50 protein-coding genes (1 of these 50 only partly in view) are annotated in these 57450 nt (G+C 57.5%); 18 read left to right on the forward strand and 32 right to left on the reverse strand.

The window, feature by feature from the left end:
- Positions 1-767: the 5' portion of an NAD(P)-dependent oxidoreductase gene (locus BUS06_RS01965; RefSeq protein ID WP_074262742.1), read on the reverse strand. It extends 103 nt beyond the left edge of the window; the window shows 767 of its 870 coding nt (coding positions 1-767); its start codon is at positions 765-767; its stop codon lies off the left edge, out of view.
- A 94-nt stretch (positions 768-861) separates the two neighbouring features.
- Here BUS06_RS01965 and BUS06_RS01970 point away from each other — a divergent pair, with 94 nt between their 5' ends.
- Positions 862-1608 carry a Mut7-C RNAse domain-containing protein gene (locus BUS06_RS01970; protein WP_074262743.1) on the forward strand — a complete coding sequence of 249 codons (747 nt, stop codon included), beginning with the start codon at positions 862-864 and terminating at the stop codon, positions 1606-1608.
- Between the two features lie 101 nt (positions 1609-1709).
- Positions 1710-1997, forward strand: a complete 288-nt coding sequence (locus tag BUS06_RS01975) for a hypothetical protein (protein WP_074262744.1) — start codon at positions 1710-1712, stop codon at positions 1995-1997.
- Between the two features lie 107 nt (positions 1998-2104).
- Here BUS06_RS01975 and BUS06_RS01980 read toward each other — a convergent pair whose 3' ends face one another.
- The 5 genes from BUS06_RS01980 to BUS06_RS01995 all read right to left on the reverse strand — a co-directional run bounded on the left by BUS06_RS01980 (position 2105) and on the right by BUS06_RS01995 (position 5553).
- The gene (locus tag BUS06_RS01980; protein ID WP_074262745.1) at positions 2105-2857 is read right to left on the reverse strand and encodes an IclR family transcriptional regulator domain-containing protein; all 753 of its coding nucleotides are present in this window, start codon (positions 2855-2857) and stop codon (positions 2105-2107) included.
- A gap of 110 nt (positions 2858-2967) precedes the next feature.
- Entirely contained in the window at positions 2968-3243 is a 276-nt protein-coding gene (locus BUS06_RS01985) for a hypothetical protein (protein WP_074262746.1), read from the reverse strand.
- Complete coding sequence (locus BUS06_RS37280) at positions 3240-3446, reverse strand: hypothetical protein (RefSeq protein WP_143787439.1); 207 nt, start codon at positions 3444-3446, stop codon at positions 3240-3242. The genes BUS06_RS01985 and BUS06_RS37280 overlap by 4 nt, the downstream gene beginning before the upstream one ends.
- Positions 3447-3843: 397 nt before the next feature.
- On the reverse strand, positions 3844-4635 hold the full coding sequence (locus BUS06_RS01990) for a DUF2242 domain-containing protein (RefSeq protein ID WP_074262747.1): 792 nt from the start codon (positions 4633-4635) through the stop codon (positions 3844-3846).
- 264 nt (positions 4636-4899) lie between these two features.
- Positions 4900-5553 (reverse strand): lytic transglycosylase domain-containing protein, encoded by a 654-nt coding sequence (locus BUS06_RS01995; protein ID WP_074262748.1) that lies wholly within the window; start codon positions 5551-5553, stop codon positions 4900-4902.
- Between the two features lie 199 nt (positions 5554-5752).
- On the opposite strand from BUS06_RS01995, the gene BUS06_RS02000 reads away from it, so the two are divergent.
- Entirely contained in the window at positions 5753-6097 is a 345-nt protein-coding gene (locus BUS06_RS02000) for a hypothetical protein (RefSeq protein WP_074265861.1), read from the forward strand.
- A gap of 75 nt (positions 6098-6172) precedes the next feature.
- Here BUS06_RS02000 and BUS06_RS02005 read toward each other — a convergent pair whose 3' ends face one another.
- Positions 6173-7189 carry a sensor domain-containing diguanylate cyclase gene (locus BUS06_RS02005; RefSeq protein ID WP_254368718.1) on the reverse strand — a complete coding sequence of 339 codons (1017 nt, stop codon included), beginning with the start codon at positions 7187-7189 and terminating at the stop codon, positions 6173-6175.
- A 313-nt stretch (positions 7190-7502) separates the two neighbouring features.
- Here BUS06_RS02005 and BUS06_RS02010 point away from each other — a divergent pair, with 313 nt between their 5' ends.
- Positions 7503-8570 carry a DnaJ C-terminal domain-containing protein gene (locus BUS06_RS02010; protein WP_074262749.1) on the forward strand — a complete coding sequence of 356 codons (1068 nt, stop codon included), beginning with the start codon at positions 7503-7505 and terminating at the stop codon, positions 8568-8570.
- 26 nt (positions 8571-8596) lie between these two features.
- Here the strand turns inward: BUS06_RS02010 and BUS06_RS02015 are convergent, their stop codons facing one another.
- The gene (locus BUS06_RS02015) at positions 8597-8833 is read right to left on the reverse strand and encodes a hypothetical protein (RefSeq protein WP_074262750.1); all 237 of its coding nucleotides are present in this window, start codon (positions 8831-8833) and stop codon (positions 8597-8599) included.
- Between the two features lie 412 nt (positions 8834-9245).
- Here BUS06_RS02015 and BUS06_RS02020 point away from each other — a divergent pair, with 412 nt between their 5' ends.
- Positions 9246-9521 (forward strand): GlsB/YeaQ/YmgE family stress response membrane protein, encoded by a 276-nt coding sequence (locus BUS06_RS02020; protein ID WP_074262751.1) that lies wholly within the window; start codon positions 9246-9248, stop codon positions 9519-9521.
- 103 nt (positions 9522-9624) lie between these two features.
- Here the strand turns inward: BUS06_RS02020 and BUS06_RS02025 are convergent, their stop codons facing one another.
- Complete coding sequence (locus tag BUS06_RS02025; RefSeq protein ID WP_083611483.1) at positions 9625-10320, reverse strand: PepSY-associated TM helix domain-containing protein; 696 nt, start codon at positions 10318-10320, stop codon at positions 9625-9627.
- A 14-nt stretch (positions 10321-10334) separates the two neighbouring features.
- A complete protein-coding gene (locus tag BUS06_RS02030; RefSeq protein ID WP_254368719.1) occupies positions 10335-12602 on the reverse strand; it encodes a TonB-dependent receptor in 2268 nt (755 codons plus the stop codon).
- A 256-nt stretch (positions 12603-12858) separates the two neighbouring features.
- Between BUS06_RS02030 and BUS06_RS02035 the strand changes: the two genes are divergently transcribed.
- On the forward strand, positions 12859-13197 hold the full coding sequence (locus tag BUS06_RS02035; protein WP_074265864.1) for a hypothetical protein: 339 nt from the start codon (positions 12859-12861) through the stop codon (positions 13195-13197).
- 214 nt (positions 13198-13411) lie between these two features.
- Here the strand turns inward: BUS06_RS02035 and BUS06_RS02040 are convergent, their stop codons facing one another.
- From BUS06_RS02040 to BUS06_RS02065, 6 genes are all read right to left on the reverse strand, one after another.
- The gene (locus BUS06_RS02040; protein WP_074262753.1) at positions 13412-15034 is read right to left on the reverse strand and encodes a hypothetical protein; all 1623 of its coding nucleotides are present in this window, start codon (positions 15032-15034) and stop codon (positions 13412-13414) included.
- Between the two features lie 322 nt (positions 15035-15356).
- Positions 15357-17771, reverse strand: a complete 2415-nt coding sequence (locus BUS06_RS02045; protein ID WP_074262754.1) for a hypothetical protein — start codon at positions 17769-17771, stop codon at positions 15357-15359.
- Positions 17772-17823: 52 nt separating this feature from the next.
- Positions 17824-18807, reverse strand: a complete 984-nt coding sequence (locus BUS06_RS02050) for a PDDEXK family nuclease (RefSeq protein WP_074262755.1) — start codon at positions 18805-18807, stop codon at positions 17824-17826.
- A gap of 12 nt (positions 18808-18819) precedes the next feature.
- A complete protein-coding gene (locus BUS06_RS02055; RefSeq protein WP_074262756.1) occupies positions 18820-20427 on the reverse strand; it encodes a hypothetical protein in 1608 nt (535 codons plus the stop codon).
- Between the two features lie 22 nt (positions 20428-20449).
- Positions 20450-21253 carry a TnsD family Tn7-like transposition protein gene (locus tag BUS06_RS37715; RefSeq protein WP_167379360.1) on the reverse strand — a complete coding sequence of 268 codons (804 nt, stop codon included), beginning with the start codon at positions 21251-21253 and terminating at the stop codon, positions 20450-20452.
- Positions 21254-21864: 611 nt separating this feature from the next.
- Positions 21865-23271, reverse strand: coding sequence for a hypothetical protein (locus tag BUS06_RS02065; protein ID WP_074262758.1), 1407 nt, complete (start codon positions 23269-23271; stop codon positions 21865-21867).
- 890 nt (positions 23272-24161) lie between these two features.
- Here BUS06_RS02065 and BUS06_RS02070 point away from each other — a divergent pair.
- The 6 genes from BUS06_RS02070 to BUS06_RS02095 all read left to right on the forward strand — a co-directional run bounded on the left by BUS06_RS02070 (position 24162) and on the right by BUS06_RS02095 (position 28039).
- Positions 24162-24680, forward strand: coding sequence for a DUF6471 domain-containing protein (locus tag BUS06_RS02070; RefSeq protein ID WP_143787440.1), 519 nt, complete (start codon positions 24162-24164; stop codon positions 24678-24680).
- Between the two features lie 147 nt (positions 24681-24827).
- Positions 24828-25118: a hypothetical protein gene (locus BUS06_RS02075; RefSeq protein ID WP_083611331.1), complete on the forward strand. Its 291-nt coding sequence runs from the start codon at positions 24828-24830 to the stop codon at positions 25116-25118.
- Positions 25119-25261: 143 nt separating this feature from the next.
- Positions 25262-25513: a BPSL0761 family protein gene (locus BUS06_RS02080; protein ID WP_254368720.1), complete on the forward strand. Its 252-nt coding sequence runs from the start codon at positions 25262-25264 to the stop codon at positions 25511-25513.
- A gap of 338 nt (positions 25514-25851) precedes the next feature.
- Positions 25852-26301 carry a hypothetical protein gene (locus tag BUS06_RS02085; RefSeq protein WP_074262760.1) on the forward strand — a complete coding sequence of 150 codons (450 nt, stop codon included), beginning with the start codon at positions 25852-25854 and terminating at the stop codon, positions 26299-26301.
- Between the two features lie 520 nt (positions 26302-26821).
- Positions 26822-27034, forward strand: a complete 213-nt coding sequence (locus BUS06_RS02090) for a MerR family transcriptional regulator (RefSeq protein ID WP_074262761.1) — start codon at positions 26822-26824, stop codon at positions 27032-27034.
- Positions 27035-27259: 225 nt separating this feature from the next.
- A complete protein-coding gene (locus tag BUS06_RS02095) occupies positions 27260-28039 on the forward strand; it encodes a DUF29 domain-containing protein (RefSeq protein WP_074262762.1) in 780 nt (259 codons plus the stop codon).
- 461 nt (positions 28040-28500) lie between these two features.
- On the opposite strand, the gene BUS06_RS02105 is transcribed toward BUS06_RS02095, so the two are convergent.
- The 9 genes from BUS06_RS02105 to BUS06_RS02145 all read right to left on the reverse strand — a co-directional run bounded on the left by BUS06_RS02105 (position 28501) and on the right by BUS06_RS02145 (position 37167).
- Complete coding sequence (locus tag BUS06_RS02105) at positions 28501-29001, reverse strand: hypothetical protein (RefSeq protein WP_167379355.1); 501 nt, start codon at positions 28999-29001, stop codon at positions 28501-28503.
- A gap of 330 nt (positions 29002-29331) precedes the next feature.
- Complete coding sequence (locus tag BUS06_RS02110; protein WP_074262764.1) at positions 29332-30477, reverse strand: porin; 1146 nt, start codon at positions 30475-30477, stop codon at positions 29332-29334.
- 374 nt (positions 30478-30851) lie between these two features.
- A complete protein-coding gene (locus tag BUS06_RS02115; protein ID WP_074262765.1) occupies positions 30852-31646 on the reverse strand; it encodes an ABC transporter ATP-binding protein in 795 nt (264 codons plus the stop codon).
- 128 nt (positions 31647-31774) lie between these two features.
- Complete coding sequence (locus tag BUS06_RS02120; protein ID WP_074262766.1) at positions 31775-32512, reverse strand: ABC transporter permease; 738 nt, start codon at positions 32510-32512, stop codon at positions 31775-31777.
- Positions 32512-33204: an ABC transporter permease gene (locus tag BUS06_RS02125; protein ID WP_074265866.1), complete on the reverse strand. Its 693-nt coding sequence runs from the start codon at positions 33202-33204 to the stop codon at positions 32512-32514. The genes BUS06_RS02120 and BUS06_RS02125 overlap by 1 nt, the downstream gene beginning before the upstream one ends.
- Positions 33205-33294: 90 nt before the next feature.
- Positions 33295-34479 carry an NAD(P)/FAD-dependent oxidoreductase gene (locus BUS06_RS02130; protein ID WP_074262767.1) on the reverse strand — a complete coding sequence of 395 codons (1185 nt, stop codon included), beginning with the start codon at positions 34477-34479 and terminating at the stop codon, positions 33295-33297.
- Positions 34480-34481: 2 nt separating this feature from the next.
- Positions 34482-35936: an FAD/NAD(P)-dependent oxidoreductase gene (locus BUS06_RS02135; protein ID WP_143787441.1), complete on the reverse strand. Its 1455-nt coding sequence runs from the start codon at positions 35934-35936 to the stop codon at positions 34482-34484.
- Positions 35933-36235 carry a (2Fe-2S)-binding protein gene (locus BUS06_RS02140; RefSeq protein WP_217272794.1) on the reverse strand — a complete coding sequence of 101 codons (303 nt, stop codon included), beginning with the start codon at positions 36233-36235 and terminating at the stop codon, positions 35933-35935. Before BUS06_RS02140 ends, BUS06_RS02135 begins: the two co-directional genes overlap by 4 nt.
- An 80-nt stretch (positions 36236-36315) precedes the next feature.
- Positions 36316-37167, reverse strand: coding sequence for a transporter substrate-binding domain-containing protein (locus tag BUS06_RS02145; RefSeq protein ID WP_074262768.1), 852 nt, complete (start codon positions 37165-37167; stop codon positions 36316-36318).
- A 372-nt stretch (positions 37168-37539) separates the two neighbouring features.
- Between BUS06_RS02145 and BUS06_RS02150 the strand changes: the two genes are divergently transcribed.
- Complete coding sequence (locus BUS06_RS02150; protein ID WP_074262769.1) at positions 37540-38418, forward strand: LysR substrate-binding domain-containing protein; 879 nt, start codon at positions 37540-37542, stop codon at positions 38416-38418.
- Positions 38419-39449: 1031 nt separating this feature from the next.
- Positions 39450-40550 carry a hypothetical protein gene (locus tag BUS06_RS02160; protein WP_074262771.1) on the forward strand — a complete coding sequence of 367 codons (1101 nt, stop codon included), beginning with the start codon at positions 39450-39452 and terminating at the stop codon, positions 40548-40550.
- On the opposite strand, the gene BUS06_RS02165 is transcribed toward BUS06_RS02160, so the two are convergent.
- The 5 genes from BUS06_RS02165 to BUS06_RS02190 all read right to left on the reverse strand — a co-directional run bounded on the left by BUS06_RS02165 (position 40547) and on the right by BUS06_RS02190 (position 46907).
- Entirely contained in the window at positions 40547-40885 is a 339-nt protein-coding gene (locus tag BUS06_RS02165) for a phosphotransferase enzyme family protein (RefSeq protein WP_074262772.1), read from the reverse strand. The two genes, BUS06_RS02160 and BUS06_RS02165, sit on opposite strands and share 4 nt — an antisense overlap.
- Complete coding sequence (locus tag BUS06_RS02170) at positions 40885-42864, reverse strand: GmrSD restriction endonuclease domain-containing protein (protein ID WP_074262773.1); 1980 nt, start codon at positions 42862-42864, stop codon at positions 40885-40887. Before BUS06_RS02170 ends, BUS06_RS02165 begins: the two co-directional genes overlap by 1 nt.
- 357 nt (positions 42865-43221) lie before the next feature.
- Entirely contained in the window at positions 43222-45999 is a 2778-nt protein-coding gene (locus BUS06_RS02175; RefSeq protein WP_167379361.1) for a P-loop NTPase fold protein, read from the reverse strand.
- 28 nt (positions 46000-46027) lie between these two features.
- A complete protein-coding gene (locus BUS06_RS02180; protein WP_074262775.1) occupies positions 46028-46276 on the reverse strand; it encodes a hypothetical protein in 249 nt (82 codons plus the stop codon).
- A gap of 316 nt (positions 46277-46592) precedes the next feature.
- Positions 46593-46907: a hypothetical protein gene (locus tag BUS06_RS02190; RefSeq protein ID WP_074262777.1), complete on the reverse strand. Its 315-nt coding sequence runs from the start codon at positions 46905-46907 to the stop codon at positions 46593-46595.
- 88 nt (positions 46908-46995) lie between these two features.
- Here BUS06_RS02190 and imuA point away from each other — a divergent pair, with 88 nt between their 5' ends.
- The 3 genes from imuA (at position 46996) to BUS06_RS02205 (ending at position 52068) form a co-directional block, all read left to right on the forward strand.
- Positions 46996-47703, forward strand: a complete 708-nt coding sequence (imuA, locus tag BUS06_RS02195) for a translesion DNA synthesis-associated protein ImuA (RefSeq protein ID WP_074262778.1) — start codon at positions 46996-46998, stop codon at positions 47701-47703.
- Between the two features lie 76 nt (positions 47704-47779).
- Positions 47780-50929 (forward strand): error-prone DNA polymerase, encoded by a 3150-nt coding sequence (locus tag BUS06_RS02200; protein ID WP_074262779.1) that lies wholly within the window; start codon positions 47780-47782, stop codon positions 50927-50929.
- 179 nt (positions 50930-51108) lie between these two features.
- A complete protein-coding gene (locus BUS06_RS02205) occupies positions 51109-52068 on the forward strand; it encodes an SOS response-associated peptidase family protein (RefSeq protein ID WP_074262780.1) in 960 nt (319 codons plus the stop codon).
- A 73-nt stretch (positions 52069-52141) separates the two neighbouring features.
- On the opposite strand, the gene BUS06_RS02210 is transcribed toward BUS06_RS02205, so the two are convergent.
- The gene (locus tag BUS06_RS02210) at positions 52142-53263 is read right to left on the reverse strand and encodes a hypothetical protein (protein ID WP_074262781.1); all 1122 of its coding nucleotides are present in this window, start codon (positions 53261-53263) and stop codon (positions 52142-52144) included.
- Between the two features lie 1539 nt (positions 53264-54802).
- On the opposite strand from BUS06_RS02210, the gene BUS06_RS02215 reads away from it, so the two are divergent.
- Positions 54803-56608, forward strand: a complete 1806-nt coding sequence (locus tag BUS06_RS02215; RefSeq protein ID WP_143787442.1) for a S8/S53 family peptidase — start codon at positions 54803-54805, stop codon at positions 56606-56608.
- Between the two features lie 456 nt (positions 56609-57064).
- Here BUS06_RS02215 and BUS06_RS02220 read toward each other — a convergent pair whose 3' ends face one another.
- A complete protein-coding gene (locus BUS06_RS02220; RefSeq protein ID WP_074262783.1) occupies positions 57065-57352 on the reverse strand; it encodes a hypothetical protein in 288 nt (95 codons plus the stop codon).
- Positions 57353-57450: the final 98 nt, after the last annotated feature.

A 57450-nucleotide genomic window follows, 5' to 3' on the forward strand; every position in this document is an offset into this window, starting at 1 on the left:
CCCACCGGCATTGGCGTCGATACCGCATCGGCGGCGGCCAGCGCCAGACGCACGTCCTTCAGTCCAAGACGCGCCTTGAACAGCGCCGGCTCATAGCGCCGCTCCGCAATCAGCTTGCCGTAGCCCTGATAGACCGGGCCCGTGAACAGGCCCGCGGTGATCACGTCGAGAAAATCCTGCATCGCCACGCCGTGCGCCGTGACGAGGCTCGCCGCCTCGCCGAGCGTTTCGACCGCCGAGGCGAGCGTGAAATTGGCAGCGAGCTTCATGACGTTCGCCTGTTGTGGCTGCGAACCGATGCGCCAGGTCTTCTGGCCAATCACGTCGAGCACCGGCTGCACACGCTCGATAGCTTCAGCCGGGCCACCCGCGACGATGGTCAGCTTGCCTGCCGCCGCCACGTCGGGGCGTCCCAGTACGGGCGCGGCGACATAGTGCAGTCCACGCGTTGCATGGGCATGAGCCAGCTCTTCAGCCAGCGCCACGGAAATCGTCGCCATGTTCACGTGAATCAGCCCGCGCGGCGCGTGTTCCAGCAACGTCGCGTCGATCACCTCGCGCAGCGCCGTATCGTCGGCGAGCATCGAAAACACGGCGTCGCCGGTAAATGCCTCGGCGGGCGAACCGACCACCGCCGCACCCTCCGCGACCAGCGGTTGCGCGCGCTCCGGCGAACGGTTCCAGACCCGCACCGTGTGACCCGCTTTCAGCATGTTGCGCACCATGGCGACACCCATCTCGCCGAGACCGATAAAACCGATGTCCATCTCTCGCTCCACTCTTTCGAAGAGGTGAAAGTAGAGCACAGCGCCGCGAGACGTGCAGCCAGCGCGCAATGCCCCCCGGTGCCATACTGATGCGATGGTCACCGCGACATTCCGCTTCTATGAGGAGCTGAACGACTTCCTCGCCCGGCCGCTGCGCCGCCGCGCGTTCAGTTGCGCCTGCGCGGATGCCGCCACGGCCAAGCACATGATCGAAGCGCTCGGTGTGCCGCATACGGAAGTCGAATTGATCCTGGTGAACGGCGAATCGGTTGGCTTCGAGCGTCAGCTGGTGGACGGCGACCGCGTGGCGGTTTATCCGAAGTTCGAGGCGCTCGACATCCAGCCGCTGCTGCGCGTGCGCGAACACCCATTGCGTGTGACGCGCTTTATCGCCGATGCCCACCTCGGCGGCCTCGCGCAACTGCTGCGGCTAGCCGGCTTCGACACGCTCTACGACAACCACTACCCCGACGCCGACATCGAAGTGCTGGCCGCCGCCGAACAGCGCATCGTGCTGACCCGTGACCGCGAATTGCTCAAGCGGCGCACGATCACCCACGGCTGCTATGTCCGCACGCTCAAACCCAAGGCGCAATTGCGCGAGATTTTCGACCGGCTCGATCTGGCCGGCAGCGCCCGTCCGTTTCGCTTGTGCCTGACCTGCAACGTTCCGCTGCGGCGTATTCCCAAAGATGAGGTGGCAGGCCGCGCGCCCGAAGGCGTGCTCGAACGCCACAGCCAGTTCGTCACCTGCGACGTATGCCGGCGCGTGTTCTGGGAGGGCACTCATTGGCAGCGCATGCGAGCGTTAATGGACAGCATGGCGAATGAGCGCGCCTGAGCTGACCCACGACGTTCGACTCCGCTGGAACCCGTGTCCGGCTGGCAGGCCAGCGCGGATGCGTACAATGCGGGATTCCCTACCCTGCTGAGGCTTTCCGAATGCCGATGAAAAAAACCGACCTTGAGAAGAACAAGGCCCTCAAACTGACCAATTCCATGAAGCTGACGACCGCCGACCGCTTCGGCAAAGGCTCCGCCGCTACGCCCGTGCTCGACCGCCGCGAACAACGCAAGCTCGACCAGGCGCAGGGACTCGTGCCTTTTGCGTGCAAGCTCAACGCGGAACTCGTCGAGCAACTGAAGGAACGCGCAGCTACGCATCCGGAAGGCATGACGGGCCTCCTGACCGAAGTGATCCGCCGCGGTCTGCCAGCAGACGCGTCGTAACATCTCACCGGTCTGCTGCGCTGAGTTCAGTTCATTTCATTTCAGCAACTGAACCGCGCAGGACCAGATCCGCGACATCCCTGAAAAACGCCCGCTCATGCCGCTACCTAAACCAGATTGCGTAGCAGGCTGGCGGTTTCCTGGAGCGTCGGCAAGACCCGATGCAAAGCGGCATTAGCCGACTCCTGGCCGATCGGCATGCTGACGCTGATCGCCGCCACCACCGAGCCGTGCCGGTCGCGCAACGGCACCGCGACTCCGCGCATACCCAGCTCGAGCTGTTGATCCGTGACGACGTAGCCGTTGCGGCGCACTTCACCCAGCACCTCGCGAAGCTGCTCGATGGTGGAGTAGGTTTGTGGCGTGAAAACCTTGATTTCGTACGACGCGAGCCATCGTTCGATGACCTCCGGCGTCTGAAAGGCAAGCAGCACCAGACCCGCCGACGACAACGGCGCCGCCGCCCGCGACCCCAGCACGAAGCCGACCGCCATCGCCCGGTTCACGCCATTACGGGCCACGTAGACCACATCGTGTTCGTCGAGAATCGCGACCAGCGCGGTTTCCTGCAGCGTCGCCGTGATCCGCTGCAGGAACGGCTGCACGGTGCGCGGCAAGCGCGCCGAGTCCAGATAGGATTGACCGAGGCGCAGCACGCGCGGCGCAAGCCAGAACAGCTTGCCGTCGGTATCCACGTAACCGAGTTCGCGCAGCGTCAGCAGGTAGCGGCGCGCCGCCGTTCGCGATAGACCCGCGCGCGCTGCGACCATCGTTGGCGTCATGCGCGCATGTTCCTCGTCAAACGCTTCGATGATCGCCAGCGCTTTGGCCGCGCCGGCGATCCAGTCCTTGTCATCCATGGTTTCCGCCTGATGTCCGCCGGGCGCCGTCCTGCAAACAGGTCAACGCGATTGCGCGATTATCGCGCGAGACATCCAGTAACGGCTGTTTGAAAATCCCAGGCTTTCACTCACCAGGATTGGGCGAATCCGAACCGCTCGGCCAGGTTCTCCTGCGCGGCCTTCCGGTTGTCGGCAGTAGGCGGAAACACGCACCAGCAACCGTCATCGTGCCGGAAGAAAAACAGACTCCGGTCACCCTCCGCCAAGGCAGTTTCGACGCGTACATAGCGTCTGCCGCCCGCGCGCGTGCGGCTGAATTCGGTGACACGAATGGGATTCGACGGAGCCGGCGCCAGCCACTTCTCGACCAGAAAGCGCAGGGATTGTTCGCAGGCAGCTCTCATGACCGTCTCCACGAGCGTTCGTCCTGGGCGACGTCCCGCGTGTCGTCGACACTATCGCTGTCTTCCGTGGACGGCTCGTCGGCTTCAGCAGCGGCCAGTTCGATGGCCCGGCTGGTCGCCGCGGCCCGCAGCGTACTGCAATGAGTAGCGTGTCTGATGTCCGAGAGTAGACGGACAAGCTGTCGTGCTGATCTGCGTTTCATCGAACACCCCCCGCACTGCACCAGTAACTTGAGAAAGCACTTTAACTTTATGCCTCGATGGCGCACCGCTGTGAGGTTTTTGACTAAATAGCAACAGTCACGATCAAACTCGTGCGCGCCGGGCGTCTGCGCCGCCCGACCTCAATGTGCGCGCATTGGCGCAGTGCGGTATGTGCGCTGGCGACCGCAACGCACTGATGGGACTGGCGACTGGCCGGGCGGCACCTGATTCGGAACCGCACCGCAGTGACACCGGTTAAACGGCGCGCCGGCGACAATCTTGAAGGGGGAGAAATACGGAGTGGTGCCCGGGACTCTGCGGCCGTACGCGCCTGGAAAAAAGTGCGCGGGGCAAAAAACTCAGCCCCGATCAACCGATTACCAGCACCGCGCGTTCTTATGGGCTGACGCTGGGCGCACTGGCTGGCTGCGTCAAATCCGGGCGGCCCAGAATGTCCGGCTCCACAGACGACACAGGAGCCACCGGCGTGCCAGACGCAACCGGCGTGTTCAATGCGCTCGCAGGCGGGGCCACCACCCGGTTGGCCGCCATCATTGGCGCCGGCACGATCGGAACGGGCGCAGCGGTGGTCACTGTCGAGACGGCGGGAAGCGGCGTGCTTGTCACAACGCTCGACTTGACAGGGTCAGTGCGCACGACCGTCTGCAGATAGTGATCGACGAGCCCGAAGAAGCGATCGTAGAACTTGCCCGACGGAATCGTCTCGCTGGAGATTTTCACCATCTCGTCGTTGTTCGAGCGGATCGGCAACGACACCGAACCGATGATGCTCAGACCGACGCTCGCCGACGTATCGCTTTTCTTCAAGGCAAAGCCGTCTTGGACCGCATTCACGTAGACGATGCTCGTGTCGCTGGCTTCTTCACCCGGCGTGCAAACGACGTGAAACTCCACCATCACGTGCGAATCGCCGGTGGGCTGGAAGTTCTTGGTGCCGTCGACGGTATCGGGATGCGTCAATGTCGTCATGTAGCCCTGGCTCAGCAGCGCGCGACGCGCGGCTTCGCAGGTGTCGGCGGTGCTAGCGTTGAAATTGCGGGCGAAGGGGCTCGCGCCCGTATCGAACTGTTCCTGCTGGAATTTCGGTTGTGACGAGCTTGAACAGGCGGCAAGCCCGAGCAGCCCAAACAGCGAGGCTACGGTAGCTTTAGAAAATGAGGTACGCATGATTCCGGAAGGCAGACTACTTAACGTCGAATGGCATGCATTGTAGAGCGGTTGCCTGACAGAGCGAAAACAATGGGCAAAGCGCGTAACACGTTGAAACAAAAAGGTTTGTAGGCTTTCGGTCAGCGCGGTGTGCGGCGCGTGCCGTTCGGGGCGATGTCAGAATGGCCAGTGGTCCGACTGAGGCGGCCGGGCGGTCACCGGAATGCCTCGTGCGCCTCGGGGCGACGCGGCTTGCCCGACCGGTAAGGTCAGGTCATCGGATCAGGGCGCCGCCGAAGCCGTGCCAGCGGCCGACAGACCGATCGAAGATGAACCCGGCACCGCGCTTGCCGAAGGAATGTAGAACGTGCGAGCACCACCAACGGATGTGGCGCAGTCGGCTGCGCGGCCGTCGCATGCTGCGTCGTCCGCGGCCGAACGCGCCGCGCCGCCCTGTTCGGCGACAACCGGCGCAAACGTCTCGACCCGTGTGCTCACCATCTGCGCGTAAGCCATCGAACCGCCGTAGCTCTTCAACGCGAGACTCATATTGCCGCCGGCCGATTGCATGTAACCGTGCAGAATGGCAGAGCCCGCCTCGATATTGGCGGTCGGCTCGGTCAGGTCTTTGACGTTGCGCAGCAGCCCGCGGTGAGCGGCCGGTACGACCTGCATCAGGCCCGTGGCGCCACGCGGGCCTTTGGCTTTTTCCTTAAACCGGGATTCGATCGAGATGATCGCCAGCAGAAGCGCCGGCGGCAGCGAGTACTTGGCTGCGGCAGACTGAACGGCGGACGAGATTTGCTCGGCCTTCGCCTTGGCGAGGCCGAACTTTTGCGTCAGATATTCCGAGATACGGTCGTGGTCGCTCTCTTCGGCCAACGCGCTCTGCATGAAACAAAGCGACAGCATGATCAGACAAAGTAGTCGGCTCATGAGCGGATAACGTTCGAGAGGAGAAGGTCGTATTATACCGATGCTCGAAAAAGAGGCAGCAAATCTTCAGAACATACGGAAAAATACTAATCCGGGCCGGAACGAGCAGTGCCACATCCGGTAGATATTGCAGCGGTATTGATTCTCGGGGCCACGGCCCTATGTGTTGGTGTTGATCAACGACGGCAGCCAGAGAGGCATGAACAAACCCGAATTCTCCGAGCCTGATAGCGCGCGTCCCGACCTGTTGTGCTTCCTGGTCGCGATTGCTGCCGCGTCGTACGCGTTGACTAACGACTGGCGCGTGGACCATGTGGTCCAATGCTGCCGTCAGTGGCTCGACAAGAACCGGCTGAAAATGCACTGGCTCGACCGGGTGCGGATCGGCCAGCTGGCACTGAAGATCGCCAGCAAAGACCTGCTGGATGCAGGTGTCGCGGTTCGCCTGTCGAGCGTGAATGCGCTGTTCACCAGCGAGATGGAACTCAACGAAGCGAGCACCATGGTGCAAAGGATGATGGCGCTGTGTTACGAAGCGCTTTGAGCTATTTCAACCGCTCAGTGCTCGACGAGGGGTCGGCCTTTACGCAGACTACCGAAGAACGTGCATGTCCCCGCGTCACGTCCGCCCTTCTTTTCGCATCCGCTTGGCTTCGTACATGGCCTGATCGGCCCGATCGATGAGGGTAGTCATCTCGACGCCGTCATCTGGAAGTACGGCTGCGCCGACACTGATATCGAGGTCGAGCACGCGCCCCTCGAACTCGAACGGCTCACGCACCTGTTCAACCATGCGCATGCCAAGCCGCTCGGCGTCGGCCTTCGAGTGGATACCGGGCAAGATGACGGCGAATTCGTCGCCGCCCACGCGCGCCACCGTGTCCGAACGCCGCGCCGTCATGTGCATGCGATCGGCGGCTGCCTTGATCGCCGCATCGCCTGCCCGGTGGCCGTAACGGTCGTTGATGGGTTTCAGGTCGTTGAGGTCGAGATTCAGAATGCCGAGCGGTTCCGAAGAACGTTGAGCGAGATGAATCGCCTGCCGCAGCCGGTCGTAAAACAGCGCACGGTTCGGCAACCCTGTCAGCGCGTCACGCGTAGCCAGAAGATAAAGCTCGCTGGTCTCGTGCTTCGCCGCATGAAACATCGCGGCGGCAATCAGTTCGGACATCAGTTCGAGCGCGCGAATGTCGCCGTCAGTGAACGCGTCCGCCGCTGCGCCCACAACCTTCAGCACACCCACCGTCGTATCCATATGCCTGAGCGGCGTCACGATCATCGAGCGCAGGCCGACTCGCCGGCAAGCCTCCCGGTCGACGCGCGCGTCGATTTCCGAGTCGACACATCGCAGGATCTCGCCGCTCTCGACGCACAGACCGGACAGGCTGCCATTACGCTTGAGCCGCAAACCCAGCAGCGTGGCAGCGATGCCCGAGCTCGCCCGGTAGACCATTTCATCGCCCTCAGCAAGCTCGAGGACGGCGCCGTCGGCGTGCGTCAATTGCTGAACCCGCTCGGTGACGAAACTCATGACGCCGCCAAGATCGAGTCCCAGTTTGGCGATCTCTGTCTGCGCTCTGACGATCGCGAGAAGCGTTTCGCTGCTGGGAACAGCGTCACTGAAGGCTCTCTGCAAGGTTCTCTCCGACGGGCAAGTTACCGGGACACATTCTACGGGACAAAAAATTGACGAAGTGACCGCTGCGCTGACGACAAACAGCCCAACTTGCCCCCGGTGCGCCTCGGTGAATAGAGTGCATCGTCTTCCACGAATGCCAAAGCGGGTTGGTGTAGGGATGTATTGAAAATAACCTAGGGATTTGCTGTTTTTGACGTACCCGCTCCCCATTTCGCAGACTTTCGGTTTCGTGTATTTTGGCGGCAGCTTCGCCTTTCTTTCTGACGTTGGGGATCGTCTTGTTTCTGCAAGAAAACGAAGGAACACACGCGTGAGCCTTGACGAATACTACGGACGACTGGGCTTGCCAAATACTGCCTCGCCTGCGGAGATAAAGCGGGCGCATCGGCGCTTGCGGGCGAAGTACCACCCCGACCGCAACAAAGGCGCGGAGTCCAACGTCGAGCCGGCATTCAAGCTGGTTCAGGAGGCGTTCGAGATTCTCACGGGCGAGCGCGAAGCGCCACCGCACATGCGCACGCGCGCACATGACGCGGCTCGCAATGCAGCTCATCAACAGCAGGAACACACGGCAGGACACACCGAACGGACCGCGAGGTCTGCATCGGGCCGAGCGGGCGCGTATGGACCAAATCGCGGACCGCTGCCCATGCGCGGAGCAAACCGGCTCACCCAGCTATACGTACCTGTCGAAGTGGCGTTGAACGGTGGCGAAGCCGCGACCCGCTATGAAGTCACTGAAACCTGCCATCGATGCCGGGGCAAAGGCTTCCAGTCCACGGTCGCGCAGTGTTCAGGTTGCGGCGGGTGGGGTCAGACAGGCGACGGGATGCGTTGCGGCACCTGCTCCGGTGGAGGACGTACTACGAGCAAGCATTCGTGCCCGTCGTGCGACGGCACGGGGACGCAAAGCTACTGGAACTCGGACACCGTCGCAGTCCCTGCTGGCGCATGGGATGGTCAGAGACTCGTCGTGGCGGGCGGCGGATTTCCAGGTGTGAACGGTGGCGCTGCCGGCGACGCGATCTTCTCGATCGCGGTTGTATGTGGCGCCGACTTTACGCGTGAAGGACTGAACCTGAGCGGAGAACTGCAGGTTGATTTTGTGACTGCGACGCTTGGAGGGTCCATCGAAGCAAAGGTGCTCGGGCGCGATCTGCGCATTACGGTTCTGCCGAACTCGCAGCAAGGAAGCATTATCCGTCTCCCGGCGCGCGGATTATCGGACAAGGCAGGAAATCAGGGCGATCTGCGGCTTCGCATCGCGCTTGCCATGCCCACGGCCGCGACGCATTTAACAGACGAGCAACGTCAGGCTTTTCAGGAGATGTTTGCGGATGCGGCGCGCCGTGGTGCGCCGGATAGCTCGGACAGCTGACATTTCGCGCTGCCTTGTATCCCGCTTCACGCGCTGCAATGCGGTAACGATGGGCGGCGACCGCCTTCAATGACGCTCCAGATACGTTCCTCGGTGGCGCCCATGAATCGTCTGGCGATAACAGCCTGACATTCATCGCAGCGGTAGTGCTCAAGTGCGAGCGTACCGTTGCACTCGGCCACGCCGATCAACGTCACACCATCCTGACGTTGAGTATCAACCGGACATCCGTCAATGTCGGCACATCTTTCGCAGACTTCCATGGCGCCTCCGGAATCAAATGACCAATCCACTGGCTAGCGTCTGCTTACTTCGCTCAAAAGAGGCCCGCATGGCGCGGGCCAAATTGATGCACCCGCAGAGGAGACAACACGGGCAGATTCAGTATCCGGCTCCGCGCAAGGCGGGCGCAACAGCAAAAAAATAAATAAAAAAGGGCTTGAAGCCGGTGTTCACTGTGTTTCAGTCGCGTTTCGGCGTCCGGTCACTACCAGGCCTGCCTGAGGGTAACGGCGAGGCACGCCACTTGCTCAGCAGTAACCCATTCCCGGCAAACCGGCTGGAGATCCTTAAGGAATCCGTCCGGTTCACGCTTTGTGCCCGTCTGAACGGGCGGTCTCACGACCGGAATGCTTGTTCGCCGCTAGCGCGGATTCTGCCCATCAGGAGGTAAATATGGACCCGGTCTCACATGGCATCATTTTCTGGCTAATTATCGGAGGCATTGCTGGTGCCTTGGCGGGGCGCATCGTCGACGGTGGCGGCTTCGGCATCGTCGTCGACATCATTGTCGGGATTGTCGGCGCCTTCATAGGTGGATGGCTTGGTGGAGCGCTCGGCCTGCATCTGGGCGGCGGCATTATCGGCTCGCTGATAACGGCGCTCATTGGCGCAGTTATTCTGCTCTTCATTATTCGTCTTTTCAGTCGCGGCCGAGCGAGCTCGCTCTAGCAACGGCTTTTTGAAGAGTCCGACCTGGACCGGGCGCGCCGTCTGCGCCGGTCCAGGCGACAAGCCCGCAGGGCTCATCAGCCCGGTGCGGCTCGCTCAGACGCTAAAGCGCCTGAATGCCCAGGATAATCACCGCAGCGATCGAGGACATGAAAATCACCGCTCCGATCGTGCGTCTGCGGTTCAGTTCGGTCCACAAAATCACACCGCTCAACGACAGCAGAATCATGCTACCGGCCGCCGAATCGGCAAGCAGAATCCAGCCGACGCCCGCCCCCGTCGAGCGATGCAAACCTTCGAGCGTCGCAACGAGGCCTTGATCGCGTCGCTCGACGCTAACAAACGTGCCGCCCTTCCAGTAGTCCGCACTGACGAGATAGTTCGGCGCGTTGAAGCGCACCTCCCAATGCTCCGGTTGAATGACCGACTGATCGCCCCACGTGACTGGGCCGGACGGATCACGCGTGACGCGCTCCGCGGGCCGGTCGAGTTTCAGTTCGGTACGCAGCCAGCCGGCCAGTTCGCGCGGCGTCCTGAACTGCGCCGCATCCACAGGCATCTGCACGGTCGAAACGACCGGACCGCCGACCTTGATCTTCATCGTTGCGCGATGATTCTGCAGAAAACCGGTCACACCGAACAGCAAACCCAGCACCGCACCCCACAGACCGATCCAGCCGTGCACCTTGCGCAGCCATTTGAGAAAGGTGCTGCGAAACGAACGCGAGCCGCTGGCGCGGGATCGAGTCCGGTCTTTGAATTCCGTATTTGCGCCGGTACGGGTCGTGAGGTCGTTCATCGGATACCTGTTGATCAAAAGTCGATGGTGGATGTGAGTTCGAGCGTGCGGCCGAGGCCGACCGCGAGCTGATTCGAACCCGCCGCGCTCCAGTAGCGCTTGTTGGTGGCGTTTTCCAGATTCGCCTGGAACGACACGCGCTTGCCGTACACACGCGTCGCGTAACGCAAGCCCGCGGTGTAAATCGTGGCGCCGCCGATCCACGCCTGATCGGCGCTGTTCACCGGACGCGGCCCCACGTAGTACATCCCGCCGTTGACCGACAGGCCTGCGAGCACCGGCACGCGATATTCGGCGAACAGACTCGCCGTGACGTGCGGTGTGTTTTCCGGCGTCTTGCCGACCAGCGTCGAATCCGACGAGTCGAGTTGCTTCGCGTCGAGATAGACCGTCGACGCCGTCAACGAAATGTCCTTCGTCACATCGCCCTGCACCGAAAACTCGATGCCGCGAAAACGTGCGTTGCCGTCCATGACGTAGACGTTGTCGGCATTCGTATCGGCCGAGGGCTGACGCAGATTGAAGAGCGCGAGCGACACCAGCGCACGGTCCGCCAGCCGGGTGCGGACGCCCACTTCCTCCTGCCGGCTCACGGCCGCTGGCAGGATCTGATTGGCGTTTGCAGCCGTGGACGGTGCACTGCCGGCCGACTCGAGCGCCTCGACGTAGCTCGCATAGACGCTCGTGTTGGGCGTGAGGCGATAGCTGAGGCTGCCGGACGGCGACGTCCTGTTGATGTCCTGGCTCGGCGTGCCCAGCTGCGAACTCATATATTCGGAGCGGCGCACGCCAGCGATGAATTGCAGACGCGAGGTCAGGTCGACCTGGTCGAACAGGTACACGCCGCTGTTGCGGATGTGCTGCGCGTAGAACTGCTTCGGCGTGCCGCTCGCGGTCAGCTTCGTGATCGACACGGGGTCGTAGAGATTCTGGCTCGCTGTGTAGAAGTAGGTCGTGAAGTCCGGCTGGAACAACCAGTTCTGCATGACGCCGGCCGTCAGCGTGTGACCGATCGGGCCCGTCTTGAACGCACCGGTCGTTTCGAGCCGCACGTTTTTGTTCTCGTACATCTGGCCGTTCTGCTCGCTGGCTTGCAAGCTGCCGGCGCCCGTCGCAACGCTGTACTTCTGGAACACCCAGGCCCAACGGTCCCGCCGTGTGATCGACTGGCCGATCGAGAAGTCCACGTTCCAGTTTTCGGACAGCGCGTAGTCGGCGCGCAGCAGCTGGGTATCGGCGCTCGATCTGGTCGGATGCGCGTTGCTGACCAGCAGCTTCGACGGATCGGGTATCGCCGGCAGGGTGATAACGCCGTTCTTTGCGGTGAGCGGCACGATACCCGCCTGTTCAACGATGCTCGATTCGACGTGCTCGAAGTCGTATTGCAGCTTGAGCTTGCTGTTCAGTTTCCAGTCGAGCGCGGCACTGACAAACTTGCGGTAGCCGCGATCGCCGTCAATCGGCGTCTCGACGTGTTCGTCCATCGCGTTGACGCGAATGCCGAACTGGTTGTCCTGTCCGAAGCGCCGGGAGAGATCGACCGCGACGCCGTACGAACCGTTCGAGTCGGCGAGCGCCGTCACGCTCGTGACGGGCTCGACGCCCGCCCGCTTCATGACCATGTTGACGACGCCGGCTGGAACGGTGAAGCCGTAGTAGAGCGCCGACGCGCCCTTCAGGACTTCGACGCGCTCCTTGTCTTCCATCGGCATCCAGACGTTGTTGTCGATCGGCAGGATGCCGTCGATGTAGTAGCTCGAGCGGTTGTCGAGCGCGATGCCGCGGATCGCGAGATTGTCGTACGCCAGACCGTTCAACTGCAGGCGAGTTACGCCGGCTACGTTGCGCAGCGCGTCGTAGAGACCGGTATCGCCTTGGGCGTCCATCACATCGCGCGTCACCACGTTGACGGTTGCGGGCACGTCGAGCGCGTCGAGGCCCTTGTAGGGGCCGGTTTCGATGCTCGAGGGAGCGAAATGTTTGGACTTCTCGCTGATGACTTTCACCGGGGCGAGTTGGCTGGCGTTGTCCGCGGTGGTGCTTGCGGTGGCTTTCGCGCCACTTTTGACGCTGCTGTCTGCGTTTGCTTTCGCGGTGCTGTCGGGCGTCTCGGCCGTGTCCGCCGCCTGCGCGGAAGTGGTGATCACGCTCGCCGCGAGTAGTGTGCCGATCCAGTTTCGTCTACGTCGAGTCGCCAAAAGGTTGTACCGCATACCGCCATGCATGAAGATTTTCCCCGTACCGAACGCCAGCTCGGCGCGATACGGACCGGTTTGGACCATGGTGCGCCGGAAATATTACGAATATTAATGCGAATCATTATCGTTTGAAAGTAAATTGGATGCAACCTTTCTGAACGATGACGAGGATTTTCGATGGGGCGCGGGTGGGTGCTTGCCGGTTGACGACTCAGCTGGCGGCAGCTCGTCTCGCGGCAAATGTCCGCGCAAACATGTTCCGAATCTGCGGATGGCTGCTTATAGTGGAGCCGTGCGAGCTTCCTTCTTCAGGACAGGCACCTTCGACAGGGACAGCGAAATGACTACTTCTTCCGAGCTGGTGAACAGTCCGCAGGACGCGACGCCGGAGTCTCTGCTGGCTCTGATCAAATACCTCGACCTCGCGCTGGACAAAGGGAAGTCCGTCGTGATGATGCGGCACGAGGCCGGGGTGTGTTCAGTTTATGTTGGTGACCCGGGGGATGAGGAGAATCCGTTGGGTCGCCAGGGAACTATCGCAGTAGGCGTGGCTGACGAGATACTTGAACTGACGCGAGCTGGGGTGAACAGGCTAGAGGTCGGGGATCAGGTGTATCGGTTTGTTCGGAGTTTTACGCATGTTGCAAGCGTGGGGGCAGTGGTCTTTGGGCCGGCTTAGGAGCACGCCGACCGAGGTCAGCGCGCGCTCCGATACTGGCAGGTTCTAACAATTGCCCTTAAAGGCGCTAATTGTCCTTAAGGATTCGAAAAATCCTTATAAATCAATGGCACTTCCCGCCTCCAACACCGCGACCGAGAATGAGCCCACGTTGCACCCGAAAAAATTCGCTCAGTTGGCGCAGTTCGAATAGTTATGCTTAAGCACGGGCTCGTCAGGCTGCGCTTTGGTCAGCGCCGGTGGGCTCGCTTCCATAATCGCTATGCGCGAGGTGTGAAAACCTGGCCGCGGCCTGAGAAATCTTCCGCTTCGAAACCGGATTGATAACATCAATCGGCGCCGCCGTCGGATGCTCCAGGAAGTGCTGCTTCACGACCCCTTGAAGGTCCGGGAATCTCTTCACCGACTCTTCGATGTCTCGAGCGAGCATGACTTTAACGGTGTAGAGGTTCGGGCGCACGGTCGCCTGCACTTCCGCGATTCTTCTTTGAGCTTCCGCAGAAAGCTCTCCAGTGAGCCAGAGTTCGAAGGTGAGCTTGAGATTCTGGAACTCCGGATTATCGTTCGTCTGTTTCCGGACGTTCGGGATGCGCTTGGTCAGCCAGGCCTCAATTTCGTTGTCTGGCAATAGGTTGCCAGGTATTAGCCCTTTGCATTCAATGAATCGAATCTCCTGGCGTGGCACAACTACCCGGACGTCGACTTCCGCAATGTCTTTGCCGTCCTTGCGATAAATCTTGTTCATGTCGATGCTAGCGCCGGCCACCGACCTTCGCATAACATCTGCGACGACGAATTCGAACAGCGCCCCGCGGAGCGTGCCGGCTGCACCCTCGACCTTGCCGAGCTTTTCGAACAACCTAGAGAACTTCTCGGGGTCGATTGCTTGTGTTGCTACTTGCGCAAGCGTGGCGGTCAATTCCATCAGCGCACGGGCCACGTCGGTACCGAACAACGACTCTGTTGTCGCGGGGATGATTCCTTCGCGGCGGATTGCGTCGAGGGCTTCGCGGCTGTATTGGTGGGCGACGAAGAATTGCAGGGTGCGAGTTTTATGCACCTGGCGTAGCGTTTTGCACTTGTAGATGAACGGCAGGAGGTCGCTCAACCCGACCTCCTCCTTCAAGAGCACGTCCAAAACCATGAAACCGGGATTCGGGCGACCGTTACTCCAAGTTGCCAGTGCACTGACATATGACGGCGCCGTCAAATCCCACTGAAAAATGGAGACAGTAGGTGCGGCACCCTGTTGGTTGCTCCGCTGCTTAAATGTCCCGTAGCTACCGAACGCAAGTCTTGCCGCCCAGTCCTGAACAGACTGGAGCAGCACGGTCTCAGCAATCAGTCGAGCGCGGACTTCAGGGAGCAGTTCTTCGAGAGAGGCGTCCTTCTTCGCGAAAGCAAAGCACTCGCCTAAACCAGGTACCTCGATGGTCTGAAACAGCTCAGTGGCCACAAGGTCCTGCCAAACACGTTCGAAGGAGATTTGGCGGTCGCCGGACGAGATACCTGCCGCAGATGCGAGGTGTGCCAGCGGAAGAAGGCCGCCACGCGCTCTGAGAGCTCGAATCACTCGCGCATATGCACCGTTACCTTCCTCGAGCGCCTCGGCTAATCGCCTCCAGAATTTATCGCTCCCGTATTGCGCCGCCGTATACAGGAACTTTGCCTTGCGCGCGAACGGCAGTTTCAGCTCGCGTACCGACTTGCTTCGTCGTTCGACTTTCTTTCTCGCTGCCGCCGGCGTGATGCCCAGCCATTTTTCAAGGCCGACAGCAAGCTGGCCGCTCAACTGCGGCCCCTCACTAGACAGCAGTTCAAGTACGTGGTCACGCATTGCTCATTCCTTGTCACAGAGCGCTATTTATAATGATAGGGCGGCGTGACTTGGGCTCGCAAATTTTTTGTTCGAGATGAAAAAATATCGTTTAAAAACAATTGCTTGCTAAATATTTTTGACATCGCGAGGCGAAGGGCTGCCCAAAATGCCGTCACAGTTCAGGCGACGACTTATCGGTAGGGGCCCAACGGTGCCTCCCCGGAAGCCTACCGGCCGCGTCGGAAGCGTGCGGTCGAACGGCCCCGGCCCTGCGGTAAGCGTTGAGAAGCTCACTGGAGTACGGGCACGCGGCCCCGCTTAGAGAAGCAGGGCGCGACGCCTACGCGCCAAGGCGCTGCGACGCGGCGCGCAAATGTGCGGCCAAAATTGCATCGTATTCATCGTCGAAATCAGCGTCGACGACGACCGTGCCATCTTCGGTGAGGAACACTTCCGACTTCACAGCCTCGAACTGCTCCTGTGCCTCGTCAACATTCGCTGTCGAACCCTCCGCTCTAGCAAAGCGCTTCCTATCCTGCCTCACCTTCGCGTTCTTGCGAGCTCCGCGAATCGTCTCGGCTTCGAGGACCGTATCGAGCGCCTTGTTCGAGCGCCGCTGGTGGTCGTCCACCTTCTTCTGCGCCTTGTTGGTGAGAGTGTTTGCCTTGTGGCGATGCCTACCTTGCTCAACCTCATCCTCTACCGCGAGTGCAGCGTCATCCCAGTTACGAAGCTCAAGAGCTTTCCAAGTGACTTTTTCGACCATGAACTCGTCTTCCCGCACAAGTCCCAACTCCCCGCGGTTGCCGCGATTGTCCCGCCACTGTAGCGTCGTTGCATGAACTCCGACACGCTTGTACTCGATTTTCATCTGCTCTGACTTGCTAGCCCGAGAAGCCATAAAGTCATCGTAGTGGTCATCGAGTTCATCAGACCTCCACCGTTTCGAGAGGTAACCAACCTTCCCGCCGCGAACTGTACCGGGACACCACGGGATAAACTTCTCCCAAGCCTCCTGCTCGGTCAGTTCGACCTTTTGGTCGCCGATGCGTGCGGCCTGGTGGTACCCCCAGAGAGTAGTCGGATTGATATGGTGGCAGCCGTTCATGCGCATGGTTTCGCTTCGCAGATGGCGCTTCTTCGAAAAGCGGTTGACGTGCTGGATAGCCACCAAGACCAACTCTTCCAATTGCTCGACCGTGATGGGCTTTTCCTTTCTTGCGCGGTCTCGAAGGTCTTTCGAAAGCAAGGCTTGTTGCCGCGTGTAGGCACCGGGAGCTTCTGACATCAACCGCAACATGATGCCGTTCAGGCTCTCACCGGTTCCCTTTTTTTCGCCTGCTGCCGGGGGCGCCAAATACATGATGAGATGCATCTCCTTGCACGCCGTGGCGATAACAGGGTCGCTTGCACCCGCGCCGTTATCGACGAAGACACCATCGATTGAACCGTGCACCAAGTCATTGACGTCGCGAAGGCCGAGTTCGCGTGCACGTTTGGCTTTGTCAATATAGATGGAAGCTATGCATCGCCGGAATGATTCATTGTCCTCTCCTCCCATCGCGATTTCATACCCGACCACAGCTCCCGTTCGCCGGGAAACCGCGAAAATGATGGTCACGAAGATGGGTTCAATCTTGCCGGCAACAAGCGCAGCAACAGGTACCTTGGCAACGAAGCCATCAACGTCAACGATTTCGAGACTCATGTCCAGAGTCAGGTGTGTCGCCTGCCCAGACTTCGAGGATAGATACTTTCGCGAAAGCCGACGGCCGAGTTGTCTTCGCTTGGCGTCGGTCGCTGCGAGGATGTATGTGTTGACGTGGTAGAGGAACTGCTTCCAACGGGGAATCAAGCGCTCGGGATACTTCCCATACTGGTCGCTCACCATCGCGCTGTACGTATTGATGAGCGTCATCCTTTCGCCGATGTAGTATTTTTCGATAGCCACGACGAACTTGGCGAAGTCTGCCGGACGCACATGTGTTTTGCGCATCATCCGTGGATGCCCCAAATACTCGGTCTTGTCGTCAGCGATTTTTTCCAACCGCGTTCTCGGGCCGGGGCGACGGGTGTTTACCGCTGTGCGCTGTTTGCCTCCCCCACCTCTAAGCGAGGTTCGTTTAATCAGTGCGCGCGGTACGCCACCGTAAGCGCAGTGTCTGTGGAAATACTCGAGGATTGTGGTCTGATAACCTGGTTGCTGTCCCATGTTCTGCCAGACGTGACGCAGCGCCTCCGCCCTGGCGGTCGGGTCGCTCAAGATGAACGGATTGAACATGTCCTTCGGCGCACCGTTGTAGTCGACCGTGACATCCGAATAGGCCTTGACGATAGACTTCCGACGCTCAAGGCCAACCAAGCTCGCCTCGGAGACAGGAATGGACTCTCTTTGGATTTCATCTGGCGTGAAGATGTCGGAGATGGAATAGACGTCGCTCAATGGGTCATCAGCGTCATCGAGATTCCAGCGTTCCCAATGCCCACCGCCATAGAGCGTGCTGCTTCCGCTTCCGGCCACCAGTCGGAGCACGTAGAGGTGGCGATTGTGCGCGTCCCACGTTACCGCCCGATAGAAGAAACCCCCGTTATCTCGTCTGCGGGCAAACAGTTTCATCGGAACCAGCCCGGAGGGCCAAGCTCGCCGATGGTAGCTTTCAATGATGCGCGCTGCGAAAGCTTCGTCCGTAATGATGCGAGGCGGAGGAACGGGCGAGCTCTCCTTCGCCGCGGGAGGCATGATATGCGAGCGCATGAGTTTCTCCTTGAAGCACGGCCGGCTGAAGCGCCGGCCTGAATGAAGAGGTTTAAGCGAGCGGAATCGAGAGTCGCGCGTCAACGCGCTTGGAGTGGTCCAACGTGACGAATCCGTGCGACACGGCCGACACGAAAAGATGAACGGCCGTGTTCATGCTGACGCCCATGCTGCTTGCGCGGCGCTCCAGCACTGCGTGTAAGGTTCCGCGAACGCTGTGGGACATCAGGTTGTCTGCAAAACTTCGAGAAGGCTCGTACAGGTGGCGGACCTTCTGGCTCTTTGCCATTGACCACAGCGCGGCGAAGTTCCCGAGTTCTCGGCTCGGAATCGCGTTCGAACGCAGCATCTCCCACGTCCAGTGCCGGCCAGCGGAAAGCGTACGTTCCTTGATTGTCCGGTCCTCATCCTTCTTCTCAAGGACGTAACGGGCATGTTTAACGCTGACGACGTGGTAGCGCAGCGTGCGAAGCTTTGGATGCCAATACGTAAGCACCAAGTCAAACGTGAGCAGGTCCGAGCGGTTCATCTTCTTGCCACCGGCCAGCGCCCGTAGATACGCTTCGTCGGTGTAGTACGGATACTGCTCACGAATATCGACCACATATGGGTGGAACATCAACGCGAGCTGGATTGTGAATTCGCCCATCGATAGGGCCTGGAGTACCCGGTTTTCTTTCAAGCTTGGCAACACCCCGCGCGTGGCTAGTGATGGCGTCCGTGCTTCCAGTATCGATTCGTACCTCTCCCCAGTCTCCCAGTTGTATTCATCGAACGGCTCGACCTCAAGGCCTGGAGGCATCGCGAAGGGACGTGGCAAATCGAAGATATGGAAGTCGGTCTGCTCGATTAGCGTGGCGTGTTCTGGAGTGCAGCCAGAATTGGTCTGCTCAGCCTCAGACTTCGTCGCGGTGCTCGCAGTCTCACGGATATACGGCTGACGACGATATCCCGAAGCCCGAGGCTTGCGGGGACGCTCTTCGTAAACGTCGACGGCGGGGTCGAACGCTGGTTGCTCATCCGGAAGTTTTCGCATGACACGCCTCCATCATTCAAACCCCAGCGCCGCCTCGGACGCGTCTTGCTCTCCATCGCTGGACAACAGAAAGTCGACAAGGGGCGACACCGAGCTCTGGTCCGAATGCCGTTGGTTCTTCCGTGGACCCGGGCTCGTCCTATTGCTCTTTTCGCGCGCGCGGGCTCTTCCTGCTGCGTTCTTGGAGAGCGGTCGACCGACCCGCGCGCACCAGTCATCATGGCTCTCGGTGTATCTCGTCAGCGCTTCGTCGGTCAGCGGGTAGAGATGACGGTATTGCGTATTTTTGGAGAGGATGGTGCCGGCAAGAAGCCTGTCCACCGAAACTCGCTTCTCGCATTTACTGTAAGCAAGTTCAAGCGCGACACTGACTACTCGCTCTGATAGTAGCCGGTCAATCACCTCGTTCTTTTCAGGGTCAAAGATGATTGTTGGCACGCTCTCTCCAGCGGCCTTCAGCGATTCGACCGTAGGCGCCCAATGTCTGGGGCATCCCACCTCGAGCCGAATCCCCGCATGATTGAGATGCGGATTTTTTTCGCGAACCGCGATGTATTTGAGTTGTTCCCTCGCTCTCAACCACCCGCGATTCCTTTCCATATACATCCTCTGTCGAAGCGTGTGATAGTTGAGAGGCTCCGGCTCGAGGAGCTTTTTTCCCGGCTTTGGATTCAGGGGCTTGAGTTGAATGTCGCCTGCATTGATTTCCTCGACGGCGTTCTCGACGTCACTCCAATCGTCGAAAAGCGCCATCAGCAGCACAGTGCTTTGCAACGGATTTAGGTAAACAAGCTTTCCCGTGACGTGGTCACATGAAAGGCCCCCGGTGGACAGAATTCCGGACCTTTCTAAGAGTCTCTTCATCGAATGTTGCGAAAGGTGGTCGTGGGCCAGTTCCGTCTGCATCACGTCATCTTCGATAAGCCCCAGTTCTTGGCTGCGACGTCGGGCGACTTCTGCAATGGCGTCGCGGGTGAAACCTGGCATGTAATCCGGATTGAGCAGCAGCTTCGTGACCCGATGTAGCTCCACCTCATGCTCCTGCTGGGAAGACGACATCTTCGATACTTCCTCAAGTGGCCTGAGGCCGCAGCCACAGTGCTGGCCGGGCCAAACGAGCTTGTTGTGGTCTTGTGTGACCGCGCATCCTTCGCATCCGACCTCGAAAGGGCGCTTATGCTCGGAGCAAAACAACAGTCCCGGCACCATGTTGGCTCGGTTCCAAAATGGTGTACCGCAGAGGGCTATGTTCGACTGCGCGCATTCAGGGCACATGGTGGGGAGCACCTGAAACCGACCGCCATTTGGACCATTCATTCCCAGCGGTGCCAGTATTCCGCCCGCGTACTTGTGCCGGGTGTGTTTGATTATTGTGTCGGCTTGCTCCGGGTTAGTCGTCCTCAGTTGCAAAGGCAGGAACGTGTGGTGGCCGCGAAGGTCCTCAAACGTTCCGATTACGTCTTTGAACGGCTCGATGTAGCGGTCGAGGCCACTCGGCGCATACCAGGCAGCGGTCAGGACATCGTGATGAGCATTGGCACTGGTTCTCGAAAAATACTTCGTCAGTAGTTCACCCTCTTCAATCGGGAAGTAGGCGCTGGGGAGTTTCAAATTTGTCATCGATTGCTGGGCCTGCGGCCCGTTAGCGTTTGGCGTGCGCGCGGAGGGTTTCCGGACGAAGGTTGGCGATGCGCGCGACAGAAGTGTCCGCTTGAGCGAAAGACCCCGGAGCGACCACGTTCAACGCATTCGCCTCTCTGCCCGCAACGAAAACGCGTTTCCGGCCAGGAGTCTGGGCGAAGGGGCCAGCCCCGCCGAGCCGCTCCGAGAGCAGAGCGAACGCGTGGTCGCGCATTCCGAACGCGAGTCGGGTCTGATACGCAGACGGAAGCGGCGGCCTGCCACGTTTCGAGGCCCGATAATCTTCTTGCGTTGATGAGACGAAAGTCTCGACAGCAGTCGGCGCAACCTTCTGCCTCCTCCCTCCATGCCGACGAATCGTCGGTGCCTGGTTGCGCTTTAACCACGCTTCGTCATTGCGATACAACCACGCCCACGCCGCCGGAGCGAGACGACGAATCGATGAGCGAGAAACGTTCGGATTTTGTGCGCACGTAGAAAGCCACTGAGACCGGTGCTCCTCGAGCTCCCACTGCTCCTTCGTCGTCTCCGGCGCAACCGGTCGAGCGCTTTGCAACCGCACGGGCAATCGGTCCGCCCCGGTCCCGAACATGGCAAGCAGAACAATCATGGTCGGATGGATGGGGCGCCCTCGCGCTGCTTTGCGGACAGCGGATTCGACATAGTCTCCGCCTTCGGTGATATGAAAGAGCCGCGGGTCTTCGAAGCCAGAGGAGAAGAACCGTTGGAAGTCACGCCGCAGGCTGGCCAGATTCCAACGGCCGGAATCAAGGAGGTAGCGGCGCTCGGTGAGAAGTCGTGTCACTTCCGACCAAGCGGTTTGACTATCGAATGAGTGCGTCGTGAGTTCGGTCGCGAACTGTGCGTACCGCGCCGAGTTCCGGTGCGCAGCCTCAGAACCAGAATGTATGAGTAGCGCCTCAAGGCGGCTTCCAGCACCGCCACACTCCAGAAGCGTGTCATGGTGAACGCATCGCGTTACGTAATCGATGCAATGAGCGGTGTGGTTCGCCACTCGGCCGAGGACTTGGGCATCAATACGCGCACATTCAGGGCACAGTAGCTCCGTACGGTTACCGCATTGACAGAGCGCATCGAACGAAGGACATGGAGTACGGACCCAGCCGTCGGTCAGCGCTTGCATGAGGGCTTCACGCGACAGAGCGGTCATTCCAACGGCATGCCACTCGGCAAGGCTGTTGGCGGCCAGGACGACGGCTGGGGGGCCATAGGAGTTTTCGGTTATCGCGCAGAACCGACTGGCTCTACATGGCAGCGAGTTGACGAGAGGACACGCGTGCCGATAAAACGACGCGTACGCTGCCTTCGCATCTCGAGAATCTGTTGTTTGTGCGACCATTTTGAGTATGGAACAGGCGCTCTCGCTTTCCGCGGCTGCGAAGAAAGTGTACGTGCTCATGTAGCCGCCTTTTGAAGCTCTTTGGCAGACGGCGTGCCAGCCGGTTGGATTGCGCGGTTCGCGTCCTTCATCAGTTTCTCCAGGAGTGCGGCTGCCGTCATGATGGCGCGAGCCTTGTCAGAATCGTTGTCGCCGTCAAGAGCAAGAACAGACTGCACAACCGCAGGGAGTTGGAGCCAATCGCTGAACCACCGGATACGACCGAGCGTGAAAGTACCAGCGCGCTGTGCGCGACGCACCGCTTCCAGCATCGGTTGCTGCAACAGGAGCGCCTGATAGGCGTATGCAATGAACTGCGCCTTGGAGAGCTCGACCTTGCCGCCTGTTGACCACGTCCCGGCGACGAAGGCCCCGACCTTAAATGCAAGCTCGACCCGGCCGAGGCTCACGGCATGCAGCGCAGATGTGAACCACGCAAACGGCTCTGCGCCTGCCGCGCGGAAGTATTTCAGCCAGACCGAGCCGGCCGTAAGCTCCCACTTGGTAGAGTTGAGCGGGAACGGGTCGATGCAGTAGACTCCGCGCGATGTCAGCGCCGCTTCAGCGTCGCCTTGTTCGAGAAGATTGATTGCAGCCCCGGCGGTTCCGACGATGACGAATGGAATGCCTGTCGCCGCTGCAATTTGTCCCAGCATCGACCACATGCCCGCGGCCACCCGGGATTTGGACATGTGATGCGACACGGGACCGACGATGACCATGCCGACGTTCAACGATAGAAGCAGGGACTGCACCGCCGTGCCGACTTCGTCTTCTCGTATGGCTTTTAACGCGTGTCTTACGTCGAAGATGGGCGAGACTTGCTTCACGAGCGTACGGCCAAACTTGGCGGGGTTACCGTCAGGTGGAAAGGGGGCGGTGATAGTGTCCATTCGAGCGAACCGGATGCCTTTTGGGCGCCCCTCAAGCGGAACCTCGAAGAGCATGTTCTCTGTTTGAAAGACACGCTGGCAGGCGCTGATGAGTGCATGCTGGCCAATGCCGTTTGGCACAACGACCAGATGGACTTTCGTCGATACGTTTGGGATGGTCACGTCCGAGGCGAGCACCGAGTGCCCATGCGTGTCTCGCCGATGGTTGATGAAGCGGTGCGCGGCAATTACCTTGGAGCGATATGCTGGATTGGAAAGGTCACGCTCGATGGCGCTCGCCCTCACCGACTGCGCGACGTCCATGAAGAGACGGCGATGAACGTTCGTCGGTATCAGAATGCGGTTGTCGGGCTCGATTCCGCTGTCGGGCAAGAAGTCAGGCAGGAATTGAATGGCCGCAGCCGCCTCTGCGCTCGTCTTCAGCGCAGGAGCGCGCGAGAGGGCCGGATTTTCGCCTGGCTGCGCTAAGTACGTGGACAGCTGCAGTGGCGCCTCAACGCTCTCGGTCGAGTTCACGATTTCGGTGCTCATACGAGTCCCCCATTGACGCCGAACCGGTCTTGGACGGACAAGAGTGAAGGAGCGCACTCAAAAACGCAGTGGCCCACGTTCGCGGCAAATACGTTGGCGCGTTCAGCGAAGCAGGTCTGATGAGGCAATCGACGACGCAGGGTATCGAGGCTCAACGCATCGAGGGCGCAAAGCTCACCGCGCGACAGGTAAGCGCGGTCGGCGCCACGGCTGAGGGGCGTGTTCATAATACGGGTCCCACACAAAATCAGGGGCGAGCAATTCCCCCCTGAGCCTGCAAAACGAGCAGACAAGAGTTGACAATGCGACCCCAATGTGAGACCCTACGCACGCAAGAAGTGACGGAGAGGCCCTTATTGGGTCTGCCGGAAGCGGGGCAAAGGGACTGGAACTCTCTTTGCCCCGTTTTTATTTGCGAAGTTGGTTCAGCGCTACTACCTCCAAAATCTCGACTGCGACGCCACCCCATTTTTCTGGTCTGGAAACACGACAGTGCGCGCGGCGCTTCGTCCGGTCTTGCCTCTGTTGACAAACGCGCATTTAAGGGTAAAATAGGGGCACATTGTACACTGACACTTTTCGTTCAGCAAGTTCTGCACGAGTTTTCGCTCGTCCTCGCTCTTCGTTCGCCCACTTTGGCTTTCTCGATTTTCCTGCTTTTCTTGTCTCCCGAAGTGTCGTCCCCGCCGTCTGAGACGCTGCACGTTCGTAGGGTCACCCTCACACCGCATCCTCGCTTTCGTCCCGACTCTGGAACACAGTAGAATTGTTTTGTTGCCGCCCTTCTTTTCCGAGATTGGCTAGTAAAAAGCATCTACTGCGTAGAAAGAATTCGGCGATTTTTACTTCGTTTTAGTTTAGTCCAACATTGTGCGATTGCAAGGAGCCCTGTGAGTCACGTCGACACCTGTTGGGCGGATATGGCTGCGCGTGTCGTACGCGTCATCCTCGCGCGAAAAGGGATTGGATACGCTGAACTCGCAACGGCGCTGCAAACCGTGGGGGTCACTGAGAGTGCGCGGTCGCTTGCACTTCGTGTGATGCGTGGACGAGTGAAGCTGTCGATGCTGCTGCAGATTCTGCATGTTACGCATTCCAAGATGCCCCGACTATGGCTCGAAGCCATTTCCCGGTCGGATAGCTGGGAGGTCCGCGCTACAGCGGTTTTGGAAGCGGAGTTATCTAGGCATCCTGCCGTATCGGTCGACGACCTGACGCTGCGTATGGTCCAACTCGGCGCCAGCCTGACCGAGAAGACGCTGGCCTCGCACATCGACCAAGGAAACATCTCCCTCCCTGAATTCCTCCAAAGCATCCTCGCGCTCGGCAGCTTGAGCCTTGACCGCTACATCGATTACGACGACCTGATTGCGGTCGGTCGGTCTGCGGTTGCAGAACGCTTGCAGTGAGCGTTCTGCAACTATCGCCTTGCCATTTCGACTGTTTGCCCTAGAATGAAAGCAGACGTATTTGCTTCCGTTTTCTGCACTACGTTAGACCCGCATCCGGCGGTGTCCAAGCGATTTGGCTGAGAAAACAAAGCCACGGAGGCGAGCATGTCGTTCCGGACAATGGGGTCAGTAGAAGAGCAACCAAGCGTTGACCTGATGTTTTGGAGATTTTTTGAGGTCGACGGAGACACGTGTCATTTCGTAGGTGCCGACTCATCCGGCTTCGCGGGACGCGTCAGCTCTGTCGTCGTCGAGTTTGACTTATTGACGATGCGCGGCGTGACTCAATCCGGTCAGGTCTATGAGTTGCAAAGCAATCCCGGCGATTCGGAACAGGCCGACTACGTTTGGGATAGTGGTGCGCAGGATATGGAATCCGCACGTTCGAGGACATGACACGGACTGTGGTCGGTGACGCCAGACGAGCACTCGCCGACCGCGAACTTGGCTGATTGCACCTGGATGGCATAACGCTCGCCCGCCAAAACCCATTCGTATTACTAAGGGATTTTACTGCAATGCACTGAGGAGAAGCGGACATGCGGAAGTCGCAAGATACTTTTCGGGATGCAATTGACGAAGCTGATATGACGACACCAGATGCGCGGACGAAGGCGGTTATCGAAACGCGCGACTTTTTGCTATTGCTTGCGAGAGCCGACGCCGTGAGTATCTCGGGTCTGATTGAGACAGTTGCGACTGGTCTGCTCAAACACTATCCGATGGATGTCGACCTGGAAGTGTCTGCTCTAGCACTGCCCGGAGTTTGGGCTCATCCAAATCAGAACTGAAGCGGGAACTCATGGAAACCGCGCCTCGACTCAGAGACCGATTCATCGATACGTCATGAATCGCATCCGCGTGGTAGCAATCGATGATTCAGTCGACGGTGCCTAACATTTTTGTCTTGAGCCGGGCGAGCTTATCCAGAATTTCTTGCTTCTAGACTCGGCGCGAGGCATCAGCGATGTAGGCGCTCAGCAGCACATTCGAAATTGGCTTACTGAGATGCACAAAAACTACAACGCATAGCATTCCTCATTGGTGAAACGGAGCGAAGCAAATCCACAGACGTCGCGGTGCAAGTTCGTAACTTCCCGCGCGATATACGTCGCGGAGGTACCGCAACATGCTGAAAGTAATTGTCGAAATCTGGCCAGGCGGGCGCGAAAGTGGTCGCAACGCGTTCGCGGCCGCAGATATTGGGCGAATCAGGAATGGTGCGCTCGCGGACTACCGGGTCGAACTACACGAGGATGGGCAGGGCGGTATCGGAAGCGCAGGCTTGCTTGATTATCCACGCTACTCCACGACCGTGTGGGACCTCGTAGCTCGCGCAATTTCGGTGGCGTTGACAGGAAAAGAGGAACTGCCTCCACGTCCCCGGAAACTTGATGTTCCTGTACGTGTAGCCGGTAACGTTCCATATATTCGCCTCCGGGAGATACCGGAACCGGCGCGAAGCATGTTTCAGAAACGTATCGCTTACTCGACTCGTCCGCTAATTGAAGAAGACCCGATGCCTATGGACTGTGTTTATTCGTGGGATTGGTTCGATTTCCTCGCTGGCGACGGGTAATGCCATCGACATTGACCAGGTGCACCAACATGAAGTGGCTAACCCGATTCGCTTCATCGCAGAAGAACATCGACTGTGTTGCGAAGTGGTTCGGCGGGGCGATAGCGTTGCTCGGCGTGGTCCTCGTGCTCGTCATATTGGTCCCGCGGATTTTCAGATGAACGGAACCGTGGTGATTTCCTATGATTTCCAGAAGGCGCCGCGCCCGGGATTCTGCTCCGGCGCGGTACCCAAGACTTTGAACGTTGCAATCCCTTGACGTGAGCGCAACAGCTTACCAGCGGACCAACAGCATCCGGCAAACAGGCGTCGGCGCGGCTCGAAGAGGCCTCACATTCGACATCGAGCATGCAGTGGACTACGTCGAGATGCGACTCCTCCAAGGCGTACGACGTGAATTCGCTACCGTCACTTTTGACATCTGGATTTCTAAGCAACGCGGCCCGCAGCCGCCTGCTTTGGAGTCCGAGGTTTGTTGACATTGGCCTCGCATGCGGCAGGGTGGCCTCGGAGACTGGACATGAACATCGCAGAAGCAGCCAAGTACCTCTTCGTAAGTCGCCCACACGTAAGGCTATTGCTTGAACGCGGCAAGATAACTGGCATTCCCACAGAGAACGGAGACTATGCCATTGACGATGCATCTGTCGAGAAATACAAGAGCGATAGGAAGTGCGCCGCCAAAGAATATTTAGATTCGCAAACCGAAGACAAGGACCCTCTCGGCCTATAAGGCCGAACTCGCTATGCGAATCCGACGTCCGAGCCGGTCGAGGCAACTATGAAATGGCTATTTCGGTTTGCAACTTCGCAGAAAAATGTCGATTGCGTCGTCCTATGGCTCGCCCGGTTTGCGACGGTGCTCGGACTAATAGCTGGCATCGTCCTTGTGGTTGCAATCATTCGGAGATGACTTTCGTTCCGGCAGGGTGCGGGTGATGTTTATGAAGGAGTTCAGATGCCAACCTATGACGAGGATGTCTCCGCGTGGGCTTTTGAACAAGCCCGATTTCTGCGGGAACGTCGATTTGACCTGCTGGACATCGAGCACCTTGCCGATGAGATTGAGGATATCGCGAAGGCCGAACCGCGTGAGCTCACCAAACAGATGTCGGTCCTGCTCGCCTATCTACTCAAGTGGCACTACCTGCCAGCCGAGTGCACAGGCAGTCGTTTGGCAATGATTGAAGCGCGGCGGCTAGATGCGACCGAAATTCTGGACGACTCACCGAGCCTGCGTGCGCAGATTGATGAACCCCGAATGTTCCAGTTGATATGGTCGGACGCACTCGCTCAGGCGACGACTGAAAACGGACACGATTCGTTCCCGTCGGAATGTCCTTGGGCAATCCACGATGTTCTTTCTGAGGGCTGGTTGCCAGCCGATGCCGCGAAGCTTCGCCACGTGGACCTGACGACCCTGGCGTTCGACATCGATGCTACTTACCTACGCGTTGGTGGGAAAGATGGTGCTCGCATCCGCTACCGCCGCATTAATGTTGGGCGACCCACGAAAGGCCTTAAAGCTAAAGCGGAGAAAATAATTTCGCGTATGGCAATGATGATTTGCATGCTCGCGCCTGATGTGGTGGATACGATTCTCACCATGCCGTCTGGGACGCTCGAACGTTTGGTCAAAGCGAAGGTGCGTCGCGCACGAACACCGAAACACACTCGAGGCTGGGTCAAGCGTCGTCCAGCAAGTACTGTCTTTCGTATCCGGGACAGTCAGCGCTGATGGACCAATCCGCTTCAATATCGGATACCAACTCATTGCGAAACTTGCGATGTCGACGAAGGAGGCGAAGATGACCCACGTCTTTGCATGGGGCTATGAGGCCTGGATGACGCAACGGCCCTCAGGTCAGTATTCGTTGTCGGGGTACATAGACGGCAGGGAATTTGATGTTGCCACGGACCTGCCGCGAGAGGCCGAGAGGGCATTCGCTCACGCAGCACGTTCGGCGTGGTTGCGCCGCAAAGTTCGGGCCCTCCGGGGCCTACCCGCTCGGGAGTCTCCGCCAATTAATTCGCTAGATACCTACCATGAAGTCTCTCTCAGAATGATTTTCGTGGCTGTCGTGACTGTGTTATGGAGCCGTGTATTCCGGTGACCAACTAAAAAGCAATCAGATGAAAGCGCGCAAATTCAGGCGTGCGCGACCGCGTCACGCCCAGCCTGGGTACTTGGCCGCCTCCTCAATTAGATACTCGGCCGCCTCCTGGACGAGCGCCCACTCTTGGCAGCAGAAGCTGCACCGCCTCCTCGATAACCTCATAGCTCAATTCGCAGTTGTCGATGTCGGTGACACCGATTTGAGCGAGGTCAGAATCCGAGGCCTCTCCAAAGGAAATCCTGAAGAACATGTTATCAGCCATAGCGCTGACATCATCCGTTTCACCGTTCAGAATTTCCTCTGCCAACAAACCAGCCATGCCGACGAGTATCTTCCAGTTACCGGGCAGTTCGGGAACAGCAATTCCATTCGCCAGCGTCGCCTTCCGTTTCGCCTCTGGGCACATCCGGGGACGGAAATCGCCGAGCCACGCTCTCTCGTCTGGATTCCCGCTCTCGTTCTTCCGTAGGACAGCGTCGCCAGCGCCGCCGAAGTACTCGTGAAGCATCTTGTGGCCCGCTTCGTGGTGAGCGGCGTCGCGCAGTTCTCTGGCAGCTACCTGTTCATCCGTGAAGTAAGTCATGTTCGTTTAATTTGGTCCGTGCCGTTAGCTAAGGTACAGCTCACTGACAAGGCTGCGACGCCGAAGGTAGTCTGTATTGTGCGGATGGTGAGATGGGCGGATGAGGGCTCCGACCAGGATATCCGAACTCTGGTCGTTGGAAAACTGCCCAGTGGTGGCTGACCGCGTTTCATGCACCACAGCGGCCAAGGCGGAGTTGAAGCGTGCCCCCGCCCCACGGCTCCGCTACGGAGCACACTCAAACTAAACACACTGTCCGCGACCATTGAAGCGGACATGTGTGACTTGAATCTATCGGGAGCGCCTGACGTACGCCCCCAATTTACCTACTTAGAACTTGTGACGGATAGCAACCCGCGCTACCACTTGGTTTTGGGTCGAGGAGACGTTATCGGCACCCGGCACAAAAGCGTAGTCCAGGACGGTGCCGGTACGGTCACCACCTACATGTTGATAAACGCCTTGCAAATAGATGTCTGTGCGTTTTGAAAGGTTGTAGTCTGCCATCAACCCAGCCATCTGGTAGCTCGGGTTGAGCTTGCCTGACGTACTGTTGAAATCGGTTCGCGTGTAGGTATACATCGCACCCACGTAGAACGCTGACGTGAACTGATATTTGCCATTAACTTCGAAATTCTGGAATCTTAGATTCGATAGCGTACCCGTCGGCAGCGTAATGTCGCCGACGTATCCGGAAGTGGTTGGGTTAGTTACGTACGTGTTCGAGTACGAAATGCCAACGTTCGCCGAGCCGAAGGTATAACTCGCGCCTGCGCCGAAGATTCGCAGCTTGCTTCCTACGAAGTTCTCATCGCCTCCATTGTTGATAGCGCCTCCCGCTGTCGATGACGGATTGTCAGCCTGCAGATATGCCGCCGCGAGAAGCAGGCCACCGCTGGTGTACTGCGCGCCAGCACTGTAACTGCGGTTGTTGGCAAAATTCGTGTCGTTACTAAAGCTATATGTGCCGCCAAACTGCAACCCGGCAATTTCCGGACTCGTGTATTTCACGGTATTGTTGACGCGAAACGAGTTGTCTGTATTGTCGTTGTCATACGGATGGGAAAACAGATAGCCCGCCCAGTTGCCGTTTGCCGTAGTCTGCGCAAGGTAGTCGACGACCGAGTCGTACTGCCTCCCCAACATCACGGAACCCCACTGGCTTGACGAGATGCCAACGTACGCCTGACGGCCAAACATGAGACCGCCCTGTCCGAGTTTCCCATTGTTGACGTTAAAGCCATTCTCTAACTGGAACACGGCCTTCAGGCCGCCGCCCAGGTCCTCCGCTCCTTTGAGGCCAAAACGGCTACCTTGGGCGAAACCACTCTGAAGCTCATACACTTTATCGCCAGCAACGTTATTCGTGTAGTCGAAGCCTTCGTCAATCAACCCATAAAGTGTCACGCTGTTCTGGGCGAACGCGGGTGCCGTGATAGTAGAAACTATCATTGCCGCAAGAATGTTCTTTTTCATTAGTTCTCCAAACGGTTATATAAAAGCGAAGTGTAATTTTCTATTTTTCAACGTGGGTAAAGCATGAGGCACTGGCTCTGCGGAAATTCTTTCGGTTACGGCACCGACCCTTGCCAACAAAGAGTGCTTTCCATGGGCCGGCTACATTTGGTTCTGCCAGACCAAGACCATTCCAACGTCAGAATTGTTTGGCTACACCGTTGGTTCGTGTCTGCCGTGAGTTCTCTGCAACTAGAGTAAAGTTCAGCAAAATCGCAGGGTGCGTCGGAGCTAGAATTTGGTAGAGGCACCAGCAGGGTGACTGCTACCTGACCGGCCGGAGCTCCGCTCGGCGAGTCGGGCATCGCAACTCACCGGTCTGGAACGCCGGTTTCTTACTTGAGGCTACCAGACAGAAACTGCTTCAAGCGGTCGCTACGAGGAGCACCCAATACTTCGTCTGGAGAGCCTTCCTCCTCAGTGCGCCCCTGGTGCAGGAACATTACACGATTGGACACATTTCGCGCGAAACCCATCTCATGCGTAACCACAATCATCGTCCGACCTTCTTCGGCAAGTTTCTGCATCACTTTCAGAACCTCACCGACGAGTTCAGGGTCGAGCGCTGAAGTAGGCTCATCAAACAGCATGGCGTCAGGATTCATGGCAAGTGCGCGGGCAATGGCTACCCGCTGCTGCTGGCCACCCGACAAATGCGATGGATACTGTTGCTCGACGCGCGAAGGTAGACCGACTTTTTCGAGGAAAGTACGCGCGCGCTCCTCTGCCTCGCGACGCGACAACCCAAGGACGTGCATGGGTGCTTCGATGATGTTTTCGAGCACGTTCATATGTGCCCACAGGTTGAAATGCTGAAAGACCATCGCAAGTCTGGTTCGCATGCGCTGGAGTTGCTTCCGGTCCGCGACGTCAATATTTCCGACCGCGTCGACCTTAGTTTTGACCTCTTCGCCGTCGACAACAATTCGACCGCTGTTCGGCCGCTCCAGGAAGTTAATGCAACGCAAAAAGGTGCTCTTCCCGGAGCCACTTGCGCCGATGATGCTGATGACATCCCCTTTTTTAGCGTTCAGCGATACCCCTTTCAAAACCTCGTTTTCGCCGAAGCGCTTGTGGATGTCGTGAACCGCCAGCTTGACAGGATTGCTTTGAGACGTTTGGCGCAGCATAGTATTCCCTTTTCAATGCGTAGAATCTTCGAAGATGCCGGGCACTAGCCCCCGGGACATCACAGAAAGACGCTCAATCGCCCCGCCGCCATATAGCCGTTGCTAGCGTCGAAAGTAAGCGTCGGACGTTAGCTGGCTGACGCGCGTTTGACGTGTCCTTTTGCGTCCAATACTTCAACAGGCCTGCGCTGCAGGTGCGGGGAGAGGCGCTTCTCTACGTACTGCATCGCCCGCGTGATGACAAAGTTTATGAAGAGGTAGATGGCTCCAGCGCAGATAAAAATAGGAATTGCGTTATACGTCTCGGATATCAATTTGTAGGCGATGCCGGTGACCTCCATCAGCGTAATAATGCTCGCCAGGGACGTCGACTTAATCATCAGGATGACTTCGTTGCTGTATGCAGGCAGTGCCTGCCGCAACGCGACCGGGAAAACAATCCGCCGAAAGGTTTTGGGTCCCGACATCCCGCAAGCCCATGCTGCCTCAACCTGACCGTAGGGCACGGACAGGATGCCTCCGCGAATGATTACTGCGCCGTATGCCGCTGTGTTGAGCGAGAGCGCGAGGATTGCACACCAGAAAGGTTCTCTCAGATACGCCCAAAGGAAGCTATGTCGGACGAACGCAAGTTGTCCAAGCCCGTAGTAAATGAGGAACAGTTGCACGAGAAGCGGCGTGCCCCGGAACGCGAATACGTAAGCTCTTACCAAAAGGACGAGTGGCTTGGGCCCATAAAGCTGCAACGTTGCGAGGATTACTGCCAGCACCGCGCCCGCGCTCACCGAGATGGCCGCGAGTTCAAGCGTTTTCGGAACTCCGGATAGCAAGCTGAGGAGCGTGTCTGCAACAAATTGAAAGTTCATCACGCTCTCCTTACCCCACGGAATGCGTGTGCTTCCACGCGTCTGAAACCCCAGGAGGTCACAGAGGAAATTGCGAGGTAAAGCAAAGCGGCCGTCGCATAAAAATAGAATGGCTGATGTGTCGAACCACTCCCCACGGCCGACTGACGCATCAACTCGACCAAGCCAATGACGGAGATGAGGGCCGACTCTTTCAACACCAACTGCCAGACGTTCTCCATTCCGGGAATGGCGTATCGAACTAGTTGAGGAGCAATAATGCGGCGCAAAAGCAGTGAGCTGCTCATGCCGTATGCGCGACCGGCTTCCATCTGGCCTGAATGAATGGCGAGAAATGCGCCCCGCAGTACCTCCGACTGGTAAGCACCAGATACACAACCAATCGCGAGCGCACCGGTTGCGAAGGTCGGCGCGGAGACGAATCCCTGGCTGCCAAACATCGCCGCAAAGTGGCTCAAAACTGAACTTCCGCCAAAGTACAACAGGTAGATGACGAGCAGGTCGGGAACACCCCGCAACACGGTAGCATAGGCGTCGGCGAGCAGGCGCGCCGATGCATATTTCGACAGTCGCGCCCAGCATACTGCCGAGCCGAACATCAGTCCGACAAGAAATCCGCTGGCGGCAACAGCAACGCTCATTAGCGCCGCCGAGAGCATCAACGCACCCCAGCCTTCGGGGCTGAAGCCCATGAGGGCTATATATTCAGTTCCAAACACGACGTGTCTCCTTCAAATCAAGCAGCGTGGCCTGGTCGAAAAATTGAGCGGCCGGCTTCGTTCCTAGTTTAAGTTTGAGTCCGTCGCTACAACCTCAGACGAAAAACGCGTGGGGCTGAATGCTTCTATAGAGAAGTCAGATTTCCCATCAACTATCAAATCGGCTAGGACCGAGCCGACGATAGGACCGAGCTGGAATCCATGACCAGAAAAGCCGAAAGCGTGCCAAATTCCAGCGGACGTTTTACTCGGCGCAATGACTGGAATGAGGTCGGGAGTCAGCGCCTCGATACCGCCCCAGGTCCGCACAATAGGCGCGTTGCGAAGCTGGGGGAAAAAATCGAGGACAGTGCTGGCGCTTTCCACCATACGGTCGGCAACCGTCACTGATGTCTCGTTGGGCATATCAACAATTGCCGGCACTCCGCCGCCAATTACAATCGTGCCCGACTCGGTTTGCTTGAACGACAACGTCCGGTCAATCCCAACCACAACCGTGTCAATAAACTTGGGCAACCGCGCAGTCACCATCAGCGTATAGCCAACGGGCTCGCACGGAATGTAGTCTCCGGCAAATCGTGCGAACTGGTCCGCCCAAGCTCCGCCGCAGTTGACGATTACATTCGCACGTCGCGGACCCGCGGATGTTTCCACGACCCAGTTGCTGCCTGACTGCTGTAGTCCTGTTGCGCAGACGCCTTCCTCGAATTCAGCTCCGAATTGCTCTGCGCGCAGGCGAAACGCCCGCGTTGTCCGGGCAGGATTCGCGTGGCCATCGCGTCGAGCGATGATTCCTCCGACAGCCATGTTTGACACACCAGGCAGCAGTCTACGGAGTTGCTCGCGGTCGAGTAGCTCTTCGAAATCGTAGCCAAGGCTACGCGTCTCGGCCACACGCTTCTCGCACCAAGCCATCTCCCCCGCGTCGCCGGCCACCCCAATTTGTCCGACGTCTCCGACGAAGTGGCAAATCGGGGCCAGTTCGGGACCAAGAAGCGATTCAAGGTCAAACCACCGGTCCATCGCTGCCATCGACAATGGAAGTTCAGCAACATCCCGCACTAGCCGACGGACGCCGCCAGCGTTGACGCCCGATGCGTGACGACCGACCGTGTTCTTTTCGATGACGAGTACTGAGAGGCCCTTCTTTGCGAGGTGCAATGCTGTGCAGCAGCCGTGAAGGCCGCCGCCAATCACAATCGCATCATAAGAAGGGCTTGTGGTCACATTCCGTATGCTTGATTTCATGCTTAAAGCTCACGACGAGACGGTTCACCCTTGGGCTTCAAATCTGGGTCTATGAAGGCGTTTCGGAGTTCGGCCCACGCTCCAAGCGACACCGGCTTCACAGGAATGCGCGGGCGGTACAGTCCCACCTGCTCCACTGTTCGGCCGGTCTCTTCGGCGATAATTCTTGTGACGGTCGTTCCGCACATGCGCCCTTGGCAGGGCCCCATTCCGCAACGCGTAAGAGACTTAATCTGATTAGGGTCTCTGAGACCCTCCTCAATGCTCTGACGCAGCGAAGATGCAGATATCTCTTCGCAACGACAAACGATGGTATCTCCCGAAGGAAGAGGCTTAACCAGCGACGGAGGGAATGCGGCGTCGAGAAATGGCCGGATGCGCGTGAACTCCTTAAGGAGCTTCTGGTCACGTCTTGCACTCGCGTCACGCTCGTGCACGGTAATCCGCCCAAGTCGACGAGCGGTGTCGAACGCTGCAAGACGGCCAAGCAGTACAGCAGCCTTCGCGCCGAAGATACGTTGTCCGTCGCCGGCAATAGCGATGCGTTCGAGGCTCGTTGCGCCCCATTCGTCAACGTCGGGTCTCCAGGCGAGCTGCGTTTTGTCCCAGAGATGGCGGCATCCCGTCGAGCGGCTCAACTGCACGTTCGGCACCACCCCATCATGCAGAAGAAGCACTGATGCCGGGATGCTTCGACGCTTCCCCTCTGCTACAAACGAGACTACTTCAAGCTTCTTTACGCCCTTCGCTTCGACCCCCGAAACGCCGTGATGGATTTCGACACCGGCCGCGCGTAAGCGACGCATCCAGGAAAGGCCTTTGATAATCTCCTGAAATTGGGTGAATGCACGGGGAAGCTGCATCAAGGCCTCAGCGCGCAACATCCGCGGAGTCGTAATCAGCACGGCCTTTAAGGGCACGCCTGCATCGAGCAGTTGAGCTGCGACGAGCAACGGTAAGGGTCCGCAACCAGCGATGACGGTGGCCTCGGCGGGCACCACCCCCGATGACTTCAGGAGCGTCTGCGCCGCACCGGCACCTAGGACGCCCGGCAGCGTCCATCCGGATACTGGCACAGGGCGCTCCATCGCACCCGTTGCTAAAATGACCTGGCGGCCGCGCAGCAACGAGGCCTCGCCCGCCTGAGTGATACCGACAGCGCCATCCGCGAGAACCTGCCAGACGGCCGACCCCGGTGCATAAGTCGCTCCACTTCGGCGAAAAGCCTCAACCTGGGCAAGCCCGGAGCGAAAATCGGGTCCGAGAATTGGGCCGATGCGGTCGCCAGGAGTCGAGCGACGTTCGACAGACCGATAAATCTGGCCGCCTGGTGTTTCCTGCTCGTCGAGAAGCACTGTGTCGATTCCACGCTCCGCCGCAAGCGTCGCGGCAGCGAGGCCGGCCGGTCCTCCTCCGACAACTACGAGTTCACATTCAACGCGGTCGGCGATTCTCATAACAACTCCATTTCTCCTGGGCCGTCCTGATGCGTGACCTTCATTCCCGGCTTTGCAACAACAAGGCATGACTGGCAATTCGCGATGCCGTCAATCTCGACCAGGCAGTCGAAACAGTTGCCAATCATGCAGTGAGGCTGCCGCGGCGCCCCTGTGACGGGCGTCGTGCGAAAGCACTCGACTCCATGGGCTAAAAGCGCGGCCGCTACTGTGTCTCCTTCAGTGGCACTTACAAGCTCTCCCTCGAAGGTGAACTCAACCGCGTTCGCTGAAGGCTGTAATCTCGTGAACATTGCCATCTTCTAACTTGAAATTGCTCTTACTGCGTTTGAATAAAGGACCATCCAACGTCCTGCTGATGAAGCCTGACGTCCCGAAATCAGTTCGGCGGGGACAAGTCCAGGCCGAACCATTTCTGCATCAGCTTGCGGTTTGTGCCGTCGTCGTTCACGGACTTGATTGCCTTATCGAACATGTCTTTCAGTTGGACGTCGCCTTTCCGAAACGCGACATTCGTGGTGCCGCCACCTAGCACACCGCCAATGAATCGCGGCCCGACGAGCATTGCGTCTTTCATGTCCGGTTGACTTGCTGCCTTGTTGAGGACGGTGACGTTAGCCATCACCAAATCGACGCGGCCAGCTTCGAGGTCGAGGTTGTGCTGCTCTAACGTCTTATATTCGCGGACTTCGACAATGCTCTTCAGGTACTTGTCGACAAAGTTCGAAGCGGTACTTGCGCTTTGTACGCCCAGAACCTTCCCGGAGAGCAGCGGACGTAGTTTCTCGACCTCCGTCCTGGATGCCGCTTCGTCCTGACTAAGGTTAAAAACCTTATTAAGGTCGGGCATTGCAGCAAGCGGACTCGATTTCAGCGCCATAAATCCGTTGGGAGCCTGTGTGTACGGAACCGAGAATAAGACGACTTTTTCACGCGCTGGCGTTACACCCATGGACGCGACGATTGCATCGTATTTTCCTGCATTCAACCCGGGGATAATTCCGTCCCAGTCTTGAGCGACGATGTCACACTGAACCTTCATCCGATTGCAAAGTTCGTGGGTGAGGTCGATTTCATAACCACCCAATTTTCCGTCGGGACCCATGAAATTCCAGGGAGCGTATGCGCCTTCCGTAGCAACCGTAATCTTGTCCCAGGTTTTTTGGGCAGCCAAGGTCGGCTGCACGAACGCCATGCTGGTCAGGACAATTGCAAGAGTAAAAAATCGCATGGCAATAAAACTCCCAAATGATTGAGCCGTTCTTGGCTCCTGATTTTGAAAATCAACGCTATTTATGAAAGCGGTTAAGCCAGCAAAAATAAATAGTCGTATTTATGCAAAGTTATACATCGGACCAGTTACTTCATTTAAATAAAGACGTGCCAGGGAAATGGAGGCGCCTGCGACGCAGCTTCGTCCACACCGGGCTTTGTTACTCGGATGGAAAAGTGATACAACGCGGATTGCGTCAGAACCTTTTTTTCATGCCGTCCCCATGAGCGAATCTTCTAAAACCAATTTTTTCTCGTCCAATACTTTGTTTTTCAACGACTATAGGATTCACCTATACTCGGGAAACACTACAATCCTGCGGAGCATCCGATGAACTATCGTCAGCTGGAAGCTTTCCGTGCGTTGATGGAGACCGGGACGGTGACTGCGGCAAGCCAGATGTTGTCGATTTCGCAGCCGTCGTTGAGCACGCACATCGCCAATCTCGAACACGAGTTGCAACTCTCACTTTTTCATCGGCGTGGGGGACGGCTTATTCCGACCGCGGAAAGTCAGTTGTTGTTGGCGGAGGTGGACCACGTGGTGAAGGGCATGGCGCGCTTGCGCCGCCTTGCGACAGATATCCAGAGTTTGCAGTCGGGACGTGTAACCATAGCTGCCTATCCGGCCGTTGCAGCCATGTTGCCGGGCTTTGCCGTGGAGTTTGCAGGACAACATGACCGGGCAATCCTCGACCTTCAGGTTCACGACTCGCTTCGCAACGCGGAGTTGGCGGCCACAAGGCAGGTAGATGCGGGTCTCACCGCGATGCCGATAGGCGACCCGGCGGTCATCTGCGAACTGTTGAGCCGAGTCGATTCAGTGTGTGTAGTGCCGAAGGGGCATAAACTTGCCGCAGCCGAAAGCGTAACGCCTCAGGACCTGCGTGGTGAGCCCTTCATCGCTCTCGGCCGTGAAGATGGCTCTCGGCAGGCTGTCGAGCGAGTTCTTGGCCAGTACGGAATCGACTTGAATGTACGGTTCGAAACAACTCGCTCCGAAACCGCATGCGGCCTTGTCGAGGCTGGCGGCGGTATCGCAATCATCGACCCATACTGTGCAAACGCATGGGCCGACCGGGTTGTCATTCGTCCGTTTGAAGCGGAAGTTCCAAACGACGTGTATGTCGTTCGAAGCCGTCAGGAAGAGCCTTCGCTGCTGCTTCAAGCCTTCCTTGACGACCTTCGAGCCAAGCTAACTCCCGCATAAACGAGAAATGTTACGGTCTCGGTTGGTCGAACCTTTGTTGTTCCTGAGCGTCCCACCTTTTCCGAACCAGACGGAGGCAGAATGGGAAAAATCAGGAAAGGAACCCGGGTGCGACTGAGCGACGAGCGGCTTGGTGAACTGGACGACCGGTCTGCGACCTTGTATGTAGGTAGGGTCGGCGAGGTTGTGTCTTCCTCGAAGGCCACCGGTCTTCTCACCGTGGAATTCCCTCGGGACGATGAGCGGAGGCCAACGATGCTCACCGATGTCCCCCCTCAATTTCTCGTGAAAACCGACCCTTAGCTTTTTGCCTCGTCAAAGGACGATGTTGTTTGCACGGTGTTCTTGCAGACACCGTCCAGCTCATCTTGAGTAGGCAGATTACATGAAGGCCTGTGCGTCTCAGGCATAGAACTAAAAAGGCCCCTCAGACTTCGTCCGGGAAGAAAATCACGTTCGCTGAATGTGGTCGGTGCCGTTAGGTCAACGGTGTAGCGCACGAAACGGATGCGGTGCCGAAAGTGATATCTATGTCGTGCTCATGGTGAGCATGGTCAACTTCTGGCCGTTCATCTCCTCAACGACGCGTCGGACGGCCACGATATTGGCCTCTGAGTTTTGAGTTGTGAGTTCTGAAACCGAACATTTCACTGCGGACGGGATTTCCGAGAAGGCACTGGACGGGGTAGGTGTTTCAAATCACACGCCTCGTTACACACAAACACACTGGTAATCTGCACTCCAAATATATTGCCTTCACTACTGACAAGTGAGGCACGTATGAAGCGAATCTTTGCGCTGATGCTGATGGCTGTATGTCTCGGAACCGCGTTGAGCGGCTGCATCGTTGTACCTGTAGGCGGCGGCTACTATCACCACTATTAGCCTACCGAGTATGCCTGTCGGTGGATGCTGTAGACCCGTGTGACGTCAACGTTACATCCCTGACATCCGTGGTTGAGCGTACAGAGGACTCGGACGTCAGCGGGTAATGTGCAGCTACACCGACGACATATTCGGCGAGGAACCAGATGACAAGCATATACCTGGCGGATGACGGGAAGCTGGTCCGCTTTGACCGCAAACCATACGGACAGGAGAGGCAGTTGCAGGACCTCCTTTCGACTTTCCCCGAGTTGCTCGCTGACGGCTTGCCTGGCCCAAATAACGGTGGCCGAAGCAAGTGGCTGCGCGTAAAAGACGAGTTTCCGTTAAGCGACGGCAACGGTAGCTCCCTCAGTGTTGACCATCTGTTCCTCGACCAAGAAGGCATTCCCACCCTCGTTGAAGACAAACGCTCGGCCAATTCCGAAAACAGGCGACAGGTAGTGGCCCAAATGCTGGATTACGCGTCACTCATGGTCAGTTGTAGCGTCCGCGACATCCAGAGCCAATTCCGAGCTTACCGTCCAACAGAAGCGGATACGCTGCTATCTGAGTTTCTGGGGGAGCAGGATGCAGACAACTTCTGGAAGACCGTTCAGACCAATCTCGAAGCTGGTCGGGTGCGACTAGTGTTCGTTGCCGACGAGATTCCCGCAACATTACGTCGACTCATCGAGTTTCTCAATGAGCGGCTTGACGTCGAAGAAGTGGTTGGTATCGAGATACAGCGACTGGAGAGCAGCGGGCGCGAAGCATTTGCCCCAACTGTCATAGGTCGCACGGCGCGAGCGGAAACCCGCAAGTCTTCCGAAACCGGCAAGGGGGTGTCGCGCACAGTCGATGACTTCTTCGAATTGGTCCAGAAGAGGGAAAAGTTCACGAAGGGCGGAATCAGCAAAGGGGAATACAAGACGGCAATGCTCGCCAACCTTGAACGGTTTCGCGATTGGGGCAAACAAAATGACCTGGAATTCGCTGTCGGCACGTCCTCAGGAGACAATCCCCGCTGCACATTGTGTCGTGCCGGCGCCCAGCCGCTTGTCGGGGTGCACGTCGACGGTGGTCTGTACGTATTCAGCAAGAGGTTAAAGACCGACGCCGCTGCACTTGAAGATTTCGGCAAGCGCCTTCAATCGGAAATTGGCATACCCCCGCCGCTCAATCTCAATTGCGAACTCTGCAAATTGTTCGAGCTGTCGCCGGAGGCCTTGGGTAAGTTGTTGACGTTGCTGTACGAAGACGCTTAGCTATCGCACATCAACCAGAAGTGACGGATTGCAACGAACGTCATGACTGCCTCGAAATCGACTGAAGGGAGCGACTCAACGCTGCGATAGCCGCTCACGAAATTTCCCCACTTGGCTTCGACTTTTTCATCCGGTTTTTCTAGCTGCCTTCCTAGAAAGTTGGCCCAGAGATAAACGGCTAGGTCGTAAGCAAGGTACCCGGGACCGCCATCGTCGAAGTCGAAAAATGAAGCCACTCGCGCATCCTCCGGCCCGTCGCTCATTAGCGTGTTTCCTCCATGGCAATCGCCGTGACATGCGACCGGTGTGAGGTCATTGAGTGTTGCTAGGCCCATCAACCCTTGTCTGTGCGCAGGCAGTCCTTGTACTTGATATCCCAATCGGCAAAGCTAAAGCCCCAGCGCGCTTCGGCGAACTCCAGCAAAGTCACGCCTCGCCTGGTAACGGCATTCGGAGACCATACGCCAAAATTCTGAGCAACGTTGTTCTCGCTGTAGCTGCCCGTCGCGTACTTTTTCTTCTTTTCCGAGAATGGCCGATTGCTCAGCGACGCATTCACCTCGCAGGAAAGTAGCAGTAGGTTGCCCAGAGAATTCATCCACATCTGGCGCTTACGCTCCTGCCGACCATCGAACACGAAGCGGCTGGTCCATGACGGGTCCTTCGGTGTCTGAGGGTAGATATGCTCAATAGACTTAAACGAGGCGTCCTTCCAGCTGACTTTCGGAGGGTTCGAGGCACCCTGCAGCGACAGTTCGTACTCGAAAAGCACAACGCGCGTGAAGTCCCATTCGTAGAACCCTTTGTCACGGTCGAGCCGCCGCCTTGCGGTATCGCGGAAGTAAGCGAGGTCGAAATGGCCGTCCAAGTCATGGAAATAATCTTCCGGGAGGCTGTGGTTACGCACGTCGCCTCCGTCGTTATCATTTAACGCTCCAACAAACCGCGTTGCCAACTCCAACGCCGCCATGACGCTACTGCTGTCTCCGGGGACTGCATCTTTGGACAGACGATGTGCGTGCCTGTAGATGTCCGCCTTCCCGGTATGGGCCCGACGCTCGCTGATATAGAACACCATGAAAATGAAACGCTCGACCTGCTCTAGAAGTGGGCCCACCGGTGCGAAGCTGGCCTGCACCGTTTCAGGTTGCGAGACGACGAGCGGGTTGATGGCGGCCAGAGCCTGGAAAGCAGCAAGGACCAGCGGCTTGAAAGACCCCCAGCGAAGCCGCTCGATTCTGCCGAGCCAAAGGATGGTATCGGGCGGCAGAAATGGTGCGGGGTTGTGTATGTAATGCCAGAGCGTCGCCGCTTGGCCGAGACTGCGGATGTAGTGCCGGATATAGTCGGCGCCCAACTCGCCTGTCGCGACCTTGTGTACCGTAAAGACGTCATCGAAGAGCTTGACGTACATCGCGTCGGATTCCGACTTGTCATAGCCGAAGTACGCAATCCAGTGCGTCCTGAGGAACTCGTCATCGTCCAGTTGATGAGAGGGGTCGTTCCCAAGCCAGCGGTAGATTGATGACCACCATCTGTTAACTTCGGCACGAAGGTCAGGACCAAGCTTTGGGTCCGCACCCGGCTGTTGAGCCAGCACCGTACTGATGTAGATGAGCCTGTTTTTTAACAGCTCAAGCTGTGAGAGATGCTTCCCGCGATTGTTGATGGTCTCGAAAGCGACATGAATGTCGAACTGCGGGTCAACGTGGAAAACGTTGAAATGCAGCGAGTCGGAAAGCTTACGGGCAAAATTCAACTGGGGCGCTTCGTCGAGGGCGGCCATGCGCTGGAAGAAAAGCTCGTATGCCAGCCGAAGGTTTTCCGTGTACAGGGTGCGCTGAGCCGCCACGGCACTCATATATCGCGGGTCATCGAATATGCCGCCTACAAGGTAGGCGTGACTCGCGCCTTCCTCCATATAACCGAACTTGTAATTGCGAACGCCGCTTTCCGATTCCTCAAAATGAAACAGCGCCTGGACGTTAGCGCGGAAGATGCGAATTTCGACGGAATCTGAATCAACGGTCGCATCAACAAACGCCCTGAGTGCAACCACCGCGCTGGTGAGACGCTGCTGTCCGTCGACAACCAGATAGTTACCAGGCCCATCTGCCGAAGACTGCATATCAAGAATGAGCTGGCCACCGTAGTGCCGGGCATTGTCTCCGAGCAGTTCGATATCCTTCCAGAAGTCATCGCACTGCTCCTTTCCCCAGGCATAGCCTCGCTGGTAGTCAGGTATGCGGAACGATGAACCCGTGAACAACTCTGAAAGCGTCTTGAGACCACTTTGCGCTGCTGGCATCTTCATCTATTCCTATATTCTTGTCACCCGGTACGAGGCTCTGCCAGCAGCCAACGTCTATCGTTGATGCAAAACAAGCTGACAAACTCTTTACAGCACCAAATGGCTTGCGTGGTAACCTTCTGTTAACGGCACTCAAGTGTGATTCTTGAGCGCGCTAAATCGCTGCACGATAAATGCAAACGAGGAGGACGTGAAGCCGAGAAACAACAATACACATCCGAAAAGTCTTGCCATTCAATACTGCTATATTCAGCGAGCTATCGGCGGCCAGCAAACGGCTCGTCCCTATAAGCCCACTTAGCCGCGTCGAAGCAACCGTCCGCGACGAGACGTTTCCTGAGTCGTGCTTAAACGATACAACTATGAAACATCCGGCACAGGCTGAAAAGAAGACGGGAGCGCCTCAAGGTACGCCTTTCGCAGGTCTGGCACCGGTATGTATCTAACGGCAAATTCATTTGCGTCCAGCACACCAGAGGTCAACATTTCGATGAAGCGTTTGTCCGATGCGAGTCCTATAACGAGCTGTTTTCCCAAGGCCGCATAGGCCGTATTGCCGACCAAATCAGGCAGCAAGTCAAACCGCTGCAGACCAGACAGCACGTCACAGTACGCCGACACATCCGATGGCGCTCGAACTGCGTTACCTTGCATGGTTTGAACATAGGCCTGCTGACCCGACATCGCGGTACTGCTTATCTTGCCAGGCGTCATCGGCTCCTTTTCCAGACCAAGATAAGCCGCTATGCAGAAGACAAATTTGCAAGCGAGTTGATTCTGGCTCTGCGCGGCGGCGATATAGGAAAAGAGGCTTGTGTTTCTAGTGAGAGTTCTAAGCGGCGGGAATGCGTGGTCAGGAAAATCGCTAATCATCACGGAAATTGCAGACGCGGCGACGTCAATCGTCGGTGGCTGAATGGTCGGATTACCGTTTGCGATAAGTGAGATTTTCTGCGCGACTGATGACATGAACGCTTTAACGACTGGTTCACCGTTGTCATTCGCAAGTTGCTTAAGGAGAGCCCGAGCCGCGTCCGAGACGAGGTATTGGTCCAGTCCACTGGTCACCCACTCAATAAGTGTCTCAACACTTTGTTCAGATGAGCATGCCTGAAGCGCCCAAGTTTGGTCGCTCTTCTGGAGGCATTGCACCACCTCGGCCCACTGCGTCGGCGAGACCGGAAGCGTGAACTTGAATCCAGTCTGTTCGATGTATTCGCGTATGTTCTTTCTTGCAAGCAACAAGGTGAAATTGTCTTTCCACCTTTCCCAGATGGTGCCATACCCATTGCCATCTTGCTCACTCGACGCTTTCATCCCCGCCAGCAACTTCACCACCACGCTTGCTGACCTGGCATCATTTGCGACAATGGAGAGGAATGCATCAATTCCTGAGACGAGATTATCGTTCCTTAAATGGAGCGATGACGTCTCCGAAAGCGTCTGACAGGCGGCCTCAACCAGATGCCGCCGCAGGCTCGCCGGAATAAGAAGCGGTTCGGAGCTGTCGGCATTCTCTTCTTTGCACAGTGGAGCCAAGGCGCACAGAAATTGAAACAATCTCTCTTGCTGCGACCCAAGCTTTTTCAGGTCGCTCCGGACGTACTTGTCCAGAACATATCGCCCACTTGGCGTACGCTTTAGCAATTCTCGTAATTGTTTGCTATCGCCAGCATCCAGTGCTTTTTCAATCTCTGGACTGATGGTGAGGTATGACGCGTCATCTAGGCTTGATGCCCGATAGTGCAGCATAGCGAACACATCATTGAGCCTCTCTATGGGCAAAATTCGCGCTACGACCTCTGGAGGTTGACATGAGCTGACGTCGAGTTTAGGGGCACACAGTTCGTAGGCCGCAAGACAGGATAGTGGAACTGCATCGTCCCACTCAACTTTGGCCGCGACGAGCCTGTTTACAAAAGTGACAATCGCTCGAGGTGTCATTCGTCCGGGAGGTGGAATCTCCTCATACAACCTGAGAATCTCGTCGTGGTCCCCAGTATCATCTTTCCCAAACACTTTTTCCAAAAGTTCTGCCAGGTAGTTTTTCCATGAGTGAAGGAGTGGCGGTGGGACCGTGAAGCTCACTTGAAAAATCTTGTCAAAATTTGAAAGTCCTGAGTCTGCGACAGCTCGACGGTTTCCGTCGCTCTCTGAAGTTCGAGAACTCGCTAATGGCACAACCACCCACAGTCTCTTGAACCACGGCTCTGCGGCGAAGCTTGGGTTATCAAGAAAGGACCGGAGCAGTGTCCATATATCCGACGCTTCCTTTTCGTCGATGCGGTCTAGGTTGTCGACCACAATCACTAAACGGCGCGATTCCTTTTTAAGGACCTCACCCAGCAGCGTACCGAAGGCCCCTTGGAATTCAATGGAGGTTGGTTCCGCTTCCTCTATCGTTTCCGTCGTTTCAGCATTGGCGGCCCGCTTCACGACAATGTTGAGCATCCGGCCGGATGAAAAATAAAAGAAACCAGTCAAGACGAGCCATGCAGCGCCAGCAAATGAAAGCCTGGCTCCAGCATCCCAATCCCGAAGCGCATCACTCAAAGCGCCGAATGCGGTTGGTGCAACGATACCAAGCGCAATTAGCCCTCCGAGAATGAGTTTCGAAACGTCGTCGAAGTTAGGGTGGACTGTCTTGCTCGACACCTTTAGCCGCTTGCTCAGTTTGGCCAACTCACGTTCCCACCTTCCGCCCTTTGCTAGATTGTTGGTGAAATCAATCCACTTCGCACCCGACAACTTCATCAGCAATGAAGTCATGAAGGCGCGTCGAAGCGGGTCGCCGACATGCACCCACGCGTCGTATTGAAATACTAAGGTCGAGTATTCCTCCGCTGGTCGAGTTGCATGTTCCCCGGTCTCCAGTCGCTCAAGCAATTTCGTGAGCATTCCCACGACCGTAGACTTGCCACTGCCCCAAAATCCGTCGAGCTTGATGCTCTTTCCGCCGTCTGAGGTGAGGATGAGTTTGGTAATCGATTCTGCTAGTTGTTTATGTGCACCGCCAAGACGGTCGTCAAGATGCGGTACGTCCGGCAACAGCTTTGGATTGGCTTTGGAGGGCATCATTTTATGAGATGACACAAATGTAGTTCGAACCTGCGCACTACCCAGCAAGCCGTTGCTCATTGTAACGACGCGAACAGGTTGCAGCGGACTATGGGGCGGGTCTGACGACCGCGAAAGAATATCCGTGGTTGTCGACCCAAGCACGTGCCCAGTCCAGTCCAGCGAACTGCGCCTCGTCTTCTGTATCAAATGCGCCGAGCACACCGGAAGCTTCGACCATCTTCGTCTCATGAATGATGGTTCCACTTGCAGCGTATCGCTCAGGCAGCAGGATGTCCTCCTGCTGCCTTATGGCGTGGCCGAAAAGTCGGTACCCTTTGTAGATTCCTGATTCCATTAACGCGTGACCTCAGCAGCCGTGTTGCGAGAATCAACCCGAAGCACATTTCCCTCGGGCGTTATCTGGCGCGGAATGTCAGAGAAGTCAGGCGCGTTGCCCGGCTTCAATGCGAGCTTTGGCGCCGGCGTACGATGAACCCGCGCCTTCGCGATATCTTGTACACCACCTGAATGCTTTGCCGACCTGTGTGCGGTCGCCGGGTGCTTAAGCGAAGCGCCCCTTGCTTCCGGTGGATTCCAGATTTCCTTGTACTCCTGAGTTGCAAATGCGGAGGACGTGCAGCCGAGCAGCAACAAAACACATCCAGAACATCTCACCGTTCCTTCTCCCTGTTGCCTCGCTTTAACGATTCACTGCACCGGACGCCCAGACCGACGCATTCGCCGTTGCAACCAGAGCAGTAATGTCGGTCGCGAACAGCGTCATCGACCTGCCAGACCGTGCCGCTCGCCGGCATTGCTGTCCCTACGGCATGGCCATTTTCGCATGCGAAAAAGACAGGCTCACCGTTTTTCCCACGCCTCACCGCGTCGTCAATGGCCTCGTCGCCGAAGGCTGAGCGTAGTTTTGCCATGAAGGCGGCCAGCTCAGGCATCGGATGGCCGGCCTTTCGAACGCGTGCATCCATGAGTCAGCCCCCGATTAAAAGTGCCAGTTCGTTGTCGCAAGATTGCGTGTACGATACTGTATAAATATACAGGTTTTTTTACTTCTCCATGTCCACCGCTACCGTCCCCGCCGAGGAGATTCACCCGTCTCTGTGGCGAGCGTCCCAGCTCGCGCGCGGGCGTGGGCGGTTTCTGGAAACCGGGTATCCCGCGCTATCGGCGGAGCTGCCTGGTGGCGGATGGCCCGTAGGGGCGCTGGTCGACCTGCTGGTCCAGCAAGCCGGTACGGGTGAATTGCGGTTGCTGCAGCCAGGGCTCTGCAAGGCCGGTATCCGTCCGGTCGCATTTGTGCAGCCACCCCATGCCCTCAACGGACTGGGGCTGCGCCACATCGGCCTTCCTGTCGAGCGGGTGTTTCGCGTGGATGCGGCGAAGACGGGAGACGCGTTGTGGTCGGTTGAGCAGATTCTCCGCGCAGGCAGTTGCGCCGCGGTGGTTTTCTGGACGGAGTACGCGAAAGCGTCATCGCTCAGACGACTGCACCTGGCCGCGCAGTCGTCTGAAACGCTTTTCGTGATGGTCGGGCCGCTCGCCACCGCGCAGGATTCGTCGCCAGCGCTCCTGCGATTGACATTAAGACCATCAGCCGACGGCCTGAGCGTCGATATTGTGAAGCGACAAGGGCCGACCAGCGCAGCGCCTCTATCGATTTCCCTTCAACCCAGTCCAGTTCTGTTTTCCCGACATGCGCGCCTTCCTCGCCGTTCACCTGCCGACGTTGCCTCTCGCGATATCGCGACCGATACGCTCGTGTGAGCTGGCAGATGGAAGCGGTGTACCGGGGGAAGAGAAGTGGAGCGGATTCCTTCATGGCCTGTCGGGATGACACGCCATGGACGCAACCTTCACCACTCTGCCGGCGTATGCCGAGCTGTTCTGCCTCTCAAATTTCTCATTCCTGCATGGTGCTTCGCACGCGGAGGAGCTGGCCCAACGTGCGGCGCAATTGGGCTACTCGGGTCTGGCGATAACGGACGAATGCTCCCTTGCGGGAATCGTGCGGGCGCACGTCGCCGCGAAGGAGGCCAACCTTCCTTTCGTCGTCGGCTCGTACTTCCGGCTCGTCAATGCTGACGGCTCGCCAGCGTTCGGTCTCATCCTCCTCGCCCAGAACCGTGAGGGATACGGAAACCTTTCCGAACTCATTACGCTTGCCCGCACGCGCGGACCGAAAGGCACGTACCGGCTCACACCTCATGACCTGTCGCGGCCGGAACCGGAGAGCAGCCACCTTCGCGGCGTGCCGGACTGTCTCGCGATACTGATACCGCATTTCCCGGCGAAGGAGGACGTGCTCGACGTCCAGCTCGAGTGGCTCGAACAGACATTTCCCGGTCGCGCATGGTGCGGCCTTGTGCTGCATCAACGCGCGATGGACGATATTCACCGGGGAGCCGTCGAATACATCGCCGACTGCCGGGGCATTCCGGTCGTCGCGCTCGGCCAGGTGGTGATGCATGTGCGCTCGCGCAAACCGTTGCAGGACACGATGACCGCCATCCGTGTGGGCAGGCCGGTGCAGGAGTGTGGCTACGACCTCTCCCCCAACGCGGAGCAGCACCTGCGTCCCCGCCTGCGTCTCGCGAACCTGTATCCGGAATACGCGCTCGCAGAGACAACGAACATCCTGTCGCGTTGCACGTTCTCGCTCGACGAGCTCCGCTATGAGTACCCGGACGAACTGGTTCCCAAGGGCATCACGCCGACCGCCTACCTGCGGCAGGAGACCTATATTGGCGCCCGCCGCCGGTTTCCATCCGGCATCCCATACGACGTGCTGGAACAGATTGAACACGAGCTCGAACTCATCAGGGAGCTCGAATACGAGCCGTACTTCCTGACGGTCTATGACATCGTCCGCTTTGCCCGTAGCCAGCACATCCTGTGTCAGGGCCGGGGCTCGGCCGCGAACTCGGCAGTCTGTTACTGCCTGGGTGTAACAGAAGTCGACCCAGCGCGAGGCAACATGCTCTTCGAGCGTTTTATCTCGAAGGAGCGCGGCGAGCCACCCGACATCGATGTCGACTTCGAACACCAGCGACGGGAAGAGGTAATTCAATACATCTACGGGAAATATGGTCGTGACCGTGCAGCGATAGCGGCAGCCGTGTCGACCTATCGTCCGCGCGGTGCCCTTCGCGAAACAGGCAAGGCGCTCGGCGTCGACCCGCAGATTGTCGATGCCGTGGCCAAGAGCCATCAATGGTTTGATAGCAAAGAGGACCTCCTCAACCGCTTTTCCGAGTCCGGTCTGAACCCGGAGACGCCACTGATTCAGCTGTGGGCATCGCTTGCGTCACAACTGCTCGGTTTCCCTCGCCATCTGTCCCAGCACTCAGGCGGCTTTGTCATCAGCCGTGGAAAGCTCACGCGCCTGGTGCCTGTTGAAAATGCTGCGATGGTGGACCGCAGCGTGATTCAGTGGGACAAGGACGACCTCGAGTCGCTGGGTTTGCTGAAAATCGATGTGCTTGCGCTTGGCATGCTCTCAGCAATTCGTCGCGCACTTGACCTCGTATCGGGCCAGCGAGGTGAACAATTTGAGATGCAGGACATACCGGCTGAAGACCCGGAAACGTACGAGATGATTTCGCGTGCGGACACCGTGGGCGTGTTCCAGATTGAGTCGCGGGCACAGATGAGCATGCTGCCGAGACTCCAGCCCCGCACGTTTTATGACCTCGTCATTGAGGTGGCGATTGTCCGCCCGGGACCCATCCAGGGTGGTGCCGTCCATCCCTATCTTCAGCGTCGCCAGGGATTCGAGCCTGTGAGCTACCCAAGCAAGGCCCTCGAGACGGCGCTGGGCCGCACGCTAGGGGTGCCCATTTTCCAGGAGCAGGTGATGCAGGTGGCAATGCTGGCCGCCGGCTTCACTGCGGGTGAAGCGGACCAGTTGCGGCGCGCGATGGCGGCCTGGAAGCGCAAGGGTGGTCTTGACAAATACTACGACCGAATCGTCAACGGGATGACCGAGCGCGGTTATGACAAGGCCTTCGCGGACGGTATCTTCCAGCAGATTCTCGGCTTTGGCGAATACGGGTTTCCAGAGAGTCATGCGGCCAGCTTTGCACTGCTGGTGTACGCGAGCAGCTGGCTGAAACGTCATGAGCCGGAAGCCTTTCTCGCGGCGATGCTGAACAGCCAGCCGATGGGGTTTTATTCGCCGTCGCAACTCGTTCAGGATGCCACGCGGCATGGTGTCCAGGTATTTCCCGTCGATGTCACGATAAGCGGCTGGGACTCGTCTCTTGAGCCGATAGACGGCGCCGAACGGCCGGCGGTTAGACTTGGCCTGTCCCTGCTGAAAGGGATGCGTGACGGTGCCGCAGAGCGTATCGAAAACTCACGCGCGATACGCCAATTCACGACCGTATCAGACCTCGCACGACGCGCCCAACTGGACCGTCACGACCTGCAGGTGCTCGCCGCGGCGAATGCACTCTCGTCGCTGGCTGGCAACCGGCGCGAAGCGCTGTGGCAGTCGGTCGCCGCGGTGCCGGACAAGGACATGCTGTCGGTAGCAAAAATAGAGGACGACACGCCGGAACTCGGCGCCCCCTCGGAAGCCGACGATATTGTCGGCGACTATCAGTCGATGGGTCTGACGCTTGGACGACATCCCCTCGCGCTTCTGCGGCCCCAGTTGCTCGAAAACCGGTTGATGCCTGCGTCCACCCTGCATACGTACCGGAACGGCCGGCTCGCGCGGGGATGCGGCATCGTTACCGTGCGACAGCGGCCCGAGACGGCGAAGGGTGTCATCTTTATCACCCTTGAAGACGAGACGGGAAACGTCAACGTCATCATCTGGCCCAAGGTGCTGGAGCGGCAGCGCAAGGAAGTGCTCGGCGCATCGTTGCTCGGTGTGCTGGGTCTATGGCAGTGCGAAGGCGAAGTACGGCACCTGGTCGCACAGCATCTTATCGATATGTCGTACCTCCTTGGCGAGCTGCCGTCAGTGAGCCGCAATTTCCATTGATGGTGTAGTTCTGGTCCACGACTGGCATCGGACGCGCGTCGCACCTTCAATCGACTCGTCTCAACATACGAATACACCCGGGTTCGCGGGCTCACAGTCGATGCACTAAGGTGGTCACCCGTAATTGGACCGACTATCCGAGAGAGTGGATTATCATGGGACGAAGACAGGAGGTTCATATGTGTTATTCGGCGCAGATTCTGGCTGACTATCGCAGGTTCGTACGGATGTTTGGTGCGACGATGAGCATCAAGGAATTCGCACGCCTCTTCTTCGAGCGGGCGGAGGGCAGCAAGGCGAAGATTCCGAAAGCGATGGAAGACGCGTTTTCCGAGCCGCAATCGGCCGACGAATTCGAGATTAAGGTTCTCATCGACAAATTCAACGCAGACCAGGTGACGAAGCTAGAGCAAGACCTGTTCAAGCAACGTGCACGACTCGCCGATGCAGAACGCGCACTTCAGACGAAGGTCACGAAGGCAGCAACTGAAAGCATGCGAATAGCCACCGGCAAAATCGCGTGGACCCGCGGCAAGCTTGACGACATACAGCGGACCGAACCCAAGGCGCACGATTCGCGCATTTTCCCAGGGCACTATGCGCTGGTCATGGTTATGGAAAATGGCCAACGCGTCATCAAACCCATGCGCTATCAGTGCCGCATTGCTGGCAAACCCGCCAATTACGACATCAAATTTCCTGGCACATACAATGCTCGTCGGGATAACCTCGAAGGCTTCTGGAAGCCGCTCTTCGGCCACTCGCACGGCATCCTTGTCGTCAACGCGTTTTACGAAAACGTCAGCCGCGCGAAGATGGAGGGCCGCGAGCTTGCTCCGGGTGGGAAGGATGAAAATGTCGTCCTCCAGTTCATTACGAATCCACCCCATGACATGCTGGTTGCCTGTTTGTGGTCACGCTGGTCGGCACCCAGTGAACCAGACCTGCTGTCTTTTGCGGCGATAACGGATGAGCCACCGGTCGAGGTTGCCGCCGCTGGACATGACCGGTGCATCATCCCCATTAAGCCGGAAAACGTTGACGCGTGGCTGAATCCTGATGCGTCGGACTTGGCGGCGCAGTATGCGATTCTTGATGACAAGGAGCGGCCGTACTACGAGCACCGACTAGCTGCGTGACAACGCCGAGTTGCACTGTTGCGGAATCGATATTGATGATTTACAACGTCCTCAAACGGTAGTTCTGCCGAGGTCATGGGCGAACAGGCTTTTCCTTGGGTCTAGCCTCATCGATTTGCTCATCTTCACTCTCTTTATCTTCGTCCGACTTAGATTTGGATTGGCTCTCATTTTCTGTGTCGACCGTAAAAACAGGCTTCCAAGCCGCATCGTCCACTGCTTCGAAAAATCTAAATTGCGAGCTCCAATCACTCCAAAACATACGGCGCGCCGCGGCGTCTCGAGGAAGTGCATAACCCAATTGCTGAGCAAGGGCGGGGAGATATAGGTCGAAAGCGCCTTTTACATATTCCCCCCATTGCTGAGCGGAAGCAACCGCACGACCATAGCAGAGGCGCGCAATAACTATTGATATAGCTGCATTTCTGAGGAGGAACAGCGTCAGGTGACTGGAGTCGGGAGTGTGGTTCATCCAGAGTATGATTGCGCGGCCGGTCGTGTAGAGGCCAACCGCACAAAATAAAAGAGTGGAACAAACCATAAAGTCGACTGTCGACCTCGCATCACCAATGAGTACTTGGTACTCCTTGGAGATTAAACACTGCAATCTAGGCCAGACAGAGATGCTGTCGACTCCATAGGCGTATGTTGGATAGGTCTCGAAAGCTCGGATGACATTTCCAAAGCGCGTTCCCAGCACGTCATTAGGGTTTTCTGGATATAGAGCCCAGCGACGCTCGTTAGCTTTCAAGTAGGCACCGTATGCTCGGCTGGCTTTTGTGCGCGCTTGCTTTGCTTGTGAACTCTCCAGACCAGAGGACCGAGCATTGTTGGCTTTAGCTTCTTCGTAGTCGTGCTTCTTGGACAGCAGGTCGGCTGCTCGACGAAGCGAAGCTCGAGAAGTGTTCTGCCCGTGTTTTGCCCACTTGGTCGTCCAAGGCCAATAGTAGCCCTCTAATAACCGATAAGCCTGAGTGTTTAGCGCCATCAATAGCACCGAGAATACCCACGCCGAGCCGATGATGACAGCAAGTCCACCAAATTCGGCTGTCCCTGAAAATGCATTTTGAAGCCACGTTAAAAAAATTCGTCTATCAGAATTTGCGAAGAGAAAGCCGAGGATTCCAAGCAGTGACGGAAGGAAAAAACCCATCACAAAGGGCTTGTCGAGAAGTTTAGCTAACCCAGAGTACATGGCGCTTTGCTACTTGTCATCGTCGGGAACCAGCGGCTCCTCGCCTGGCGGTGTCGGCTTTCTGGGTGGATGGAACGTAGATTCTCCCGGAAGGCCGGAACTGACGTTCGTTTCATTGTCAAACGTCGGCGGGTGCTTGGAAGGACGATACGTGCTTTCGCCTGGCAATCCACCCGTCGACGGTAGGCCCGATTCAGTCTCGGTCGAGTCTCTTGGTCTGGTCTCCTGACTTTTCACGGTATTTTTTATGGATGGTCCTACCAATCCCTGCGTTCGTAGGCTCGTTAGTACTTCAGACGGCAATTGAGACCATGCAGGAGCAGGCAAAGGACCATTCTTTTTCAGGAGCGCATCGGTAGTCCCACTGATTTGACGGAGCGCCGTGCGACTAAGTCCTTTTATCTTGACTAACTCCCATGAACTGACACCCAAAGCATAGATGGCAAGACGGCGTTCTTCGCTTTCTGAACCCAACAACTCACTTGAGTCGCTAAGCCTCTTTAGTTCATGTACGAGTTCCCTTGCAAGACCTGCAACCTCGCTGTTAGGGTGTCGGAGAAGCGCTTCAGCAGCAGTGCGGAGAAGATAAAGTCCGTCGAGTAGAGCATCCATCTTCGTCCTCCGCGCCTTTTACAGGCTACAGGTTTGCCTGATTCAAAAATGGTCGCCAAATTCCCCAACGCAAAATGCGAATTTTACGGGCACCTCATGTGCCAACAAAAATCAAAGGTGGGTGTGCGTTAATGCTTGGCCATCCAACGAGCATCGCATAATCATAGGTGAAAAAAATGGAAGCGACAGAAAGTCTGGGTTCGATGGCATACGGGCAGGCATGCAAAGCTTCTTCTGTTTTCCGCCCTTGCTGAAATCAAAGGTTGCCATCGCCGTCACATTCACGGAGCCGCCTGAAGTTAGATTCAGGTTTTGTACCCATGGAAGGTCTGTCGGAACAGACACATCTGACTAGGTCGCGGACTTCTTTTGCTCATTGAATGGGCCGTAAATTAATTCGAAAGCTGCATGAGCACTGACGTCTCCATGGATTGCTCGCGACGCCATGGCAATAGTGCACGCGGAAGGCATCAGCTCGCTCGTACCTGGCTCTGACCTGGCCGCTACAGGCGTTTCATTACTGGCATAGTCCTGAATCGCAGTGTCATCCCCGCGGGACTGGGTGCTCGCGAGCCGCCGGGTGGTACCGCGGCAATCCGTTAGCGCGTCGAAGCGAGCGTACGTCTCGGTGAGTTAGACCAGCTCCATAGAGAATATCGTGAGCATCGAAAATCTCGCTTTCGTAAAGTCTGATGCCATCCTAAGATTAAATCAATCGACGGAATTCTTGTAGTTAAGCGCTAAAAATAAGTCTTCTTCGACTAGAGAGCGCGCAAAGCTTTATCGCGATTTTTCTTAGCTAGCGCGTCGCCGCTCTTTGCTCCCCTCTGTCGTCGCACTACGCCATCTACGTTCCAATGCCTCACATCTCATAACGCGAACCTCTGTTGCACGTCCTATTCCACGACTTTCGCTGGAGAAATTGCGATGCTGAACGACGAACTCAAGCTACTTATTCGGTTACCACTGAGTCAGGTAAAGGTGTTTCGCACAACACTGTTACAGCAGGGTCCTGCGAATGCAGGGATTCCTGGGCTCCAACCCGGGACGGTCGAAACACTATTTCCCGAAACCACGCTACTCTGGAGCGGTCCGGTTCACGACTGGCTTGTACTTCAGCCCACAAATCTTGGTGCCAAAAATCGTTGGGACGAAGCACATAACCAGGCCAAAAGTCTGAGGGCGGCCAATCCAGAAGCTGCGGCTAACGTGTACGTTGAGCCGAACACGCGGCACGAGCGCCGCACCGGGCCTTCGACGACGGATGCAGAGGATGAAGAAATGCAGGTTGCCAAAGGAGAACCCCCAAGTGGCCCTCCTTACCCGCCGTCTTCCGGTTGGATTTCGGCCTATCCACCAAATGCGGGAGCGACGTTCTCGCCTGGGTGGCATCTGGAGCATGCCAAGTTCTTGCAGGCTTGGACACAGACCCAAGGTGATGGCGCTACCATTGCGCACCTCGACATTGGATGGTGCCGCGAGCACTATTCGGTTCCGTTGAATATCCACGAGGAACTGGGCTGGAACTTCGTAGACGGCAACAAAGACACCCAGGACCCGGGGAAAGGCCCCAACGCGGGACACGGCGCCGCGACAATAGCGCTTCTTGCTGGAAACAAAGTGAGTCTCCATGGCCAAACTACGACAACTCCGAATTGCAAAGACTACAGCGGCTTTATCGGCGGGGCACCGAGGGCAGCAGTCATACCGGTCCGAATCGCCGGCGTAGATGGCTCCGTCATTTATCTCTATGGCGAGACCATGGCAAAGGGTCTCGCGTACGCGTTGACGGCTAACCACGGCAAGCCCTGTGACGTCGTTAGCTTGAGCCACGGTGGCCTTCCTACAAAGGCGTGGGCGCAAGCAACAAACGCTCTCTATGAGGCTGGTACATTGGTCGTCGCTGCTTCCGGTGACAGTTTCTGGGCGGTATTCACCGACATCGCCACGCATTACACGGTGTACCCGTCCGCGTTCTACCGGGTCGTCACGGCTACGGGCGTTACATTCGACAACGGTGCTTACAAGCGAAACAAGGTGGGCGTTATGCAAGGATGCTGGGGGCCCGACGCTGTGATGCGCAAGGCGACCAGCGCATACACACCGAACGTCCCTTGGATGACTGCCGAGACAAAGCACGGCTGGACAATGGACGGTCAGGGAACGTCTGCGAGCACGCCCCAGATAGCAGCTGCATGTGCACTATGGATGGCCTACCGGGGAAAGAGCTACCCCGAAGGGTGGCAACGCGTTCAGGCTTGCAGGAGAGCGCTAGAGGTATCGGCAGCAGACAAGAACGAAGACTTCTCCGAAATTGGCCTTGGTCGATTAGATGTGGAAAATTTGCTCAGCCAGGATACCGATGACATCGTGAAAGCAGACTACACCAGCGAGGACCCGAATCGCCAATTGCAGCATATTGGAGAAGACGAAGTGTCTTGGCCGTTTTTCCGACTGCTTTTCGGGTGGGCGCCGCCGGGCGGTGGTATCCGCAAGCCATCGCCGGGGTTAGAAGCCCAAGTCGGAAAGCAGCCAGATGGAATCGAGCAAATGTACGAGGTCGAAGCGCTACAGTTGCTCTATAAAACCCACAATCGCGCATTTCTGGACTTTATAGAGCAGACTCAATCGATGGCCGTAGCGCGTCCCGGCGACAAGCAAGCTTTGAAGGACTTCCTGGTCGCAGAGCCCGACATCTCTAATGCCCTACGGAACTTCTTGATGAGCAACTAGGGCGGTTGCCGCACTTCGCTATACCTCCCTGCAAACCATCATCCGAGGCATTCCCGATTCCCGAACGCTTCGGAGCATCTCCAATACCTCTCAGCTAGGTGTGTTGAGGTGTCGTTCGTCGGCTCGCAGGTCTCAAGTTGATGCGCCGAACACCTGGGCCAGCGGCTCGCCGGCGGCGCAGTTACGAGTGGTCGCTCGGACCCCACTGTTGAGCCGGTTGGCCGGCAAGCCGACACCCGTCCGCGGCGACTCGACACCGTTTCCTGTCGTTGAACTCGCGAACGGTCACGTTTGCGCTGCAAGCGAGGAGAGCAGCTTTTGCTGCTAATCCGAGTAGCGTCCGTTCGAGTAAATTGACCACGTGTCGACCATTTCGGACGACAGAAGGTCTCCATCTACGACCTTGATGAGTTTGCTTCGATAGAGAGCCCGCGAGTGCTGAGGGATTTTGGCACTCTAACGACGGAGCAGGTCCTGAACCTTGTCGCCGTCGAAAGCATCGTATTCGTAGTGGACGGTCTTTCGAAGCTGCATGACTCGTTCAATAATTGTCGTCAGGAGCAGCCTGTTGACCCTAGGGTCGGGCAAGCTGCTCGCAAGCTGGCGAATCGCTTCGTTTCGCTTTGAGGAATCCGAACGTGCCACGACCAAAACAGCCTGTTGGAGCTGTTGGTCGCCCTGCAATTCGGAATCTGCTGTTCCGAACGTCCTAGGCGTGCCTTGCTTCATCAATTTTTCGTACATAGGCTCACTTCCGACGAGAGGTGCCGGCACCTACGTCGCGCATCACAGTTCAAGGCAAGAATGGACAGCATTGACACAAAGTTGCATGTTCGGATGCG

Origin of the sequence: Paraburkholderia phenazinium (assembly GCF_900141745.1) — a bacterium.
Taxonomy (GTDB): Bacteria; Pseudomonadota; Gammaproteobacteria; order Burkholderiales; family Burkholderiaceae; genus Paraburkholderia; species Paraburkholderia phenazinium_B.

What these genes read in the sequence shown, in the direction of transcription:
- BUS06_RS01970 (WP_074262743.1), top strand. Translation starts at nt 862, where the DNA reads ATGGTCACCGCGACATTCCGCTTCTATGAGGAGCTGAACGACTTCCTC.
- BUS06_RS01975 (WP_074262744.1), top strand. Translation starts at nt 1,710, where the DNA reads ATGCCGATGAAAAAAACCGACCTTGAGAAGAACAAGGCCCTCAAACTG.
- BUS06_RS01980 (WP_074262745.1), bottom strand. Translation starts at nt 2,857, where the DNA reads ATGGATGACAAGGACTGGATCGCCGGCGCGGCCAAAGCGCTGGCGATC.
- BUS06_RS01985 (WP_074262746.1), bottom strand. Translation starts at nt 3,243, where the DNA reads ATGAGAGCTGCCTGCGAACAATCCCTGCGCTTTCTGGTCGAGAAGTGG.
- BUS06_RS37280 (WP_143787439.1), bottom strand. Translation starts at nt 3,446, where the DNA reads ATGAAACGCAGATCAGCACGACAGCTTGTCCGTCTACTCTCGGACATC.
- BUS06_RS01990 (WP_074262747.1), bottom strand. Translation starts at nt 4,635, where the DNA reads ATGCGTACCTCATTTTCTAAAGCTACCGTAGCCTCGCTGTTTGGGCTG.
- BUS06_RS01995 (WP_074262748.1), bottom strand. Translation starts at nt 5,553, where the DNA reads ATGAGCCGACTACTTTGTCTGATCATGCTGTCGCTTTGTTTCATGCAG.
- BUS06_RS02000 (WP_074265861.1), top strand. Translation starts at nt 5,753, where the DNA reads ATGAACAAACCCGAATTCTCCGAGCCTGATAGCGCGCGTCCCGACCTG.
- BUS06_RS02015 (WP_074262750.1), bottom strand. Translation starts at nt 8,833, where the DNA reads ATGGAAGTCTGCGAAAGATGTGCCGACATTGACGGATGTCCGGTTGAT.
- BUS06_RS02020 (WP_074262751.1), top strand. Translation starts at nt 9,246, where the DNA reads ATGGACCCGGTCTCACATGGCATCATTTTCTGGCTAATTATCGGAGGC.
- BUS06_RS02025 (WP_083611483.1), bottom strand. Translation starts at nt 10,320, where the DNA reads ATGAACGACCTCACGACCCGTACCGGCGCAAATACGGAATTCAAAGAC.
- BUS06_RS02030 (WP_254368719.1), bottom strand. Translation starts at nt 12,602, where the DNA reads ATGGTCCAAACCGGTCCGTATCGCGCCGAGCTGGCGTTCGGTACGGGG.
- BUS06_RS02035 (WP_074265864.1), top strand. Translation starts at nt 12,859, where the DNA reads ATGACTACTTCTTCCGAGCTGGTGAACAGTCCGCAGGACGCGACGCCG.
- BUS06_RS02040 (WP_074262753.1), bottom strand. Translation starts at nt 15,034, where the DNA reads ATGCGTGACCACGTACTTGAACTGCTGTCTAGTGAGGGGCCGCAGTTG.
- BUS06_RS02045 (WP_074262754.1), bottom strand. Translation starts at nt 17,771, where the DNA reads ATGCGCTCGCATATCATGCCTCCCGCGGCGAAGGAGAGCTCGCCCGTT.
- BUS06_RS02050 (WP_074262755.1), bottom strand. Translation starts at nt 18,807, where the DNA reads ATGCGAAAACTTCCGGATGAGCAACCAGCGTTCGACCCCGCCGTCGAC.
- BUS06_RS02055 (WP_074262756.1), bottom strand. Translation starts at nt 20,427, where the DNA reads ATGACAAATTTGAAACTCCCCAGCGCCTACTTCCCGATTGAAGAGGGT.
- BUS06_RS02065 (WP_074262758.1), bottom strand. Translation starts at nt 23,271, where the DNA reads ATGAGCACCGAAATCGTGAACTCGACCGAGAGCGTTGAGGCGCCACTG.
- BUS06_RS02075 (WP_083611331.1), top strand. Translation starts at nt 24,828, where the DNA reads ATGTCGTTCCGGACAATGGGGTCAGTAGAAGAGCAACCAAGCGTTGAC.
- BUS06_RS02080 (WP_254368720.1), top strand. Translation starts at nt 25,262, where the DNA reads ATGCGGAAGTCGCAAGATACTTTTCGGGATGCAATTGACGAAGCTGAT.
- BUS06_RS02085 (WP_074262760.1), top strand. Translation starts at nt 25,852, where the DNA reads ATGCTGAAAGTAATTGTCGAAATCTGGCCAGGCGGGCGCGAAAGTGGT.
- BUS06_RS02090 (WP_074262761.1), top strand. Translation starts at nt 26,822, where the DNA reads ATGAACATCGCAGAAGCAGCCAAGTACCTCTTCGTAAGTCGCCCACAC.
- BUS06_RS02095 (WP_074262762.1), top strand. Translation starts at nt 27,260, where the DNA reads ATGCCAACCTATGACGAGGATGTCTCCGCGTGGGCTTTTGAACAAGCC.
- BUS06_RS02105 (WP_167379355.1), bottom strand. Translation starts at nt 29,001, where the DNA reads ATGACTTACTTCACGGATGAACAGGTAGCTGCCAGAGAACTGCGCGAC.
- BUS06_RS02110 (WP_074262764.1), bottom strand. Translation starts at nt 30,477, where the DNA reads ATGAAAAAGAACATTCTTGCGGCAATGATAGTTTCTACTATCACGGCA.
- BUS06_RS02115 (WP_074262765.1), bottom strand. Translation starts at nt 31,646, where the DNA reads ATGCTGCGCCAAACGTCTCAAAGCAATCCTGTCAAGCTGGCGGTTCAC.
- BUS06_RS02120 (WP_074262766.1), bottom strand. Translation starts at nt 32,512, where the DNA reads ATGAACTTTCAATTTGTTGCAGACACGCTCCTCAGCTTGCTATCCGGA.
- BUS06_RS02125 (WP_074265866.1), bottom strand. Translation starts at nt 33,204, where the DNA reads ATGGGCTTCAGCCCCGAAGGCTGGGGTGCGTTGATGCTCTCGGCGGCG.
- BUS06_RS02130 (WP_074262767.1), bottom strand. Translation starts at nt 34,479, where the DNA reads ATGAAATCAAGCATACGGAATGTGACCACAAGCCCTTCTTATGATGCG.
- BUS06_RS02135 (WP_143787441.1), bottom strand. Translation starts at nt 35,936, where the DNA reads ATGAGAATCGCCGACCGCGTTGAATGTGAACTCGTAGTTGTCGGAGGA.
- BUS06_RS02140 (WP_217272794.1), bottom strand. Translation starts at nt 36,235, where the DNA reads ATGGCAATGTTCACGAGATTACAGCCTTCAGCGAACGCGGTTGAGTTC.
- BUS06_RS02145 (WP_074262768.1), bottom strand. Translation starts at nt 37,167, where the DNA reads ATGCGATTTTTTACTCTTGCAATTGTCCTGACCAGCATGGCGTTCGTG.
- BUS06_RS02150 (WP_074262769.1), top strand. Translation starts at nt 37,540, where the DNA reads ATGAACTATCGTCAGCTGGAAGCTTTCCGTGCGTTGATGGAGACCGGG.
- BUS06_RS02160 (WP_074262771.1), top strand. Translation starts at nt 39,450, where the DNA reads ATGACAAGCATATACCTGGCGGATGACGGGAAGCTGGTCCGCTTTGAC.
- BUS06_RS02165 (WP_074262772.1), bottom strand. Translation starts at nt 40,885, where the DNA reads ATGGGCCTAGCAACACTCAATGACCTCACACCGGTCGCATGTCACGGC.
- BUS06_RS02170 (WP_074262773.1), bottom strand. Translation starts at nt 42,864, where the DNA reads ATGAAGATGCCAGCAGCGCAAAGTGGTCTCAAGACGCTTTCAGAGTTG.
- BUS06_RS02175 (WP_167379361.1), bottom strand. Translation starts at nt 45,999, where the DNA reads ATGAGCAACGGCTTGCTGGGTAGTGCGCAGGTTCGAACTACATTTGTG.
- BUS06_RS02180 (WP_074262775.1), bottom strand. Translation starts at nt 46,276, where the DNA reads ATGGAATCAGGAATCTACAAAGGGTACCGACTTTTCGGCCACGCCATA.
- BUS06_RS02190 (WP_074262777.1), bottom strand. Translation starts at nt 46,907, where the DNA reads ATGGATGCACGCGTTCGAAAGGCCGGCCATCCGATGCCTGAGCTGGCC.
- imuA (WP_074262778.1), top strand. Translation starts at nt 46,996, where the DNA reads ATGTCCACCGCTACCGTCCCCGCCGAGGAGATTCACCCGTCTCTGTGG.
- BUS06_RS02200 (WP_074262779.1), top strand. Translation starts at nt 47,780, where the DNA reads ATGGACGCAACCTTCACCACTCTGCCGGCGTATGCCGAGCTGTTCTGC.
- BUS06_RS02205 (WP_074262780.1), top strand. Translation starts at nt 51,109, where the DNA reads ATGTGTTATTCGGCGCAGATTCTGGCTGACTATCGCAGGTTCGTACGG.
- BUS06_RS02210 (WP_074262781.1), bottom strand. Translation starts at nt 53,263, where the DNA reads ATGTACTCTGGGTTAGCTAAACTTCTCGACAAGCCCTTTGTGATGGGT.
- BUS06_RS02215 (WP_143787442.1), top strand. Translation starts at nt 54,803, where the DNA reads ATGCTGAACGACGAACTCAAGCTACTTATTCGGTTACCACTGAGTCAG.
- BUS06_RS02220 (WP_074262783.1), bottom strand. Translation starts at nt 57,352, where the DNA reads ATGTACGAAAAATTGATGAAGCAAGGCACGCCTAGGACGTTCGGAACA.